Source organism: Sphingobium estronivorans, from assembly GCF_008692605.1.
GTDB lineage: Bacteria > Pseudomonadota > Alphaproteobacteria > Sphingomonadales > Sphingomonadaceae > Sphingobium > Sphingobium estronivorans.
On sequence record NZ_LFCT01000002.1, the window covers coordinates 224,742 to 276,331 of the forward strand.

Consider the following 51,590-nt stretch of genomic DNA (forward strand, 5'->3'; position numbering starts at 1 on the left):
GCAGCGCCCGATATTTGCGCGCCAGCAGCTTGGGCGGGCAGCCATAATATTTGTTGGTGAGCCGCGCGAGTTGGCGCGGGGACAGGCCGGTAATGTCGGCCAGGGTCTCGATACGGGGCGACCCCTCCCCCATCAGCCAGCCGTCGACCGCCTCCAGCACCCGCCAGGTCGATTCGGGCAGCGCCACCAGCCGTTTGGTCAAAAATTCCCAGCACAGCGCCGCCATGACCTCCGCATCGTCCGTGGCGCGCAGCTTTTCCAGCAATTCGCGATAGTCTGGCCGGTCACCCAAATCCTGAACCCGATCGGTCAGGCTGCTGGCGTCGCCGCCATGCAGGGCGATCCATCCGGCGGGGAGCAGTGAAATGCCGACCACCCGTCCGGGACCGTTCAGTTCGAACCGGGTCGCGCCCAGGGTCGGCCCCAGCAGGCATATTTCAGGCGTGGGCGCGCTCGTTCCATCATGGAAATGATAGTTGCCGCTGCTTTCCAGCATGAAACGAAGTTGCGGCACGTCCGCGCGGGTCACATCCGAATAATGATCGGCCGCCTCATTGAACACATAGAGCGAACCGAAATAGGTGTTTAATTGTTCCGGCAGCGCAAAGTATCGCAATCGGACCAAACCATGTACCGCGTCGACCGTATAGGACAGCGGCGCCTGATCGTCTTTTGCCTTGATATTTGGCGTCCCCCCGGACGCTTCGCTGTCATGCGACCGCATATTTCACCCCGGCCCGCACTATGCGCCATCGTGGCGCAGGCGCAAGAGGTTATGCTTAACGAAATATCACTTTCCGGCCGTTTTCTCAGGGATTGCAGATGAAAAACGACCCGGCAGCTTTCACTGCCGGGTCAGGAAAGGTCTCGTCGGCCATGGGCCTAGAGCCTTCGGGTCGCAGGACTCTCTTACGTCCGAATCGGGGAAATTTTATTGGATGAATCGGACATGCGCCGGACCAAAACGGGACGAATCCCAAGGAATCTTGTTAAGAAATGTCGTTCCCACCCGACTGTTGCCACGACGCAACAGCGACTCGACGCCAGCCTTCCGCGCTGGCATAGCGCGGCCATGTCCTACAGCCTCATCCGACCGCTTTTCTTCGCGCTGGAAGCCGAACGCGCCCATCATCTGTCGATCAAGCTGCTCCGGCTGATGCCGACTCCTGCGCCTCTGGCACCCGACTCGGCGCTGGCCCAGACGGTGGCGGGGATTCGCTTTCCCAATCCCGTGGGGCTGGCGGCGGGCTATGACAAGGAGGGGCTGGTCGCGCACAAAATGCATGGCCTGGGCTTCGGCTTTGCCGAGTTGGGGACGCTGACCCCCCTGCCCCAGCCGGGCAATCCGCTGCCTCGCCTGTTCCGGTTGGTGGAGGACCGGGCCGTCATCAACCGCATGGGTTTCAACAATGGCGGCCAAGCCGCGGCTGCGGAACGCATCGCCAAGCGCAAGCGCCCAGGCGGCCCGGTGATCGGCATCAATATCGGCGCGAACAAGGATGCCACGGACCGGATCGCGGACTATGCCACGGGCGTGACCTGCATGGCGCCGCTGGCCGATTATCTGACGGTCAACATCTCCTCCCCCAATACGCCGGGGCTGCGCGCCTTGCAGGATCGGGCGGCGCTCGACCAGTTGCTGGGCGCGGTAATGGCTGCGCGGGGGGCGAACCGCACGCCGATCTTTCTGAAGGTCGCACCCGATCTCGAGCCTGCCGATGTAGAGGATATTGCGGCCGCCTGCCTCGATCATGGGATCGATGCGCTGATCGTATCCAACACGACCATTTCACGCCCCGCGCTGCATTCGCCGCAAGCTGGAGAAGGTGGCGGCCTGTCGGGGGCGCCGCTGCACGACATGGCGTTGCACCGGCTGCGCGATTTCCGGCGGCTGCTGGGCGCGCGCCTGCCGCTGATCGGCGTGGGCGGCATCGCCAATGCGGAGCAGGCCTACGCCCGCATCCGCGCCGGGGCGAGCCTGATCCAGCTCTACAGCGCACTGGTCTATGAGGGGCCTTATCTCGCCAAGCGGATCAACGCGGGTCTGAAAACATTGATGGCCCGCGACGGCATCCGGAATATCAGCGAGATAGTGGGGATCGACGCCTGATCCGCCCCATGGGTTGCAGAACGCAATGCAGCGATTAGGGTGCCGCGCATGACTTCCCGCCTGTCCGGCCTGCTGGCTCCCTTCGCCCTTTACGCCTTTCTTCCCGCGCCGCTCGCCGCGCGCGAGCCGGTTTCGGTCAATGCCACCGTTTCCGCCGCCGATCCCCGCGCCGCCGAAGCCGGGCAGGAAATTCTGCGCAAGGGCGGCAGCGCGACCGACGCCGCCATCGCCATGATGCTGACGCTGAATGTCGTCGAACCGCATAATAGCGGCATCGGCGGCGGCGGCTTCCTGATGCACCATGACGGGCGGACGGGCGTGCTGGACTCGATCGACGGACGCGAAACCGCCCCGGCGGCCGCGCGGCCCGACCGTTTCATGGGGCCGGATGGCCGGCCCCTGTCCTTCCGCGACGCATGGCCGGGCGGCTATTCCGTCGGTGTGCCGGGCAATGTGCGGATCGCCTGGGACGCCCACCGGAAATGGGGCAAGCTGCCCTGGGCCGACCTGTTCCAACCCGCCATCCGCTTGGCCGAACAGGGGTTCGAGGTGCGCCAGCGGCTCGACACGGCAATGAAGGCGGTCGCGCCGATCTGGGCCGGTTTCCCGGACATCCAGAAATATTTCTGGATCGACGGCAAGCCCGCGCCAATGGGAACGATCCTCAAGAATCCGCCGCTCGCCGCGCTGTTCCGGCGAATCGCGGCGGAGGGGCCAGACGCCTTCTATAGGGGCGCCAATGCCCGGGCGATTGCCGACACCGTCACCCATGCCCCGAAAAACCCGGTGCCGATGACGGAGGCCGATCTTGCCGACTATCGGGCCAAGCCGCGTAAGCCGGTCTGCGGTCCGTATCGCGTCTATACCGTTTGCGGCATGGGGCCAGCCTCGGCGGGCGGGATCACCGTGTTGCAGGTGCTGGGCATGGTCGAACGCTTCCCGCTGGCGCAATGGGGCAAGGACGATCCCCGGTCCTGGCATGTCATTGGAGAAGCGATGCAGCTCGCCTATGCCGACCGTGACACCTATCTGGGCGATCCCGAATTTGTGCAGGTGCCCATCGCCGGACTGATCGACCCTGCCTATCTCAAGCGCCGGTCCGCGCTCATCGACATGGGCAAGGCGCTCAATGACTATCGGCCCGGCACACCTCCGGGCGCGGAAAAGCGCACCGCCGCTTTGCCCCAGCCGGAATCGGGTACCAGCCATTTCGTCGCCATCGACCGCAATGGCGACATCGCCGCCTGGACCTCCACCATAGAGAGTTTCTTCGGCAGTCAGCTTGTGGCCAATGGCGTGATCCTGAACAATGAACTGACCGATTTCAGCTTTACGCCGGAGAAAAACGGCGCGCCCGTGGCCAACCGGGTCGAACCGGGCAAGCGGCCGCTGTCATCCATGGCACCCACCATCGTCTATGACGCGGCGGGCACGCCCATCTTCACCATCGGCGCGGCGGGCGGCAAGACCATCATCATGCAAGTCGCCAAGGCCCTGATCGCCCATTTCGACTGGGGGCTGTCCGCGCAGGATTCGATCGCGCTGGGCTTTGAATTCTTCGACAAGGACGGGCTGGTGCTGGAACAGGGCACCTCGCTGGAGGCCATGAAGGCGCCGCTGGAAAAGCTGGGGCATCAGGTGTCGATCAGCCGCTTCGGCCTGAAGGCCAACGCCGCCGAACGCACCGCGGACGGCCATTGGATCGGCGCCGCCGACCCGCGCAGCCCCGGCGTGTCCTTGCAGGAATAGCGTCAGACCTTCAAATCCAGTCCACCGACGTTGAACTGGAACGGGAAGGTCTTGTCCTTCGGCCCGACCACCAGATTGACCTTGATCGTCTGACTGCCCCTGATCGCGTCATAGGCCCTGGCGGCGGGCAGGACCTCGATACCGTCCTTATTCTCGGTCATCCGACCCTTCCACTCATGGGTCTTGCCATCCTCCGTGGTGGCGGTGACGCGGCAGTCGGACAGATCGCAGGTGAAGGGCGCGCCCACCAGCTTGACGGTGACGTCCGCCTCCCCCTTCTCCATGGGCTGGACCAGCAGGACGGAGAAAGTGTCCGCTGCGGTCATGGTCTGCACCGTGTTGGCGCTGCCGATATAGGCGACCTTGGCCTTGGCGCCCGGGCCGCCTTCATATTTCCAGACCTGCCCGATCTGGTCGCGCTGGGTCGGCGCCTTGTCCCCGGATGAGGAGCAGGCCGCGACCAGTCCCATGGCAGTCAGTGCCCAGAGGGTTCGCATCGCTTCTCTCCTTTTCCCGTCATCATTACGGAAGGAGAACGCATCAGCGTGGCGCGGTTTCCCTCGACTCAGCGATAGCGCGAGGCGGTTTCCCGGATCAGCGCGATCATGTTGGGGATGCCCTGCGTCCGGTTGGAGCTGAGCTGGTTGCGCAGGTCGAAGGGTGCCAAAGCGCCTTCGATATCGGTCGCGGCGATCGCAGCGGGTGCCTGATCCTGCACCGTCAGCAGCACCAGCGCGATGATCCCCTTGGTGATCGCGGCGTTGCTGTCCGCCAGGAAATGCAGGCGGCCCCCATTGGCAGAATCGGCGTCCAGCACCGTGGGATAGACCCAGACCGCCGCCGAACAGCCCCGCACCAGCGTCGCGTCGGTCTTGAGCGCATCGGGCATGGGCTCCAGCGCCTTGCCCAGATCGATGAGCAGCCGATACCGGTCGTCGGCATCGAGAAATTCATATTCTTCGACCAGATCGGTCAGGACGGGCAGCAAAGTCATACCCGCCATATAGGGGGAAAAGCGCGATGCGAAAGCCGCTTTTCCCCTCTTGTCGTTACAGGTCCACGCCTGCGGCGATGGCTTCCAGCTTGCGGATGCGTTCCTTCAGGTCCGCAACCTCGATCCTTGTGGTGGTCGAGGGCGGCGCGGCGTCTTCGCCTTGCCGCGCCAGTTCGGCCCGCTTCAGATCGAGCCAGCCGTTCCAACCGCGCAGGGCGGTGGCGGCGATGATGGCGAGTCCCGACAAACCCGCCACCGCCAATGTCAAAATGATGAGGGGGTCCTGCATATCGTCCTCCCTGTGGGCCATGTGCGCGCAGGCCGCGTCAGTCGCGGTCCCTGAGCTTGTCGAATTCCCGCTCCAGCGCGGTGGAGCTGTCGGTCGCCAGCCGTTCCAGCACGGCGACGCGATCCTTCAGCGCCTTCACCTCCGCGCGCAGCCGCTCCGCTTCCGGGTCGGGACCGCGAGACGCGAAATCCTCCCCCTTGTCGCGGCGCACGACGCCATATTTGGCGCGGATGACGCTGGCGATGGCGGTGATCGCAACGATGGCGACGACCATTTCAAACGGATTCATCGAATTTCCCCTTGCCTGCCGGCCTCGGACAGCCGGCATCTTTATGCATCCTCAATTCAACGGCGGCGCGTTCCGCAGCCGTTCGATCTCATCGGACAGGTCCATCCCCTTGTCGGTGACGATCCGTTCCAGCACCCGCACCCGCTGCTCCAGCCTTTCGGTCTGCGCCGCATATTGGGCGGTCTTCTCGGCGGTTTCGCGCGACTGCGCTTCCAGTTGTCGTTCCTTCAGGGCCAGCCAGCTCCTGAACCCCTTCATGCCGATAGCGGTCAGGGGGATGAGCACCCAGATCCAGCTTGCGATGTGATTCATCAGACTATCCTCAGTTCGGGGCCTCATTTGAGGCTATGCCGGCCTCCATGCGGCGCTTCTGCGCCCGGTCAGACCGCCTTTTCGACCGGCGTCGGGATCGGTTCGATGAACGGCAATCCCCTCCCGCCTTCAGCGCAGGCTGTCGATCTCGTCCGCGAGACGCGTGTTGCGGCTGGTATAATAGGTTTCGATGTCGGCCAGGCGCCGGTCGATGTCGCGGAACTTCGACCGGACATCGCGGGTGGAGCGGGCCGGATTGGACCGCACGCCCTGCCAGAATTTCTCGTCATCCCGGTCGGCATAGAGGCCCAGCGGCTTGTTCTCGGCAAAATAAGCGGCGGCGAAATAGGCGATCAGCGACCAGGGGAAGGCCCCCATCAGCGTCACCAGCACCGCGCCGACCCGGACCCAGACCACGTCGATCCCGGTATAGTCGGCAATGCCGGCGCACACGCCCATCCACTTGCCATTCTGCTTGTCGAGATAGAATTTGGTGCGACGGGCAGCCATTTCAGTTCCTCCGGTCGGGGTTTTGGCGGTCGATATTTTGGCGGTCGAAGTCATAGGCCTCGTCCTGCGAAGGGCGGACGGGACGAAAATCGGGATTGTCGGCGGCGACGATCCTCTCGACCGTCTGGAGCCTGTCTTCCAGCCGCCGGGCGAGCAGGTGAAGCTCATCCAGCAGCTTTTCGTCCTCATCGGTGATCTTGGGGGCCTGCTTCCATTTGGTGACATAGTGGAAGATCAGCCAGGGCATGCCGATAAACAGCATGCCGCAGATCATGATCGGTAGAAAAACATCCTCCATGGATCACCCTTCCCTGTTTCCACTGGCGTTCATGCTCGCCTTGAGCGCGGCGAGTTCGGCATCGACCTTGTCCGACGCCTTCAACTCGGCAATCTCTTCCTCCAGCGTCTTGGGCGCGGCGCCCATTCCGGCGGCGTCGGCGCGGCCTTCGGCCATGTCCACGCGGCGTTCCAGCATCTCGAAGCGGGCAAAGGCGTCGTTCACCTTCTCGCCGGCATAGGCTTCACGGACGCGGAGGCGATTTTGGGCGCTTTCCATCCGGGTCACAAGACCGTTCTGGCGGGCGCGGGCCTCGCGCAGCTTCGCCTGGAGCTTGGCGATGTCCTCTTCCGAAGCCCGCAGCGATTCGTCCAGTGCCTCGATCTCATGCGAAAGCTGCTCGGCCATATCGGTCGCCTTCTGCTTTTCGACCAGCGCGGCCTTGGCCAGATCCTCGCGATCCTTGCTGAGCGCCAGCTGGGCCTTTTCCGTCCAGCTGTCCTGCAAGCCCTGAAGCTTGGCGATATGGCGCCGCATCTCCTTCTGGTCGGCGATGGTGCGGGCGGCGGACGCGCGCACCTCCACCAGCGTCTCCTCCATTTCAAGGATGATCATGCGGATCATCTTCGCCGGGTCTTCCGCCCGGTCGAGCAGGTCGGTGACATTGGCGGCTATGATGTCTCGGGTGCGGGAGAAAATACCCATTTGAACTTCACTCCTGGTACGAACTGTGGGGCGGACCTTACGCCAGATAGTGCAGGGCCGCTGGGCAATCATGGGTGGCAGGCATGGGCAATTCGCTGGCGCGGGCCGGGCCGACCGCCGAGAGGATCAGGGTCGATCCGAACAGGACGGAGGCGATGGCGACGGACAGCAATTGACCGATTTCACGAACCTTGGGGCTTTGCTTTTCCATGACGAAAACTCCTGAACCTTGGCCTTCATAGGGGACCGCCTGATTGGTCGGCGGCGTTGCTTTCCGATATTGCAGAAGGCGTGCCAATTTTGAGAAATGGCGGAATTGCGGGATTTTTTACGACCGTCAAAATATAGGACTTGCCGAAAGGTGGGAAATTTCACCATAAGTTGGGCATGGAGAAAAATACCCAGTTTGTCGGCCAGTCGCTGGCCTTTCTGGATGCGGTCGAGCAGGCCGGGCGCGCCGCCGAACTCAACCGGCCGATCCTGGTGATCGGGGAACGCGGGACGGGCAAGGAGCTGATCGCCGAGCGCCTCCACCACCTGTCGACGCGTTGGGACGGGCCGCTGATCGTCATGAATTGCGCCGCCTTGCCGGAAACGCTGATCGAGGCGGAACTGTTCGGCCACGAACAAGGCGCCTTCACCGGCGCGGCGCGCGCGCGGGCGGGACGGTTCGAGGAGGCCGATGGCGGCACGCTGTTCCTGGACGAACTGGGCACGCTGTCGATGGCGGCGCAGGAACGGCTGCTGCGCGTGATCGAATATGGCGAGGTGACGCGGATCGGCGCGTCGAAACCGGTGATGGTCGATGTCCGCATCGTCGCGGCGACCAATGAGGACCTGCCGGCTGCCGCCGATACAGGGCGCTTCCGGCCCGACCTGCTGGACCGGCTGAGTTTCGAGGTCATCACCCTGCCCCCGCTGCGCGCTCGGGAGGGGGATGTCGCGGTGCTGGCCGACCATTTCGGGCGGCGCATGGCCGCGGAGATCGCGTGGCCGCAATGGCCGGGCTTTTCCGCCACCTGCATGGCCGAGCTGGAGGCGCATGACTGGCCCGGCAATGTGCGCGAACTGCGCAATGTGGTGGAGCGGGCCGTCTATCGTTGGGCCGATCCTGTCCGGCCGATCGCGGCGATCGTGTTCGACCCCTTCGCCTCGCCCTGGAAGCCCAAGCCGCTCATGCCCGCCAGAGAGGGGGCTGCTCCTGCGCTGTCAACGGCTCCGGGCGGGAATGGCCATGACGCAGTCACCGACCTTAAATCCGCCGTCGATGCGCATGAGGCCGCCATCGTGCGGGCGGCGCTGGAGCGTTACCGCTACAACCAGCGCGCGACCGCCAAGGGTTTGGGCCTGACCTATGACCAGCTGCGCCATTGCATGAAGAAGCACGGGCTGAGCGCTGGTTAGTGTCGTTCCCGCGCAGGCGGGAACGACAAAGCCGTGGCTCAGCGCGTCGGGACCGGCTCGGCGCCCGAATAATCGTAGAAGCCCTTGCCCGTCTTGCGACCGAGCCAGCCCGCCTCCACATATTTCACCAGCAGCGGCGCGGGGCGGTATTTGGGATCGCCGGTGGTGCCCTGGAGCACCTTGCAGATTTCCAGGCAGGTATCCAGACCCACGAAATCGGCCAGCGTCAGCGGTCCCATCGGATGGTTGAGGCCCAGCATCACGCCCTTGTCGATATCGACCACGCTGCCCACGCCCTCGCCCAGCGCGAAAATCGCCTCATTCAGCATCGGCAGCAGGATGCGGTTCACCACGAAGCCCGGCGCGTCGAAGGCATGCACCACCTGCTTGCCCAGGCTGGCGGCAAAGCCCTCCACCGCCGCGACGGTTTCCGCGCTGGTGGCGAGGCCGCGAATGACCTCGACCAGCGCCATCACCGGCACCGGGTTGAAGAAATGCACGCCGACGAAGCGAGCCGGATCCGGCGCCGCCTGCGCCAGCCGCGTGATCGGGATGGAGGAGGTGTTCGACGCCAGGATCGCGTCGCTGGCCAGCAGCGCGCCGACATTGGCGAAGATGGTCCGCTTGATCTCCTCACGCTCGGTCGCGGCTTCGATCACCAGTTGGCAGGCGGCAAGCGGCGCGATCTCGCCCACCGGCGTAATCCGCGCAATGGCGGCATCGGCATCCACTTGCGCCAGCTTGCCCTTTTCCACCGCCTTGGCGAATTGCCGGATGATGCCGTCGCGTCCCTTCTGCGCACGGGGCAGGTCGACGTCGGACAGGATCACATCATAGCCCGCCTGCGCCGCCACCTGCGCGATGCCCGCGCCCATCTGGCCCGCGCCGATCACACCCACGGTCCGAATATCCGTCATAGCTGGAACCTTCCTACACTTGAAATCGCTCGTTCCCCGCCCCCGTAGCGCCATGATAGCCGGGCCGCCAGAGCTTCCGGTGGGCTGAAAGCGGACGGAAAGCCCCGGAGCGTCGGCGGAGCGCTTTTCCGTCGTTCATTTCCGGCTTTGCGCCGCGCCTGCTTGATGGTTAAAAGCCCCGGCATGTCCGTTTCAGACCTGCTGCCCGCGCCGGCAACCGGAAGGTTCATTGCCGCCGTGCATCATTTCCCGCTGCGCGTCTATTTCGAGGATACGGATCTCTCGGGACTGGTCTATCACGCCAATTATCTGCGCTATATGGAACGCGCCCGGTCGGACATGCTGCGCATCGCCGGAATCGACCAGCGCGCCAATCTGGAGTGCGGCGAGGGCGTCTATGCCGTCACCGACCTGCAATTGCATTATCGCCGCCCGGCGCGACTGGACGACGATCTGATGGTGGTGAGCCGCGTCACCAAAGTGGGCGCCGCTTCATGTTCCATTCATCAGACGGTCATGCGCGATGATGAAAGACTGACCGAAGGCGACATCACCGTCGCCTTCCTGACACCCCAGGGCCGCCCCCGCAGGCAACCCAAGCCCTGGATCGATATTTTCAGCCGTTTGATGAGAGGGGAAGACATCAACCCATGAGCCTTTCGATGCCCGACGTTGGCCTTGCTGTCGGCAGTGCCGCGCAAGCCGCCACCATTTCGCCGCTGAACCTGTTTCTTCAGGCCGACATCGTCGTGAAGGTGGTGATGCTGGGCCTGCTGCTGGCCAGCATCTGGACCTGGGCGATGATCCTCGGCTTCAGCTTCACCCTGCGCAAGGCCAGTAAACAGAGCAGCGCCTTCGAACAGGAATTCTGGAAGGCGGAGGATATCGACCGCTTCTATGAAGCCCGCGGCAAGGCCGAATTCCCCGCTGCCAAGGTGATGGCCGCCGGGGTCACCGAATGGCGCCGCTCGACCGCGCAAAAGGTGATCGACCGCGACGGCACGCGCGACCGGCTGTCCACCGCCATGTCCAGCACCATCGCGGCGGAGGTGGATCGCCTCTCCGACCGTCTCAACATCCTCGCCACCATCGGTTCGGTCGCGCCGTTCGTCGGCCTGTTCGGCACGGTCTGGGGCATCATGCGCGCCTTCACCGGCATTGCCGCCGCGCAGAACAGTTCGCTCGCGGTCGTGGCCCCCGGCATTGCCGAGGCGCTGTTCGCCACCGCCATCGGCCTGTTCGCGGCGATCCCGGCGGTGATTGCGTACAACCGCTTCAGCCACGGCATCAACCGGATGGAATCCGGGCTGACGCGCTTTGCGGACGGGTTCTACTCGACGCTGAGCCGTGAACTGGAAGCGCAGCGGTGATGGGGGAGACGCTGTAATGGCCATGTCCGGCCCTCCCTCCACCCGTCGCGGACGCCACCGCGCGCCGATGGCGGACATCAACGTCACGCCGCTGGTCGACGTCATGCTGGTGCTGCTGATCATCTTCATGGTGACGGCGCCGCTGCTGGTGACGGGCGTGCCGGTGAACCTGCCCGAAACCCGCGCCAAGGGACTGGATCAGGACCAGAAGCCGACCGTCATTTCCGTCGATCGCGACGGCGGCGTCTTCATCGACGACGCGCAGATCAGCGACGCCGACCTGCCGGGCCGTCTGGCCGAGATCATGTCCGCCAATGCAGGAAAGACCGAACCGCCGCAGATCTTCCTGCGTGCCGACAAGGGACTGGATTATGGCCGGGTGATGCTGGTCATGGGCGAATTGAACCGCGCCGGTCTCAACAGGGTGGCGCTGGTCAGCACCGGTGCCGAGGAAGGCGCTGCCGTCAGCGGCGGTTCAGAATAGGGGCCATAGGTCTTGGCAATGGATCGTGCGGAGAAAATCGGCCTTGGCGTGGCAACGGCGGGACATGTCCTGCTGTTCGGCCTGCTGTCGACCGGCTTTCTGGCTACCCCCAACCCACTTAAACTGAACTCACCGCCGATGGACGTCAGCCTGGTGGACGAGGTCGCGCTGAAATCGATGGCACCGCAGGTCTCGACCCAGCCGCCCCCGCCCAGCGTCGCGCCCGAACAAGGCCCGACCGAGGACGCCGCACCCGCGCCGGAACCCGAACCCGCGCCCCAGCCCGAGCCGACCCCGGCACCCCCAGCGCCCAAGCCCGCGCCGCCCAAGCCGGTGGCGAAACCCGCGCCCCCCAAGCCGATGCCCGCACCGCCGAAAAAGGACGTGCCTGCGGCCAGGCCCAAACCGAAACCGGCCGCTGAAAAGCCCGCTCCGGCGCCGCCCAGGCCTGCGCCGGAAAAGCCCCGGCCCGCCGCCGCCGCACCCGCCAAGGCGGCGCCAAAGCCCGCAGCCCAGCCAAAGGCCAAGGCCCCGGCGCGCGCTTCGGGGCAGGGCAAGGCGGAAAAGCCCAAAGGGTCACTGTTGGGCAAGGATTTCCTCAAGGGCATCGACACCGAGTCCGACGCCCCGCGCAAGCCCGCGCCGCCGCCCGCCGCCGCCATGGGTCCGGCGCAGAAGGCCGCGCTGGACGCGGAAATCCGCCGCCAGCTCAAACCCTATTGGAAATCCCCGACCGGGGCGGATGTCGAACAGCTCCGCACCTTCGTCGATGTGCAACTGAACCGCGACGGATCGCTGGCCGGCCAGCCGCAAATCTTCAACACCACCGGCATCACCGCCAGCAACCGCGCGCAGGTGACGCTGCATCAGGAACTGGCGGTCAAGGCGATCCGCCTGGCCGCGCCCTTCAAGCTCCCGCCCGATCTCTATGACGGCTGGAAATCCCTCCGCATCTCCTTCGACAAGAGGCTATCGCAATGACCCCACCCTTCAGGACAGGAAAGGCCCGGGCCGCTTTTGGGGCCGCGCTCGGGGTTCTGCTGCTGGCATTCGCGCCCGTCAGCCAAGCGCAGCTCAGCGTCGACGTGACCGACGAATCCTCTTCCAATCTCAAGATCGTCGTGCCCGCCCTCCCGGCGCAGGCGGAGGTTTCCACGCCCGCCGGGTCCTCGACCGAACTGGGGCGCAAGATCGCCGAGGTGATCGCCTCCGACCTCAAGGGATCGGGGCTGTTCGATCCCTCGGGACCGAGCGGCATCCCGACCATCGCCTTCCCCGAAGTCACCAATCCCGCCTATGACAAATGGGGCGCCTATCAGGCACTGGTGCAGGGTTTCGTGCGCACCACCGGCGGGGAAGCGGACATCACTGTCGGCTGCTATCTCTATGACGTGGCGCTGAAGCAGGAACTGACGCGGCAGGGCTATGTCGTCGCCCCGCGCGACTGGCGCCGGGCCGCGCATAAATGCGCCGACGCCATCTATGCGCGCCTGTCGGGCGAAAGCCCCTTCTTCGACAGCCGCATCGCCTATATCGCGGAAAGCGGACCCAAGGGGAACCGCACCAAGCGCCTTGCCATCATGGATTCGGACGGCGCCAACCACCGCTTCATCACCAATGGCCAGTCGATCGCGCTGACCCCGCGCTTTTCGCCCGATTACAAGTCGATCGTCTATGTGAGCTACCTGAACAACCGGGTGCGCATCTACATCTACGACATCGGCACCGGTCAGCAGCGGCTGGTGACGGAAAGCAGCAACCCGACCTTCGCGCCGCGCTGGTCGCCCGATGGCCGCAACATCCTCTTCTCCATGGCGATTGCGGGCAATACCGACATTTATCGCGTCCCCGCCAGCGGCGGCGCGCCGGTCCGGTTGACCAACGCGCCGGGCATCGATGTCGGCGGCAGCTATTCGCCCGACGGCCGCCAGATCGTGTTCGAAAGCGATCGTTCGGGCAGCCAGCAAATCTATGTGATGAACGCCGACGGATCGAACCAGCGCCGGATCAGCCATGGCGGCGGCCGCTATGCGACGCCGGAATGGAGCCCGCGCGGCGACCTCATCGCCTTCACCAAGATTTCGGGCGACTTCAAGATCGCGGTCATGACCCCCACGGGCGACAATGAGCGCATCCTGACCAATGGCTGGCAGGATGAGCAGCCCAGCTGGTCGCCCAATGGCCGCGTCCTGCAATATTTCCGCACCACGCCCGGCCGCGAAGGCAGCAGCCAGGTGTGGCAGGTCGACCTGACCGGCGTGAATGAGCGGCGGATTCCGACGCCTTTGAGCGGTTCCGATCCGGCCTGGGGTCCGCTGCTGCCTTAATCCACATTATCGTCGGAACCGAAACGTCCCGACTGCGTAACGATTTTCAGACTATATTGAGGAGCAACCCATGAAACTTTCCCGCACCATGCTGGTGGCGACGGCCATCGTGGCCCTTGCCGCCTGCTCCAAGAAGGCCCCGAAGGAACTGCCCCCCGCCCCCGGCGCCGACACGTCCGCGCAGAGCACCGGCCCGACCACGCCCGCTGGCCCGGTCAAGGGCAGCCAGGAAGATTTCGTCGCCTCGGTATCGTCGGACCGCATCCTGTTCGGCACCGATCAATATGATGTCGATGCCCAGGACCAGCAGATCCTGCAGAGCCAGGCCGCGTGGTTGCAGCAGAACCCCAATGTCCGCGTGACGATCGAAGGACATGCGGATGAGCGCGGCACCCGCGATTACAATATCGCACTGGGCGAGCGACGTGCCAATGCGGCGAAGAACTATCTCGCCTCGCTGGGCATCGATTCCGGCCGCATCACCACGGTCAGCTACGGCAAGGAACGCCCCGCCGCCCTGGGCTCGGACGAAGCGGCCTGGGCCCAGAACCGCCGCGCGGTGACGGTGACCGTCCAATATTAAGAATTTCCCCTGAAGTCCTTGGGTCGCGCCCATGCTTCATGGCCCGCCGGTCTCAAGACCGGCGGGCCTTTCTTTTCCGGTCAGGACCAGCCCCCGCCCAGCGCCAGAAAGATCGCAATCTGGTCCTGCACCAGTTGCACCCGTGCCGCCGCCGCCGCCGCCTCGGCATTGGCGAGCGACCGTTGCGCATCCAGCAGAGACAGGAAATCCCCGCGCCCGAAGCGGAACAGCTTGCCTGCCTGGCCTGCCGACACGCCCGCGCTGTTCCGTGCCCGATCCAGCGCCGCAGCCTGATCCGCACGGCGCCGATAGCCTTCCAGCGCGGTTTCCGTCTGGCGCAACGCCTCCAGCACCGTCCCGTCGAAGCGCGCCAGATCGGCCTGCACCTGCGCATCGGCCTGCGCGATCCGCGCCTTCACGACCGGCCGGTTGGGGAAGGTCCAACTGAGCAGCGGTCCCAGGCTGAGGCCGAAGCTCGACCCCGATCCGAAGCTCTTGATCGGCCCGCCCAGCCCCAGCGACCCGCCGATGCTGATCTGCGGATATAAATCCGCCGTCGCCACGCCGACCCGCGCCGTATCCCCGGCGATGCTGCGTTCCGCCTGCCGGATGTCGGGCCGCCGCCGGATCAGTGCGGCGCCGTCCCCGACCGGCATCGGCGCGTGCAGGGCAGGAAGCACCGCGCAGGCCTCGACCTCGCGCGGATAATCCGCCGGCGCCCGGCCCAGCAAGGTCGCCAGCAGGTACAACGCCGACTGCCGTTGCGCCTCGAACACGGGAAGCGCCGCCTCGCTCGCATCCACCGCCGCCTGCGCCCGGCTGACGTCGAACGCGGTACCGCGCCCGCCCTTGAACAGGCGCCGCGTGGCGTTCAGCGTCTCGCGCTGCAAGCCGACCACCCGGCGATTGACCCCCAGCGAATAATTGGCGGCGCAGACCTGCGCATAAGCCTTGGCCGTCGCCGCGGCGACGCCGACCCGCACATAGTCGCGCGCCGCCAGGACGGTTTCGACATCGGCCGTGCTCGCTTCTATGGCCTGCTTGATCCGGCCGTTCAGATCGAGCGGATAGGAGGCGCCCAGCCCCAGATCATAGCCGACCACGCCGGGCAGGCTCTCGCCCGTGCCGGAGGGCCGCGCCAGGGTCGCGCCGCCGCTCACCGCCGTGCTGATCGTGCGCTGGGCCTCAGCTTCCCGCAACACGGCCTGCGCCGCCGCCAGATTGGCGTCGGCCACGCGCAGGTCCGTGTTGGCCGCCAGCGCCTGTTCGATCAGCGCGTCCAGCTTCGGATCATTGTAAAGCTGCCACCAATGGTCGGGCAGTTCGGCATTGCTGAACGCCGTCCCCGCCGCCGAAAGGAAATCTCCCTGCGCGCCCGGCGTCGTCGCCGCCGATTTTTCCGGCGGCCGATAATCGGGGCCCGCCGTCGCGCAGGCCGCAAGCCCCAGCGCCAGCAGGGGCGTCCAGAAGGACTTAGGCATGACGGCAGGCTCCCGGCTTTGCGTCCTTCCGGGCCGGCTCGACCGTCACGGTCGCGGTGCGCCCGGCGATGAGCTTCAGGCCGGGCGGCACGTTGGTCAGCCTCACCCGCACCGGAATGCGCTGGGCCAACCGCACCCAGGAGAAAGTCGGCTCGACCGTGGGCAGCAGATTGCCCGAATCCGAACGGCTGCTGTCGTTGATGCCATAGGCGATGCTGTCGACCCGCCCGTGCAGATCCTGCGCCTCGCCCATCAGCCGTACCGTCACCGGCGCGCCGATGCAGACCAGCGGCAGCTTGGTTTCCTCGAAATAGCCCTCGATGCGCAGGCTGTCATTGTCGATCAGCGCCATCGCCTGCTTGCCCGCGGCGACATAATCGCCCGGATGCAGATCCAGATTGGTGACCCTGCCATTGACCGAGGCCACCACCTGCGTCCGCTTGAGGTTGAGCGCGGCGGCGTCCCGCGCGCTCATCGCCACGGCCAGCGCCGCTTCCGCCGTCGCCACCCGCGCGACATTCTGTTCATGGGCCTCGGCGGCGACCAGATTGCCCAGCGCCAGGTCGCGCGTCGCTTCCCGCCGCGCCTGCCCCAGCGTCGCCCGGGCCGAAGCGATCTGCGCCTCTGCCTCCTCCAGCGCCAGCGCATAGCGGGGACGGTCGATCACGAACAGCGGGTCCCCCGCCTTCACCGCCTGATTGTCCCGCACCGAAACCGACGTGACGAGACCGCTGATGTCCGGCGTCACCCGTACCACATCGGCGCGCACGCGGCCGTCGCGCGTCCAGGGACTGCGCTCATAATGGTTCCACATCCAGATCGCGACCAGGATGGCGACGATGACGATGACGATGGTGGCGGCGCTGCGGATCAGCGTGGCAGTCAGACGGTTCATAGGCGGATTCCAAGGGTGGGGACGAGAAGAGCGAGCGCACCCAGCATCAGCACGAAAATGCTGAGGTCGACCGCCGCCCGATAGGCCAGAAAACGATAGAGGCCGAAGGCGCCGATCAGCCGGGTCATGGCCCAGCTGAGGATCAGCGCGACCAGCGCCAGCAGCAGAAGCGTGGGTATGTAAACGCCGCCCAGGGCGATTTCTCCGGTCATGCGGGCCGTCCGATCAGGGAAAGGGTTGGATAGGTCGCGCTCTCGGGGAACAGGTTGCGGCGCAGGCTCACCAGCGCGAGGATCGCCTCGCGCCGAATGTCTACGCGGGAATTGTGCGACAGGTCGCCAATGGCTTCGTCGATGTCGGCCAGCAAGGCGGGCGGCGCGGATTGGGGCGCGTCGGGGTCCAGCCGGCGATAATGCGCGCTGACGCCGGTCAGCACATCGGTCAGGGGCGCCGCTTCGCTGCCGGGCAGGCTCAGCCGCAACTGGCGCAGTTCCCCGATCGCAACCCCGGTGCGCAGGTCGCGCAGCGCATGGTATAGCGGCTCGCCGCTGTCGTTGCGCGCCGCCGCCAGACGCGGCGCCAGCAAGGCGATGCGGTCCAGCATCCGGTTGATCCATCCGCGCACATCGGGCGGCGTCGTCAGCGTGGCGCGGTTGGCGATGTCGTTCCAGCCCGCGCGCACGGTCCGCCGGATCGCGCGTTCGACCCCCGCGGACTGCAACAGTCCGGCCATGATGATCGCGAACCAGATACCGACCAGCTGTGCCACCGATCCGTTCACATAGCTGGAGAAGGCGCTGACATAATGATCCGACAACAGAACCGGGCTGCCCAGTCCCAGCAGCGTCGGCATCGCGATTCCGGCCCATCGGGGCGACGCCATCATCGTGCCCAAAAACAGCAGCATCGGCGCATAGGCCGCCGCCAGCAGGGCGAAGCCGTCGAGCCGGGGCATGATCGCATAGCCATAGAGCGCCCCCAGCACCGAAGCGGCGATGGTGCCGATCATGAAGCCCTTGAGCGGCGCCAGCGGGTTGTCCGACGCGGAGAACAGCGACAGGAACACGCCCGCCAGCATCACCGCGCTGCCGCCGTCCTTCCAGCCGCTGCCGATCCACAGCGCGCAGCCCACCGCCACGGTGAGGAAAGCGCCAAAGGCGCCGCGCAGGGCGGCGGCATAATCCTTGTGCAACTCGCGATTGCGGCGCCCTTCCAGCAGTTCGCCCACGCGCGGGTTGACCGGCTGGCGGCTGTGCGTCGCCATCTGGTCGTTCAGGTCGCGGCAGTCCCGATGGGCGGCGATCAGCGCCGCCAGCCGCGCGAACAGGCTGAGCCGCATCATCTCGGCCCAATTCATGTCCGCCTGCGCCGCCGGCTCCAACAGGGCGCAGCGGGCGATCAGCGCATTGGCCTGCTCGGTCCGCTCCGCCCGCTGTTCGCCGGGGTGCACGATCCAGGCGCGCGCATCGGCGATCAGGGCGCGAACCTCCTCCGGCACGGCGCCGCCGCTCGCGGCCTTGAGCATCGCCAGCCGGTCCTCCACCGCCGCGCCCAGCGGCAGCAACAGGGACAGCTGGTCCTGCATCGCCCGCACCGTGCGCACGCGCGGCGCCAGACGGGAAATGTCGAAGGGCAGGTGCACCGACATCTGGTGCAGTTCGGTGATGTCCTGCGCCAGCCGGCGGCGTTCCTGATCCAGCCCCTCCACCGGTTCCAGCGCGATGGCGTCATGCGACCAGCGCTCGGCGTCGCGCAGCATCGCCTCCACCCGGGACAGCAGCAAATTGGTGATGGAACCGGGAAAAAGAACGCCGTGGACCAGGCTGCCGCAGGCTATGCCGATGATGATTTCCTGCACGCGCAGCGTCGCCACGGTGAAGATGGTCTGCGGAATGTCGACATCGGGAAAGACGATCAGGCAGGCGCTATAGCCCGCCAGCACGAACATGTAGGATCGCGGCGTGCGGTCGAGCAGCGACACGAACACGCAAATGGCCAGCCACAGCGCCATGGCAAGCGTCAGCAATTCCGGCGAATTGACCAGCGGCGGCACGATGGCGACGGAGAATGTCGCCCCGACCAGCGTGCCGATGACGCGGAATACCGCCTTGGAGATCACCGCCCCTGCCAGCGGCTGGGCGACGATATAGCTGGTCAGAAACGCCCAATAGGGCCGTTCCAACCCGATGCGGAGCGCGATGAACAGCGCCAGCATGGCCGCGACGAAGCATTTGAGGGAAAACAGCGCGGCCGGCCAGCCGATGCGCTCGCCAAAGGCTTTCATCTCAGCCTTGCCCCCGCCGTTCCGCCATGCGCTTTTCCAGCAAGCTCAACAGGTTGACGGCAATTTCGATGGCGGCGTCGGGCACGCCCTCCAGCAACTCGGCCCGCAGATTGTCCAGCCTGGCTTCGATCTGCCCCACCATGTCCTGCCCTTCCGGCGTGAAGGCGACTCGGTTCGAACGCCGATCATCAGGGTTCGGCACGCGCTCGACAAGTCCCGCCGCTTGCAACTGATCGAGGGTCCGAACCAGCGAAGGCTGCGCAATGCCCAGTTCCTCGGCCAGATCGGCCTGTCGGGCATCCGGCCCGAGCCGGTCGAGATAGATAAGGCACCAGCCCGCGCTGTTCGATACCCCGAATTCGGCCAGCGCCAGATCGGCCAGTTGCCGCCACTGGCGCGCGACCTGCGGCATTTTATGCGCCAAAGCGCGTTTCAATTCCGATTCAGGCATTTTTCTTAGGTAGCTAACTAATAGCTTCAGTCAAGATGATAGTTTCGATTTGCTCCTTAAATTTTGTTCATGTTTGCGCGAGATCAGGAATGAAAAAGGGGCCGGGAACGCTGTGCTTCCCCGCCCCTTCCCAATGCCTGTTGGACCGTTCAGCCCCGACGTGTGCCCGAAAAGCCCGCCGCGCCGAAGGCGCCCAGTTGCATCGTGCCGGTGATGCTGTCCCCGTTCACTTCCGCCTCGCATTCCAGCGTCATCGGCATGGGTAGGGTCATGTTCATCTTCCAGTTCAGCTTGTTGCCGGCGACCTTGCCCTCGGCCACGTCGAGCGAGCCCATCATGCCCGCGAAGGTGCCGTGGAAATTGTCGCCCGCGCTGATGACGGTCAGCACGCCATTCTGGTCGCCCATCGGCGTCTTCGCCACGCAATCATAGGCCCCGTCCACTGCTGCCATAGCACTTCTCCTTTACGTAATCGTCAATCTGCCAATGTGCCCATTTCCACCGGAAGGCCGACCGCGTCAAGCTGCGGTTTCACCAGCTTCGCATCGCCGACCACGACCCAGATCAGGCGGTCGGGATGGATCGCCTCCCGCGCCGCCTTGTCCATGTCGGCGGCCGTCATGGCGCGATAGACGCCCGGCAGGGTCGCATAATAATCGTCCGGGCGCCCCAGCATCCGGTTGCGCATCATCGCGCCGAGCAGGTCGGACGAGGTTTCGAAGCTGCCCGGCAACGACAGGATCTGGCTGTTGATCGTCTGGTTACGCTCCGCTTCGGTCGTGCCCTTGGCGGTCAGGAAGTCGCCGATGTCCTTGCGCGCGGCGGTGATGGATTCGCCGGTCTTGTCGGTCTGCACCGGGGCATAGACCAGCAGCGGGACCGTCTCCTTGACCCCCGGCAGCGCGCTCCCGGCATAATAGGCCCAGCCCTTGCTCTCCCGCAGGTCCATGATCAGGCGCGAGGTGCTGCTGCCGCCCATCACTTCGTTGGCGGTGATGAGCGTCACCGGATTGTCGGTGCCCTGCTTGTTGGTGAGCAGGCCGGCCAGGATCATCGACTGCGGGCTTTGCGGCTTGTCGACCAGGATGATCCGCGCCGGGCGCATCATGCGGTCCATGCGGAACAGCTTGGCGCCCTTGGCGGTCTTGGGCGCTTTCCAGTCCCCGAAGCGCTTTTCCAGCAACGGCATCACATCGGCCAGAGTCGTGTCCCCGGTCACGAAGATCGTCGCATTGTCGGGCCGCAGCCATTTGTCATGGAAGGCGACCAGATCGGCCCGCGTCACCGCCTTGACGCCGCTTTCCGTGCCCGATCCGGTGAACGGAATGCCATAGGGATGCGCCTGCCCATAAAGCAGCGGTGGCAACAGGCGCTGCGCGATCGGCATGGGTTCGGTCTTTTCCGCCGCGATCCGGGTCAGCACCTGCCCGCGCAGGCGCTCGACCTCGGTCGGCGCGAAGGCGGGATTGCGGATGACATCGGCCAGCAGGCCGAGCGACGCATCCAGATTGGGCTTGAGCGCGTAGAGGCCGACATTGGTGGCATCCATGCTGTTGCCCGCGCTGATCGATGCGCCCAGCCGCTCCTGCTCTTCCGCGATCTGGATCGAGCTGCGCGTCGTCGTGCCTTCGTCCAGCAGCGCCGTGGTCAGCCCCGCCGTGCCCAGCTTCGCCTTGTCATCGGCGGCATTGCCCGCGTCGAAGGACACCGACACCCGCACCACCGGCACCGTCGCCCGGCGCGCGAACACCACCGCTATGCCGTTCTTCAACGTCGCATGTTCGACTGCCGGGAATTCCAGATCCTTGACCGGCTCGATCCCCGGTTCGGCGATCTTCGCGGGCGGCGGCGGGGTCGCCGCCACAGGCGCGGGCTTTTTGGGATCGCGGAAATAGGCGGGGTGGTGGATGGCGTTGCCCGCCAGCGCATTATCTTCCGCCGAGCGCGCGCCCGGCGCCACGGTCAGGCGGAACACCGGCCGCCCCAGCCATTTGCGCGCGGCCTCGCTCACCGATTGCGGCGTGGCGGCGGCATAGACTTCCAAGTCTTTCTTATATTTGGCCGGGTCGTTGGAATAGACCGCGCCCTCGGCCAGCGTCACCGCCTTGCCGTTGAAGCCGCCCACTTTTTCCAGCCCGCCGATGGTGCCCGAAAGCTGCTGCGTCGCGGCGCGCTGGACCTCATCGGCGCTCGGCCCCTTGGCGAGATAGTCGGCCAGAAGCTGGTCCAGCCGCTTGCCCACCGCCACCGGGTCCTGCCCCGGCTTCACATCCACCGTGATCTCGGCAATGCTGAGCTTTTCGAAGGGCTGGATGCTGGCCTTGACGCCGACCGCGACCTTCTCGTCGCGCACCAATATGTTGTCGAGCCGCGAGGATTTGAGTCCGCCGAACACGGCCATCGCCAGATCGAGCTGCGGCAGGTCGTCGCTATTCACCCCCGGCACGATCCAGTTGCGATAGAGCCGGGTGGCGGCGACATTATCGTGCATCACCTTCTCGACATCCTTGTCGAGCGTCGGCACCGTCGCATCCACATCCCTGGGCGCGGGACCGGCGGCGATATTGCCGAACCACTTCTCCACCTTCGCCCTGGCGGTCGGTACGTCGATGTCGCCCGCCAACACCAGCACGGCATTGTTCGGGCCGTAATGCGTCTTGAACCAGTTCTGCACGTCGGCCAGGCTGGCTGCGTTCAGGTCCGCCATCGACCCGATGGTCGAGTGGCGATAGGGGTGTCCTTCCGGCAGCATGGCAGCCAATTGGGCATATTCGACGAGGCCATAAGGCTCGTTCTCGCCCATGCGCTTTTCATTCTGCACGACGCCGCGCTGGGCATCGAGCTTGGTCTGTGTCACCGCCCCCAGCAGATGGCCCATGCGGTCGGATTCCAGGAACAGCGCCCGGTCGAGCGCCCCGGTCGGCACCGTCTCGAAATAATTGGTGCGGTCGAACCAGGTCGTGCCGTTCCAGTCGGTCGCGCCGATATCCTCCAGCCGCCCGAAAAACGGCCCATCGGCATTTTCCGAGCCGTAGAACATCAGATGCTCGAACAGATGGGCAAAGCCTGTCTTGCCCGCAGGCTCGAAGCGCGACCCGACATGATACCAGACCGACACCGCCACCACCGGCGCCTTGCGGTCGGTGTGGACGATGACGCGCAGACCGTTTTTGAGGGTGAATTCCTCATAGGGAATGTTCACCGCCGCCACGAGGCTGGAGAGCGGCGCGGGCGCAACCGCGCTGGCCGCCGCCGGAACCGCCATCGCCTGCATCGGCAGGATCGCAAGCGGAGACAGGCCGAGCATCAGGGCGATCCGGCGGGAAATGGGGGAAAAGGTCATGAGCGCCTCATGAAGGTCAGTGGATCGGCGGCAGCATAGCGGGGCGTTTTAGACGCGCAATACGCTTTCCGCTGGACAGTTTCCGCGAGGGAGATAGGCTCCGGTTTCAACCATAAAAAGAAAGGTTTCGCGCCCGATGCGTCTGCGGTCCCTGGCTTTCGCTCCGTTCCTCGCGCTCGCCACTCCAGGCGTGGCAATGGCCGAGGCTTCCCCTGCCATCTCCAGCGAGGCCATTCGGGCCGATATCGGCTTTCTGGCCGACGACCTGCTGGAAGGGCGCGACGCGGGCACGCGCGGCTATGACATTGCCGCCCGCTATGTTGCCGCGCGGTTCGAGACGCTGGGTCTGCAACAGGCGGTGCCGGATAGTTGGTATCAGCCGGTGACGCTCGCCGTCGCTCGGCTGGACCGGGCATCGGTGCCTTCACTGACCATTGGCGGCAAACGCTTCACCGACGATGTCGCCATCGGCGCCTTCGGCCGAGAGCTGCAACAGAGCGTGGAAGCGCAGGCCGTGTTCGTCGGCTATGGCCTGAAATCGGACCGCGAGAAGATCGACGATTATGCGGGCCTGAACCTCAAGGGCAAGTTCGCGGTCGCGCTGTCCGGTTCGCCGGTCGGGATGCCCAGCGAGATCGGCGCGCACCTCGCTTCCGAAAAATCGCTCGCCGCGCAACAGGCCGGCGCCATCGGCCTCATCACCATTCCCAGTACCGGCCTGCTGGCGCGCACGCCCTGGGAGAAGCTCCGTGAACGGGCACAGACGCCGACCGTGAGTTGGCTGGAAAAGGACGGCCAGCCCTATGTCCGCACGCCCGCCATTCGCGCGACCGGCTATGTGACCGGGACCGCCGCCGATGCGCTGCTCGCCGGGTCGGGCAAAAGCATCGCCGCCATCCGCGCGCAGGCCGAGAAGAAGGGCGTCCGGCCCAAGGGCTTCGCGCTCAAACCCACTATTCGGATCGACCGCGCCAGCACCGTCGAAACCGCGCCCAGCCGCAATGTGCTGGCGGTGCTGCCCGGATCCGACCCGGCGCTGTCCCATGAATATGTGCTGCTGATGGCGCATCTTGACCATCTGGGGATCAAGGAAAGCGCCAAGGGACCGGACAAGATCTACAATGGCGCGATGGACAACGCCTCAGGCGTGGCGACCATGCTGGCGGTGGCGAAGGCCTTTGCGGAAAGCGGTCGGCGGCCCAAGCGCTCCATCCTGTTCGCGGCGGTGACGGCGGAGGAGGACGGGCTGCTCGGTTCGCAATATCTGGCCAGGAATCCGGTAATGCCTGCTGGCGGCAAGCTGGTCGGCGTGGTCAATCTCGACATGCCGATCCTGACCTATGATTTTCAGGATGTGGTGGCTTTCGGGGCCGAGCATTCGACCCTTGGCCCGATCGTGGAAAAGGCCGCCCGAGCGGAGGGCGTGTCGCTTTCACCCGATCCGCTGCCGTCCGAGGGTCTGTTCACGCGATCCGACCATTATCGCTTCGTGCAGGAAGGCGTGCCTGCCGTATTCCTGATGACCGGCTTTGCCGGGCCGGGGAAAGAGGCGTTCGAGCATTTCCTCAAGACCGACTATCATCAGCCCTCCGACCAGATGAGCCTGCCTTTCCATTGGGAAGCGGCGGCTAAGTTCGCCAAGGTGAACTATGCCATCGCCCGCGAGATCGCGGACGAACCGCAGGCGCCGCTGTGGTACAAGGACGACTTTTTCGGGGATGCCTTTGCGCCGGATGCGCCGAAGGCGGTGAAACCATGAACCGCATCGCGAATTGATGCGGTTAAGGATATTAGCTTAGGCCCTCTTGTGTTGCTTTTATGCAACATTACATCGTGACCAGTTTCACGAAGGGGCCAATTCCCAGAAGAGGACAGCATGAACCTCGAAAAATTTACTGACCGCGCCAAGGGCTTTCTCCAGTCGGCGCAGACCGTCGCGATCCGGATGAGCCATCAGCGCATCAGCCCGGAACATCTGTTGAAGGCGCTGCTGGAGGACCAGCAGGGCATGGCCTCCGGCCTGATCAAGGCGGCGGGCGGCGACGCCAGCGTGGCATTGCGCGAAACCGACGCGGCGCTGGCCAAGGTGCCGTCCGTCTCCGGCAGCGGCGCGCAGCAGACGCCCGGTCTCGACAATGACGCCGTGCGGGTGCTCGACAGTGCCGAGCAGGTCGCGACCAAGGCGGGCGACAGCTTCGTCACCGTCGAGCGGCTGTTGCTCGCGCTGGTCCTTGCCACCACGACAGCGGCGGGCAAGGCGCTGGCCGCGGCAGGCGTGAAGGCGGACGCGCTGAACAGTGCGATCAACAATCTGCGCGGCGGCCGCACCGCCGACACGGCGGGGGCGGAGGATCGCTACGACGCGCTCAAGAAATTCGCCCGCGACCTGACCGAAGCGGCGCGCATGGGCAAGCTCGACCCGGTGATCGGCCGGGACGAGGAAATCCGCCGCACCATCCAGATTCTGGCGCGGCGTACCAAGAACAATCCCGTGCTGATCGGCGACCCCGGCGTCGGCAAGACCGCCATTGCCGAGGGGCTGGCGCTGCGCATCGCCAATGGCGATGTGCCCGACACGCTGAAGGATCGCACGCTGATGGCGCTCGACATGGGGTCGCTGATCGCGGGCGCGAAATATCGCGGCGAATTCGAGGAACGGCTGAAGGGCGTGCTGGACGAGGTGAAGGGCGCGGAAGGCCAGATCATCCTCTTCATCGATGAGATGCACACGCTGATCGGCGCGGGCAAGTCCGAAGGCGCGATGGACGCGGGCAATCTGCTGAAGCCTGCGTTGGCGCGGGGCGAGCTGCATTGCATCGGCGCGACCACGCTCGACGAATATCGCAAATATGTTGAGAAGGACCCCGCGCTCCAGCGCCGGTTTCAGCCGGTCTTCGTGGGCGAGCCGACGATGGAGGACACTATCTCCATCCTGCGCGGCCTGAAGGAGAAGTACGAACTCCACCATGGCGTGCGGATCACCGATGGCGCGTTGGTGTCGGCGGCGACGCTCTCCAACCGCTACATCACCGACCGTTTCCTGCCGGACAAGGCCATCGACCTGATGGACGAGGCCGCCAGCCGCCTGCGCATGGAGGTGGAGTCCAAGCCGGAGGAGATCGAGACGCTCGACCGGCGGATCATCCAGCTCAAGATCGAGCGGGAGGCTCTGAAGAAGGAGACGGACAAGGCTTCGGCCGACCGTCTGGCCGCGCTGGAGGGGGATCTGGCGAACCTGGAGCAGCAGTCGGCCGAACTGACGCAGCGCTGGCAGGCGGAGAAGGACAAGATTGCGGGCGAGAGCAAGCTGAAGGAGCAGCTTGACGCCGCGCGGGTCGAACTGGATCAGGCGCAGCGCGCTGGCGATCTCGCCAAGGCCGGGGAGCTTGCCTATGGCCGCATCCCGGACCTGGAGCGCAAGCTGGCCGAGGCGCAGAACGTCACGCAAGGGGCGATGCTGCGCGAGGAAGTGACGCCCGAAGACATTGCCTCCGTCGTGTCGCGCTGGACCGGCATTCCCGTCGACAAGATGATGGAGGGCGAGCGGGAAAAGCTGCTCGCGATGGAAACGGAACTGGGCAAGCGCGTCATCGGTCAGGCGGAGGCGGTGAAGGCCGTGTCGACCGCCGTGCGCCGTTCGCGGGCGGGCTTGCAGGACCCGAACCGGCCTTTGGGCAGTTTCCTGTTCCTCGGCCCCACGGGCGTGGGCAAGACCGAACTGACCAAGGCGCTCGCCGGCTTCCTGTTCGACGACGACAGCGCGATGGTGCGCATCGACATGAGTGAGTTCATGGAGAAGCATTCGGTCGCCCGGCTGATCGGCGCGCCTCCGGGCTATGTCGGTTATGAGGAAGGCGGCGTGCTGACCGAAGCGGTGCGGCGGCGGCCCTATCAGGTCGTGCTGTTCGACGAGGTGGAAAAGGCGCACAGCGATGTGTTCAACGTGCTTCTCCAGGTGCTGGACGATGGCCGCCTGACCGATGGACAGGGCCGCACGGTGGACTTCACCAATACGATCATCGTGCTGACGTCCAACCTTGGCAGCCAGTTCATCGCCAGCCTGGCCGATGACGAGCCGGTCGAGAAGGTCGAGGATCAGGTGATGGAGATTGTCCGCGCCCATTTCCGGCCGGAATTCCTGAACCGGCTGGACGAGGTGATCCTGTTCCACCGTCTGGGCGCGAGCCATATGGCGCCGATCGTCGACATCCAGGTCGCGCGCATCGGCAAGCTGCTGAAGGACCGCAAGGTGACGCTCGACCTGACCGACGGGGCGCGGGCGTGGCTGGGGCGGGTCGGCTATGACCCGATCTATGGCGCGCGACCGCTCAAGCGGGCGGTTCAGCGCTATTTGCAGGACCCTCTCGCCGACCTGATCCTGCGCGGCGAAGTGCCGGATGGGTCGACGGTGAAGGTCGACGAGGGCGATGGGGCGTTGAAACTCAGCCTCGCCTGATCCACAGAAGCAAAAAAAGGGGCGCTTCCGGATGGAAGCGCCCCTTCTTCATTCGGATTGCGGCAGGCCGATCAGTAATCGACCTTCACGCCGACGCGGAACCAGCGGCCGGTGAAGCCGGCGCCTTCCCAGGCCACGTTATAGTTGTAACCCAGGCTGTAGGTCTGGCCCGGATTGAAGTCCGGCTTCGTGTCGAGCAGGTTCATGACGTTGGCGTAGAGGGTGAACTGGTCGGCGACCTTCACGCTGGCCGTCATGTCGAGATCGATCCAACGCTTGGCGCGGCACTTGAACGGCGAGCCGTCGCGATAGGTGTAGACCGAAGCGCCCGTGCTGGCTTCGCAATCGCCCTTCACGCCTTCATAGTCGATCGAGGCCATGTCATAACCGGACGTGTAATAGGCGGTCAGGTTGAGGAAGGCCTTGTCGTTGAAGTCGAGCGTGTTGCTCCAGGTCCCACGCCATTTCGGCGCACCCGAGCAGGACGTCACGTCGCACGGGCTGAGCGTGCCGTCATAGCGCTGGACGACGCCGCCGACCGTTTTCTGCAGCTTCATCAGATAGGACGCGTTCACGCTGCTGGTCAGACGGATGTTGCTGCCCAGATCGAAACGCCCCGTCGCCGAGAAGTCCAGACCCGAAGCGATCTGCGAATCCGAGTTCACGAACGAATATTCGATGAAGCCCAGAACCGGCAGCGCGCTCGGGTGATCGGGATCGGGGATACCCGGCTTGACCGTCAGACCCGGCAGATTCACGACGCCGTTATTCTGATAATAGAGCGTCGGGACTTCCGAATAATCGGGGCTACCGATCAGGCCCTTGATCTTGATGTGCCAATAGTCGGCGGTGAAGGAGAAGCGCGAAGACGGCTCGAACACGGCACCCAGCGTGTAGGAAGTCGACTTTTCAGGCTTCAGTTCCGGATTGCCGATGGCGGTCAGACCATAGGAATAGGGCAGCGATGCATAGGCGTTGCCGCCGTGAGCCTGGATGAAGGCAGCGCCTTCCGGCGTCGTCGGATCGATCGTCGTCGTGACATAACCGGTGGTCGGCAGACCATAGGCCTCGTTGAAGCTCGGGATGCGGAAGCCCTTCGAGAAGGTGCCGCGCAGACGGACCTGCTCGATCGGCTTCACGATCGCGGTGAACTTCGGCGAGAAATTCTTCTGGCCCGACGAATAATTGTCGTAACGGCCCGAAGCGTTCAGCGACAGCTGGTCGAAGACCGGGGCGTCCAGTTCGAAGAAAGCCGACTTGACGTTACGGCTGCCGATCGCGCCCACGGCGTTGATGCTGTAATAACGCTCGGACGGATTGTCGTTGTTCGGCGGATTGGCGCTCGGATTGTCGATCGATTCGTGACGATAGGCGCCGCCGATGGCGAGCTTCAGCGCGCCGCCGGGCAGCTGGAAGAATTCCTTGGCCAGCGTGGCCTGGACCTGCCACAGTTCCGAGCTCGACTTGTTGACGTTGACCGGCGCGATATAGTTGCGCAGCTCTTCCGAATTGGCGGCCGGATTGATGAAGTTCCACGAACCGTCATTGATCACGTCGACCAGATGCTGGGCGAAGAGAAAGTTCTTGTTCGTGACCTTCAGATCGACGCGCGACCAGGTGAAGTTCGCGTCATAGTCCCAGCCCGTGCCGAAGGAGCCGTTGATCCCGGCGGCCGCGCGGTAGGTCTTGGCATCGCTGAACGTTTCGCGCGGACGATCATAGCGATAGTTGACGCGAGCGAGCTGGCCCGACGAGGCGAAGGGATTGTTCGGGTTCAGCGTACCGTTCGCAGCGGTGCAGGTCACGGTGCCCTGCGGGCAGACATAGACCGGCAGCAGGACCGGGCTGAGGACGAAAGTGTCGCCGCCCGCGGCGGTCTGACCGGCGAAGGTCAGCGGCGCAATCGAGGACGCCGTCTTGACATTATAGAAGTTGAACATCGCATAGGCCTGGGCGCTGCTGCCCACATTGACCGTGGCGTGCAACGCGCCACCGATCCGTTCGATCGACGGCTGGGCCTGCAGATAATCCTTGACGTTATCCTGCTGGCACTGCTGCGCCGTCGCGCCGAGCGCCGCCTGCTGCGCCGGAGTCAACGTGATCGACGTCAGGTCGCGACATCCGGCTGCCGGATTGGCGAGTACCCAGTTGCCGCTCGGCGTCAGCGTGGTCGGATCATACGGACGCATGACGGGCACACGTGTGGACCCGATGCTCAGGATCGTGCCGTCGCTCTGGACGCCGTTGATGACGTTGTTGGCGAGGCAGCTTCCCGCCTCGTTGCAATAGGAGCTGAGATCGGCCGAGTTCCAGGGAAAGCCACGATCGCGGGCATAGAGCGGATCGCTCTTCTGATATTCGCCGTTGATGTAGATGTTGAAGCCGTCTTCGTTGAGCTTGCCATAGCCGTAGGTCGCGTCGATCCGGCGCTCCCCGGCGTCGCCGCGCTGCGAAATGCCGGCTGAGGCATTGGCGTGCAGACCGACGATTTCCTTCTTGACGATGACGTTGACCACGCCCGCGACGGCGTCCGCGCCATAGGTAGCCGACGCGCCGTCCTGCAGCACGTCGATGCGGTCGACGATGGCGTCCGGCATCGCGTTCAGGTCGACGAAGTTGCGGTGGCCGTCATCCGCCAGCGGATAAGGCGCGCTGCGCAGGCCGTCGAACAGGGTCAGCGTGTTGCCGCTGCCCAGACCGCGCAGCGACACGGCGGTCGCGCCAGTCGCGAAGTTGAAGCTGTTCCAGCTCTTGCTCATCGAACCCGCATTGTTCGCGGAGATCGACTGGACGGCATCGGAAATGGTGTTGACGCCGCGCTTGGACAGTTCTTCCGAACTGAGGACCGTCAGCGGAGCGGCTGTCGCCGTCGACGGATTGCGGAAGATGGAACCGGTAACGACGATGGTTTCGCCCGCCGTGTCAGCCTCAGCCTGCTGGTCGGCAGCCTGGGGAGCCTGTGCGAATGCGGGTGCGGAGAAGGCCGCGAGGCCGGCGCCGACAAGCGTCAACGCCTGGAGAGCCGCGCCACCGCGCAGCCCGATCTTGGTTATGCTCTTCACAATCCAGTCCCTTGCTCTGGAGTCATGTGGATCGCTCCACATGCTTGTTTGCGACGTGCGAAAGGAGCAACGGAGCCCGACAGCAGTCCCCTCCCACACGTACTACCGGGCAGTGTGCGCAGTCGTTTTATGGGTGTAAAGCAATGTGATCGAGGGCTAAGGCGGATTTGACGCAAACTGTAGCAATTATGCAACAAAGGCCTTGCAGCCTGTTGGACAGCCATATAATAATAATGTTACAGCACCGTGTTTCCGGGCAAAATTTTTGCTTGGAAGGCACCGTAACGAACAAATTAAATTATCGTTCCCTGTAACATTGTTTCAATTTTTCGGCATCGGTCCAACCAGCAGAAGAGGGTCGATCCGCGCCTCATTCCACTTCATGCCCCAATGAAGATGGGGTCCGGTTGCCCGGCCGGTGGCGCCGATCGCCCCGATGCGCTGTCCCTGAACCACATGCTGTCCCAGAATCACATCGATCCGCGACAGGTGCAGAAACGCGCTGTTGAGACCATGGCCATGGTCGATCATCAGCAGGTTGCCCTCCAGCGTGTAGGGATGGTCGGCGGCCAGGATCACCACGCCGTCGGCGGGCGCAACGACCGGTTCGCCGGTCGCTCCGGCAATATCCACGCCGCCATGATAGGCGCCCGGTTGCCCCTGATAGATGCGCTGCGATCCGAACAGGCCCGAAATGCGGCCCGTGCGGGGCCAGATGAAGCCTTGGCGCCAACCCCGCGCCTCCGTCACCTTGTCCCGGGCGGCGGCGATCCGTTCCAGTTCGGGTTGGCGGAGCGCAAGGAAGGTCTCGCTGTTCCGGGTGGGGCGCAGAGGGGCGTTGACCCGCTCGAGCCGCCAGGCGCGAGGCGAAACGGTGAGCGGGCGATCGAGCGTACGGCCATCGGCGAGCCGCGCGACGAGGCTGGCTTGCGGCGGCGCGTCGCGGTCGAAGGCGATGAGGAAACGACCGTCAGCGTCGACCGGAACGGGCCGGCCGTTGAAACGGAGTTCGACGGTGCCGGCGGGCGCGGTGCCGAGCAGCGTGCCGCCCTGCGTCGGCGTTCCGGCCAGGACGATCCCGTCGGCAAACGGCGCGGCCGATGGCGCGACCGTCGCACCGGTCAGCGCCAGCGCGACAGCGGCGATCCAGCGTCTCATCTACAGGTTACGCGCCTTCAATTCCGCCTGGGCGGAGAGTTCGGCGCTGGCATAGGGTTCCTGCCGGGCAATGCTCCAGTAGCGCAGATCATCCAGCGGGATCTTCTGGCCGCTGACGGCGCAGACGACATGGTCGCCGGTCTGAAGCACGCGGAAGCTGTAGGCCATATAATGCAGCCGGGCCGGGCGGTCGCGGTTGGACATCAGCATGGATCAAACGGCCTTTCCTGAACGCAGCGGCATCAGGAAAACAAATCCTGTTGCCCGCTGTCCTGCCCTTCGCGCGGCTTGCGGGGAGGGCGGGATGGAGTCGATATAGCCTCGGCGGGCGGCTTCTCAAGGGGGGTGGCACCTTCAATGGCCGCGTCGACCGCGCCGTCGCGGAAGTGCAGGCTGACGGCGCCCGCCGCCTGCGCCTCCGCCACCGATTTGACCAGCCGGTCGCCCGTCATCACCCGCGCAAAGCCGCGCTGCAGGGGCAGGTCGGGATCGACCGAGGTGAACAGGCGCGAAATGCGGTCGAACGCCGTGGCACGGTCACGATAGACCCGTTCCAGATAATCGGGGCGCAGTTGCAGGTGCCCGACGCGTTCCTTGGCGCGGCTGACATAGTGCTGGAGCAGCGCGGGGCGCAGCGCGCCGCTCGCCTGCCCCAGATGGGCGCGGGCATCGGCGACACGGTGGCGCAGGCCGCTGGCCATGCCCTCCGACAACTGGTCCAGCCGTTGGCGCTGGGGCGCGAGCAGCGTGTCGGGCGTGGGCATCAGCCGCATCTGCATTTCCAGCCGCTCGCGCGCTTGGCCAGCGCCACGCCGCACCGCCCGATCCATGCGCAGCCCCTGTTCGGTCAGCATCGCCAGCAATTCCGCCCGCACCGGCACCGCCATTTCCGCCGCGGCGGTCGGCGTCGGGGCGCGCATGTCGGCGGCATAATCGCAGAGCGTGGTATCCGTCTCATGCCCCACGGCGGAGATGATCGGGATCGAGCATTCCGCCACCGCGCGGACGACGATCTCCTCATTGAAGCTCCACAGATCCTCGATGGAACCGCCGCCGCGCGCCACGATCACCAGATCGGGCCGGGGCAACGGACCACCGGGCCGCATGGCGCTGAAGCCGTGCACGGCGCGGGCGATCTGCTCCGCCGCGCCCTGCCCCTGCACCAGCACCGGCCAGAGCAGCACCTGCGTCGGGCAGCGATCCTCCAGACGGTGGAGAATGTCGCGAATCACCGCCCCCGTGGGCGACGTCACGACGCCGATGACGCGCGGCATGAAGGGCAGGCGGCGCTTGCGGTCGCGGTCGAACAGCCCTTCCGCGGCAAGCTTCTGCTTCAATTTTTCGAGAAGCGCCATCAACGCGCCCTCGCCCGCCAACTCCATCCGCTCGATCACCATCTGATATTTGGAGCGGCCGGGATAGGTGGTCAGCTTGCCGGTGGCGATCACCTCCACCCCGTCCTGCGGCGCGAAGGGCAGGCGCGCCGCCCCACCCTTCCACATCACGCCGTCGATCACGGCATTGTCGTCCTTCAGGCAGAGATAGATGTGGCCCGATCCCGCCCGCTTGAAGCCGGAAATCTCCCCGCGCAGCCGGACATGACCGAAGCGGTCCTCAACCGTTCGCTTCAACATGGCCGACAATTCACTCACCGAAAGCGGCGGCGCGTTGTCCCCCGCGCGTTCCTCGGCTAACAGGCGCCCCGAGACATCGAAACCAGCTTCATATTCCGGGGACATGGGCGAAATGAACATCCTTCTGTTGGGCGGCGGCGGCCGCGAACATGCTCTGGCGTGGAAGCTGGCGCAATCGCCGGCTCTCGACACCCTTTATGCCGCGCCGGGCAACCCCGGCATAGCCCAGCATGCGACGCTGGTCGACCTTGATGCCACGGATCATCGCGCGGTGGTCGATTTCTGCCTGCGCCACAGCATCGGCCTGGTCGTGATCGGGCCGGAAGCGCCGCTGGTCGATGGCCTCGCCGACAATCTGCGGGTCAAGGGCTATCCGGTCTTCGGCCCCGGCAAGAGGGCAGCGCAACTCGAAGGGTCCAAGGGCTTTACCAAGGATCTCTGCAAACGCGCCAACATCCCGACCGCCGCCTATGAGCGCGTCAGCAGCAAGGACGGAGCCATCGCCGCACTGGACGATTTCGCGCTGCCGGTGGTCATCAAGGCCGATGGTCTGGCGGCGGGCAAGGGCGTCATCATCGCCGAAACGCGCGACCAGGCTGTCGAGGCGATCGAGGACATGTTCTCCGGCGCCTTCGGCGCAGCAGGCGCGGAAGTGGTGCTGGAAGAGTTCATGACCGGCGAGGAAGCGAGCTTCTTCGCACTGACCGACGGCAGCGCGATCCTGCCCTTCGGCTCCGCGCAGGATCACAAACGCGTCGGTGACGGCGATATCGGCCCCAATACCGGCGGCATGGGTGCCTATAGCCCGGCACGGGTGCTGACGCCCGAGCTGGAAGCACAGGTGATCGAAACGATCATCCGCCCGACCGTGGAAACGTTGGCGGCCGAGGGCATGCCCTATAGCGGCGTGCTCTACGCGGGCCTCATGCTGACCGCCGAAGGGCCGAAGCTGATCGAATATAATGCCCGCTTCGGCGATCCGGAATGCCAGGTGCTGATGATGCGCTTCGACGGCGATCTGGTGGACCTGCTGCTCGCCGTGGCGCAGGGCAGGCTGGCCGAACAAGGGCCCGTGCAGTTGGCGGACCGCACCGCCCTCACCATCGTCATGGCGGCGAACGGCTATCCGGGCACCCCGGAAAAGGGCGGCGCCATTGGCGGCATCGATGCAGCGGAAGCGACCGGCGCACGGGTTTTCCACGCGGGAACCGCGGACAAGGACGGCACCATCGTCGCCAATGGCGGGCGCGTCCTCAACGTCACAGCGACCGGCGATACGGTGAAGGCCGCGCAGCAGGCCGCCTATGCCGCAGTCGACGCGATCGACTTCCCGACCGGCTTCTGCCGGCGCGATATCGGTTGGCGCGAAGTCGCGCGCGAGGAAACATCGCGCTGATCCCTTGCCTGACGCGCGAAAGCGCTCATAAATAAGGCAAGTCAGACAGGGAGGGGTGAGCGATGCAAGAATTTTTCATGGACTATGGGCTGTGGCTGCTGATTGCGCTGCTGATCGTCATAGGCGTCGTCTTCCTGCTGTCCGGGCGTAAGGGATCGACCGAAGCGCCGGTTGTGGAGGCAAAACAGCCTGCCGCTCCTCTTGCCGCCGCACCCGTCGTTCCCGTGGCGCCCCCACCTGCGCCGGAGCCGGTTGAAGTCGCCGCTGCGGAACCGGTCGCCGCCGCCCCGGCACCGATCCCGGTTTCGCCGGCGGTTACGGCCGCGGCGGACGGTCCCGACGATCTGCTCAAGCTGAAGGGCGTGGGCCCCAAGCTCAACATGCTGCTGATTGAACTGGGCGTCACCCGCTATGCCCAGATTGCCGGGTGGAGCGATACGGACATCGCCGCCATCGACGCGAGGCTGGGTAATTTCAGGGGCCGCCCGGTGCGCGATCACTGGGTCGATCAGGCGACATATCTGGCAGCCGGCGACATTGCCGGCTTCGAAGCCAAATATGGCAAAATCTGACGCGTCAGACTGGCAAAGCCCCGGCGGGCGGCGCGGATTTCATATCCCGCCGCTCCGGCACGCTGCCGAAGAGCAGCGGCAACAGCGTCCCTCGTGCCGTCAGCCGGTTGGCGAAGGCCAGCAGCAGGATCGACAGCGCCAGCGTCGCCAGCGGCCCCACCTCCGTCATAATGACCACACCCATGACTAGTGGATGCCAGAGATAGAAGAACAGACTGTCGCGACCGATGGCACTGACCGGCGTGAAATCCATGCGCCATGCCGCCAGCATCGGCAGCAGCGCGATCAGGCCCAGACACATCAGCAACCGCGCGGGCACGAAGGCCCATTCATTGTCGGCGCGGTAAAGCCCCGACCACCAGAGAAGGCCAAGCAGCATGACGGCGATGGCGATCGGCCAATGGCGCCGCGAAACCGGACGCTCCGCCATCAGCATGCCGAAGAAGAAATAGACCGGATAGCGCAGGAAACGGCTGTCCAGCGACAACAGACTATCCCCCACCGGGCCATGGCCGAGGCCGAAGCCGTACATGATGGACAGGCTGACCGGCGTGCCCACGGCCAGCAACGCCAAAGGGGAGAAAGGCAGCAGCCGCGTGAGCATGATCAGGAAGAACAGCGTCGGCACATACCAGAGATGAAAGGGCGGGCGGAACAGCAGGTCGAACAGCATGGTCCAGCGCGGCGTGTCCCCGCTGGCGAGCAAATAGACGCTGGCGGCAAAGGCCCAGGGCAACAGCATCCGCCGGCCGTAGCGGGAAAACAGGGTGGAGGCTGAATCGCCCCGGGTTCGGCTGACGTTCAGCAGATAGCCCGAAATGCCGACCATCAGCGGCATGCGGAATCCCGATCCGACCCATAGTGCGATATCGTGGCCGCCGGTCAGCTCCATCACATGCCCGCCCATGACGAGCAGGATGAGCACGCCTTTCAGCAGGTCGATTGACGGATTCTTGCCCACGAATTTGCCCCGGAGTCCCCAAATCGGAACGATAGCGTCCGACGCTTGCGACATTGTTAATGGCGCCGGAGCAAAAAGGTTGGTTTGCAGACGGGAAAAAAGCGTTACCTATATCCTTTGATGGGGATTCCGCTGCTGCAACGCCTCGACGCCTCGCCTGTCGCCAAGCTGGCGACGGCGACGCTGATCTTCTGCCTGATCGTGGGCGGCTGGTTGGCCGTGCAGCAGTATCGGCAGACAACAGCCACCCTGCCCGATGACGAACAGCGGCAGGGCGATTGTTCGCTCTGGTTCGTGGGCAGTTCGTCCATGCATCGCTGGGTCAGCCTTCACCGCGACATGGCCCCCTGGGTGGCGCATAATCGCGGCATCGACAATGCGACCTTCGCCGACCTGTTGCCGCGCTTCGCCAATAGCGGGGCAGATGGACGGCCGGTCGCGATCATCCTCTATGCCGGGGAAAATGACATTGCCAACGGCGTGCCGGTTCGGTCGGTGATCCGCCAACTGGGCCATTTCCTGGACGTGCGCAACCAGGCCATGGGCGATGTGCCGGTGCTGATATTGTCGATGAAGCCCAGCCCCAAGCGCCGGTCGAGCTTCGCGAACCAGCAATTGTTCAACGCGGCGGCGCAGCGCTTCATCCCCCATGCGCGGCTTGCCTATTATGCGGATATCACCACGCCGCTGCTGAAGGGCGGCAGGCTGGGCGACAATTACCGGCCCGACGGCGTCCATATGAACCCGGCGGGCTACCGGATCTGGGCCGGCGTGGTGCGCAGGAGGCTAAACGAGATCTTGCCGCCCGAAACGGTGCACCGCTGCGCGCCCTGGAGCAAGCTGCGTTAAATCGGACGCAAGTCGCGCGCTCTAATTCTTTGTTATCGCATCGTTTTAAGCGGAAAACCGGTACCCACTTTTCCGCACGATGCTCTAGAGCGCGCTGCGTTAAATCGGACGCAAGTCGCGCGCTCTAGTTCTTTGTTATCGCATCGTTTTAAGCGGAAAACCGGTACCCACTTTTCCGCACGATGCTCTAGGGCCTAACCCCGTCCCAATATTTCCTGTGCCCGTGGCGCCAGACGCTCGACCGCCGCCGCGTGGATGCCCGGCGCGGCGCAGAGCAGGCCGAAGGCGGTCGGCTGCGGCCGGTTGAAGGAAAAAGGGTCTCCCAGCGCATCGGTGACGATGGCGCCCGCCTCCTGCGCGACCAATGCGGCGGCGGCGACATCCCATTCATTGCCCCAGCGGACGGTGGCGACCAGATCGGCCTCATCGGCGGCAACCATCGCCATGCGCAGCGCGATGCTGTTGGGCTTGTCCACGGTGACAAGATCGCGGTCATGACGGGGAGGCTGATCGGCGGGCACGCGGGCGCCCGGCAGCATCGTGCGGTCCCCCGCCTGCAACCGGCGGCCATTGCGGGTCGCGCCCGCGCCCGCCTGCGCGATCCACAGTTCATTGCGGGCAGGCGCCGCCAATATGCCCATGCGCACCGCGCCATGTTCCACCAAGGCCACCGACACCGCCCAGCCCGGCTTCCCCCGCAGATAATCGCGGGTGCCGTCGATCGGATCGACGACCCAGACACGCGGCAGGCCCAGCCGGTGCACGGTATCGGCTGTCTCCTCCGACAGCCAGCCGGCCGATGGATCGAGCGCGTAGAGCCGCTCGCGCAGCATGGCGTCCAGTTCCAGATCGGCCTCGCACACCGGATGGCCGGGCACCTTTTCCCACTGGCGCACGCGCGTTTCGCCGCCCGCCCAGAGCGTCAGCGCGCGGTCGGCCGCATCCGACACGACCGACACCAGATCGCGCAGCGGGACCTCAGCCACCGGCAATCGTCATGCCGTCGATGCGCAGGGTCGGCACATTCATGCCGTAACGGAAGGCCAGATCATTGGCCGGAACCAGCGTGCGGAACATGTCCTTCAGATTGCTGGCGATGGTGATTTCCGACACCGCCTGCGTCGCCGCGCCATTTTCGATCAGGAATCCCGCCGCCCCCCGGCTGTAATCGCCGGTAACGCCGTTGACGCCCATGCCGATCAGTTCGGTCACGTACAGACCGCGCTGAATGTCCGCCATCAGTTCCCCGGGGGAAAGCGTGCCCGGCTCCATATGGACATTGGTGATGCCCGCGCCCGGCGCGCCGCTGCCGCCCCGGCTGGCATGGCCGGTGGGCTCAAGACCGAGCTGCCGCGCCGAAGCGCTGTCCATCAGCCAGCCGGTCAGCACGCCCGCGTCGATCAGCGCCCGACGTTCGACCGGAAGCCCCTCACCGTCGAAGGGCCGCGAACGCAGCCCGCGCGGCCGCAGCGGATCGTCGATGATGGTGATGTCGGCGTCGAACAGCTTCTCGCCCAGCGACTCCAGCAGGAAACTCGACCGGCGCGCAATCGCCGGGCCGACCATGCCACCGATCAGATGCCCGATCAGGCTGGCGCCGATGCGGGGATCGAAGATCACCGGCATGACGCCGCTTTCCATCTTCACCGGATGGAGCCGCGCCACCGCCCGAAGCCCGGCGCGGGTGCCGACCGTTTCCGCATCGTCCAAATCCCCGATATGCCGCACGCTGTGGCTGGCATGGTCGCGCTGCATGTCGGCGCCGGTCCCGGCAAGCACGCTCGCCCAGGTCGAATGGCTGGTTCCGGCATAGGCCCCGGCAAAGCCATGGCTGGTCGCGAGCGCCATCTGGCTGCGGCCCGTCGCCGCGCCGCCGCCTTCGCTGTTGGTGACGCCCATCACCGCCCGCGCAGCCTCCTCTGCGATCATGGCGCGTTCCCGGAGGTCCGCCGGTTCCGGCTCGAACGGATCGATAAGGTCGAGCGCGGGCAGTTTCTTCCTGAGCAACCGGTCTTCCGGAGCAAGGCCCGCATAAGGGTCTTCGGGCGCCTCACGCGCCATGGCGATGCAACGTTCCACCAGCGTCGCCAGCGTGTCGGGGTTCATGTCCGACGCGGAAATGCTGGCGGACCGCTGGCCGACGAAGACCCGCAGGCCGATTTCCTCGCCCTCGGACCGCTCGACATCCTCCAGCGCGCCCAGCCGTACCGACACATTGGTCGAGGCGTTGCAGGCATAGATGGCGTCCGCCGCATCCGCCCCCGCCCGGCGCGCCGCCGCAACCAGATCCTCCGCGCGAGACTGGGCTTCTTCGAGGCTGAGCATGGACTTATCGGCTTCCTGTCTGGGGCAGAAGCTTGCGGCCTTACGCGCTTGGGTTGCCGCCCGCAACCTGCCCGTCCAGCCAGTGGCGCAGGAGGTGCCAGGCGACCGCCATCGGCGGCGGCGCGATGAAGGGTGCGCCCTCCTCCTCCGCCATTGCCGCGCGAACGCCCTCGGCGTCGCACCAGAAGGCGTGGTCCAGTTCGGCTTCGTCGATTTTCAGCGCATCGTCATCGGCCCGCGCGACGCAGGCGATCATCAGCGAGGATGGGAAGGGCCAGGGCTGGCTCATCACATAGCGCACCGAATGGACCGTGACGCCGGCCTCCTCCCCGATTTCCCGCGCCACCGCCTCCTCCAGCGTCTCGCCCGGCTCGACGAAACCGGCGAGCGCGGAATAGCGGCCCGCCGGCCAACCGTGCTGACGGCCCAGCAGCACCCGCCCGCGATGCTCCGCCAGCATGATCACGACCGGATCGACACGCGGAAAATGCTCGGTCCGGCAGGACTGGCACTGGCGCGACCATCCCGCCTTGGCCGGCGCGGTGCGCTGCCCGCAGACCGAACAGAAGCGATGCCGCGCATGCCAGGACAGAAGGCTGCGCGCCGCGCCATAGAGCGCCACTTCATGACCCGGCACCTCGCCGACCAGACCCCGGCTGCGCGCCGTGGCAAAGGCGCTGTCCGGCGAATCCGCCAGCAGTTCCGCGAAGATCGGGCGTTGCCCCTCGTCCTGGCCGAGCAGCACATGATGTTCTAGCCAGGCGTCGCCGGGCAGCGGCTCCATCCGCAGATGGCCGTCCTCCACCACCGGCTCCAGCCCCTCCAGCACCAGCCGGAGGGCAAGCGGCGAAGCGAAGGCCTGCGCCAGCAGATCGGGATTGGTGCGAATGTGATCGACCCGGTCCAGCCGTCCTCCCACATAGGCCAATAGCTGAGAATCCGGGGCATTACGGCCGTGCATCGTTCAATCTCTCCTTCATGGCGGCTTCGGCCGCGCGGGCGAACAGGGTCGGAAGGCCCGCCTTGCCGATCTCGGCCACCGGCCACCATTCCCCCGCCCCCGGCGGAGCCGCGTCCTGCCCGACATGGGCATGATGCACCGTCAATGCGAGGGAGAAATGGGTAAAAACATGCGACACCGGATCGGGCAGCCGGCGCCAGCGCGCGACGAGGGGCGGCGTCGCGTCGGGCGCCTCGTTCCAGTCGGAAGAGGGAAGCGCGCGCATCCCGCCGAGCATGCCCTTGTCAGGTCGGCGCACCAGCCAGACATGCCCGTCCGGCCGCTCGATCCACCAGCCATGGCCAAGGCGATGCGGCTTGGCTTTCTTCGCCGCCTTGACCGGAAAAGCCGCCGGATCGGCGGTCGCACAGGCCGCGCAATCCAGCCGCAAGGGGCAGATGCCGCAGGCCGGATTGCGCGGCGTGCAGATGGTCGCGCCCAGATCCATCATCGCCTGCGCGAAGTCCCCGGCGCGGGCATCCGGCGTGATGGCATCGGTCGCGATACGGATTTCCGGACGCGCCGCGGGCAGAGGCGTCGCGATGGCAAAGAGCCGCGCCACCACCCGCTCGACATTGGCGTCGACCACCACGGCGCGGCGGCCGAAGGCGATGGCCGCCACCGCCGCCGCCGTATAGGCGCCCACGCCCGGCAGCGCGCGCAGCCCCTGCTCGGTATCGGGAAATATTCCGCCATGCCCGCCCGCCACCGCCCGCGCGCAGGCGAGCAGGTTGCGGGCGCGGGCATAATAGCCAAGCCCCGCCCAGGCGGCCATCACCTCGCCATCCTCTTCCGCCGCCAGCGCCGTCACATCGGGCCAACGCTCCGTGAATTTCGCGAAATAGGGCCGGACCGCCGTCACGGTGGTCTGCTGGAGCATCACCTCCGACAGCCATACCCGATAGGGATCGGCGGCATTGGCCCCCGGCGGCGCGCGCCAAGGCAGGCTGCGCGCATGCACATCATAATGGGCCAGCAGCTTGGCCGCTATTTTCCTGGATGGTCCCTCGACGTGCATGGTGGCCCTATGCCATGATGCAGAGGATGACGGAACGCCCCGCGACACCCAAAATGAAAAGCCGCAAGACAGAGGCGGAGGAACGCCCGCGCGTCGGCGCGCCGCGCCGGATCGCGGACCTGATGCCGGCCATCGGCGCCGCCGCCTTCCGCAAATTCGGCTTCGTGCAGTCGAGCATCGTCACCCGCTGGGCGGAGATTGTCGGCGCCCATTATGCCGCGATCAGCGAACCCGAATCGATCCGCTTCCCGGCGGGCAAGAAAGCGGGCGGCACCCTGCAACTGACCGTCATGAGCGGCCATGCGCCGATGATCCAGCATGTGCTGCCCGACATCATCGATCGGGTGAACCGCTTCTTCGGCTATGCCGCCGTCGCCAAGGTCGCGATGAAACAGGGCCTGATCCGCGCGGCGGAACCCGAACGGCGCCCGCCGCCGCGCAACCTGAAGCCCATTCCGGTGGAACTGGGCGATTCGCTGCGCGACATTGGCGACCCCGAATTGCGCGCCGTACTCGAATCGCTCGCGCAGGGGCTTGCCAATTCCAACGGTTTGCCGAAGATCAGCTGAAACAACCCATTGCCGTGCAGGGGCGGCGCTTCATTGGATCATCGCATGACGAAACTTCGCCTGGCTCTGCTTGCCTTGCTCGCCCTTCCCGCGGGCGCCGTCGCGGCCCCCGCCGCCAATTGGGCCGACCGTGTCACCATGACCCCTGCGGGCGGCCATGTGCTGGGCAACCCCGCCGCATCCAGCAAGCTGGTGGAATATATCAGCTATACCTGCCCGCACTGCGCCCATTTCACGGGAGAGGCGAGCGCGCCGCTCAAGGCCAATTATGTCAGGACGGGCAAGGTCAGCGTCGAAATCCGCAACGCCGTGCGCGACAAATATGACCTGACCGTCGCCCTGCTCGCCCGCTGCGGCGACCCGAAACGCTTCTTCGGCAATCATGAGGCGCTGTTCGCCAATCAGGAAAGCTGGATGGAAAAGGTGGTCGCCTATGACAGGGACGCGGCCAAGCCCGCCGACCAGAAGGCCGCCTTACGCGACATCGGGCAGAAGACCGGGCTTTACACCTTCATGGCCAAGCGCGGCTACAAGCCCGCCCAGCTCGACGCCTGCATCAACGACGCCAATGCGATGAAGCAGATACTCGCCATGACCGACGAGGCGTGGAACAAGGTGCAGATTTCCGGCACGCCCGGTTTCACCCTGAACGGCACGCTGATCCGCGGATCGGACTGGACCCATGTTCAGGCCGCATTGCCCGACGTCTCGCACTGATCTACACCCCTCTCATTCTCGCCCGACCATGGAGCCAAAAGAACGTGAAAGCCCTGTCCGGACTAGCCCTTATCGCCCTTTCCCTGACGCTGGCCGCCTGCGGCAAGAATGACAGCGCCAGCCAGCCCACCAGCGCGCCGGTCGCCGCCGTGGCGCCGCCGGCGGGCACAAGCTGGTCCACCACCATCACCGCGACGCCCGAGGGGCAGTTTGTGATGGGCAACCCCAATGCCAAGGTGAAGCTGATCGAATATGGCTCCTACACCTGCTCGCATTGTCGCGATTTCTCGGCCGAATCGTCGGAGGAGATCAAGCAGATGGTGGACAGCGGCAAGATGAGCTACGAGTTCCGCAACTTCGTGCGCGACCCGATCGATATCGCGACGTCGCTGCTGGCGCGCTGCGGCGGCAAGGATATTTATTATCCGCTGTCGGAACAGTTCTTCGCCAACCAGAATGCGATGTTCGAAAAGGCGCAGGCACTGGGCGACGCCAAATATCAGGCGTTGATGAGCGCCCCTCCGGCGCAGCGCTTCGGCCAGCTGGCCGCCGCCGTCGGCCTGATCGACTTCGCCAAGCAGCGCGGCATTTCGGAAGATCAGGCGAAGCAGTGCCTGGCCGACACCGCCGCCGCCGAAAAACTGGCGAAGGGCGTGGAAGAGGCCAACAACCAGTATAAGATCGAAGGCACGCCCAGCTTCATCCTGAACGGCGTGATGGTCGAAAACACGGCGGCATGGTCCGCCCTGAAGCCCAAGCTCAAACAGGCAGGGATCTGATTGGCAAAAAGGGGGCTGACATCATCGATGCGGCTTCCCGCTGACGGCGGGGCGGCTTTGCGCTGCCCTGACTGTACATCATGCAGATAAAACGCCTCAAGCTTTCCGGCTTCAAGAGCTTCGTCGACCCGACCGAGTTGCGCATCGAACCCGGGCTCACCGGCATTGTCGGGCCGAACGGTTGCGGCAAGTCGAATCTGCTGGAAGCGATCCGCTGGGTCATGGGCGAATCCAGCGCCAAGTCGATGCGCGGCGGCGGCATGGAGGATGTGATCTTCGCGGGCACCTCCACCCGGCCGCAGCGCGATTTCGCCGAAGTCTCGCTGCTGACGATTCAGGAACAGGGCGAACTGTTCAACGCGGTGGAGGTCGGCGCCGACGGCGAGCTGGAAGTCACCCGCCGGATCGAGCGCGGCGCGGGCAGCGCCTATCGGGCCAATGGCCGCGATGTGCGTGCCAAGGACATCTCGCTGATCTTCGCCGATGCCGCCACCGGCCCACACAGCCCGGCACTGGTGAGCCAGGGTCGCATCGCCGCCGTCATCGCCGCCCGCCCGCAGGAACGCCGCGCCATGCTGGAGGAAGCGGCGGGCATTTCCGGCCTTCATGTGCGGCGCAAGGATGCCGAACAGAAACTGCGCGCCGCCGAAGCGAACCTGACGCGGCTGGACGAAATCCTGTCCGACATGGATGCCCGCGCCAACAGCCTGCGTCGTCAGGCCAAGGCGGCGGAACGCTATATCCGCCTGTCGGAACAGATCCGCATGGCCGAAGCACGCACCACCTTCGCGCGCTGGCGCGAAGCCGCCGCCACCGCCGACGCCGCCCGGGCCGAAGCGAAGCAGGCTGAAAGTGCGGTCCTCGCCGCACAGGAAGCGCAGCAGGCGGCGGCCGTCCACGCCAATGCCGCCGTCGAGGCGCTTGCCCAAAAACGCGCCGCCGCCCAGAGCGCCCGTGACGCCGCCAGCGAGGCGGGGCACAAGCTGACCGCCCTGCGCACCGAGCGCGATGGGGTGGTTCGCCGCCTGCACGATCTGGCGCAGCAGGCCGACCGGCTGGAGGAGGACCGGCAGCGCGAAGGCACGCTCGCCAACGACGCGGCGCAGGCGATTGCCCGCCTGACCGACGAAATCGCCCGCCTGAAAACCCGCATCGCCGAAACCGAAGCGATGCGCCCCGATTTCGCCGGCCGCATCGCCCGGGCCGAGGATGCCGCCCGCGACTCCGAACTCGATCTCGCCAAGGCGATGGCGAAACAGGCGGGTGAGCAGGCCGAACTGCGCGTGGCCGAAGCCGCGCTGGCCGCGACGCGCAACCGGCTCGACCGCGCGACCCGCGAGGCGCAGCGGCTTGAAGCCGAAGCCGCCGCCTTGCCGGACGCCGTCCCGTTGGAGGCCCGACGCGCCGAGGCGTTGACCGCGCAACAACAAGCCGGCGCCGACCGCGACGCCGCCGAAACCGCGATCCGTACCGCCGAAACCGGTCGTGCCGAAGCCGCCGAAACCCGCGCCAGCGCCGAGGCCGCCCTCGCCGCTGCCCGTGCTGCGCTCGCCGCCCTCGACAGCGAAGCCGCTGCCCTGAAGCGCGCCGTCGAAACCGGTGCCAACAATCGCAACCGGGCGCTCGACCGGTTGAAGGCCGCGCCCGGCTATGAACGGGCGCTGGCCGCAGCCTTGGGCGACGATCTGGAAGCACCCATCGCCACCGAAGGCAAGCGCCACTGGGCGGGAGCCGCACCGCTCGACAGCGATCCGAAATTGCCCGAAGACTGCACCGCTCTGTCCGCCCATGTGACCGCGCCGCCCGAACTGGCTCGCCGTCTGTCGCAGGTTGCGGTCGCGGATGGCGACGAAGGCCAGCCGCTCGCCGTCGGTCAACGCCTTGTCACCAGGGACGGTCAGCTTCGCCGCTGGGATGGCTATGTGGCGATGGAAGGGGGAGCCGCCGCCGCCGAACGGCTGATCCGCCTCAACCGCCTCGAAGCCATCGCCGCCGTCCGCCCGGCTGCCGATGCGGAGGTCGAAACCGCCCGCACCGCGCAGGATTCCGCCGCCGAGCGCGAACGCGACGCCGCGAAGACTTTGACCAGCGGTCGAGCCCAGCTTTCCAACGCCGACCAGCGCCTGCGCGCCGCGCTCCGCGCCGCCGACGAAGCCGCCACCGCCCTCGAACGGCTGACCGGCCGCCGTGAGGCCATGGAAGAACGCCTCGCCGAGGCGCGTGCCGACCTCCGTTCTGCCGAGGCAGAGCATGAAAAGGCGCGAGCCGCCCGCGTCGCGGTGCCGGACGGTGAGGAAACCCGCGCTCTTGTCACCGCCTTGCAGCAGGCCAGCGAAAAGGCCCGCCTGACCGTCAGCCAGCTTCAGGCCGATCAGGCGCTCGCCGACCGGGCGCTCGGCAACGACCGCGAGCGCATGACTGCCGCCGATGCCGAGGCCAAGGGCTGGCGCGCCCGCGCCGGCGAAGCCGCCAAGCGCATCGCCGCCATGGTCGAGCGCAACGACGCTATCGCCAGGGAACGCGCCGATATCGCGGATCAACCGGACAGCCTCGCCGCCAGGATCGCAGCGCTCAACGAACAGGGCAACGCGCTGACGGAGGCCGCCGACGCCGCCCGGTGCGAGGAAAGTGCGGCCGAATCCGCCCTGCGCACCGCCGAGCAGCGGGCCTCGCAGGCGGGCGAAACCCTCGCCCAATGCCGCGAAACTCGCGCCACCGCCGTCGCCCGCGCCGAAGCGGCGGACGAGAAGCGCGCTGAAACCAACCGCCTGTCGGGCGAACGCTTCGAATGCCCGCCTCCGGTCCTGCCTGAAAAGCTGGGCTTTCCCAGTGCCGACATCCGCATCGCGCAGACCGAACAGGGGGAGCATGACCGCCTTTCCACCGAACGCGAACGAATCGGCCCGGTCAACCTCGTCGCCGCACAGGAACTGGAGGAACTGGAAGCCACCCAGGCGAGCAGCCGCGCCGAAAGCGAGGAACTGAGCCAAGCGATCAACCGCCTGCGCGGCTCCATCGGCAGTTTGAACCGCGAGGGCCGCCAGCGCCTGCTCGCTGCCTTCGAGGCGGTGGACGGCCATTTCCGCCGCCTCTTCACCACCCTCTTCAACGGCGGTCAGGCGCATCTGGAACTGATCGACAGCGACGATCCGCTGGAAGCGGGGCTGGAAATCATGGCCCAGCCACCGGGCAAGAAACTCGCTGCGCTGACGCTCCTGTCGGGCGGTGAACAGGCGCTTACCGCCGTCGCCCTGATCTTCGGGCTGTTCCTGACCAATCCGGCCCCGATCTGCGTGCTGGACGAGGTCGACGCGCCGCTCGACGACGCCAATGTCGAGCGCTTCTGCGATCTGCTCGACGCGATGGTGGAGCAGACCGACACCCGTTATCTGATCGTCAGCCACAATGCCGTGACCATGGCGCGGATGCACCGCCTGTTCGGCGTCACCATGGTCGAACGCGGGGTCAGCCGGCTCGTTTCGGTCAATCTGGGCGGCGCGGAAGCCCTGCTCGCGGCCGAATAGATCCGCTTCCCTCCGTCACGCGCTGCCCACCACCAGGCAGCACAGGAACATCAGCAGCCCGGCAAAACGGTTGGACCGGAATTTGAGGAGCGGATCGGCGCCATTCTCCTTGAGCGCCGCCACCTGCCAGAGCAGGTGCATCGCCATCGGCAACAGCGCCGCCAGCGCCAGTCCCTGCGGCCGCACCTGCCAGATCGCCGCCGCCCACAGCGCCAGCGCCAGCCCGTAGCAAAGCGTCACGCCGCTCCGCACATGCCGGCCCATGGAGAGGGCACTCGACCCGATACCGATCAGCGCGTCGTCCTCCCGGTCCTGAAGCGCGTAAATGGTGTCATAGCCGACCACCCAGAAGATGCAGCCGCCATAGAGCAGCAGCCCCGCCCCGGTCAGCGCACCGGCGACTTCGCTCCACCCGACCAGAGCCGCCCAGGAAAAGACCAGCCCCAACCAAAGCTGCGGCCATCCGGTGATCCTCTTCATGAAGGGATAGGCCGCCACCAGCGCCAGCGATGCCAGCGCCACGATCTGCGCGTAAAGATGCAGTTGCAGCAGCACGGCCAGCCCGACCAGACAGAGCGACACCAGCCAGATCCAGGCGGTCCTGAGCGAGACCGCCCCGCTCGCCAACGGACGCGAAGCCGTGCGCGCCACCTGCCGGTCCAGATCGCGGTCGACAATATCGTTGAATACGCATCCCGCCCCGCGCATGGCGATGCTGCCCAGCAGCAGCCACAGGATCAGCGGCCAATGGGTCCGCGCGCCGCCCGCCAGCACCACCGCCCAGGCGCCGGGCCAGAACAGCAGCCACCAGCCGATGGGCCGGTCGAAACGCGCCAGCAGGGCCAGGGCGCGCGGAACATCCGGCAGGCGCGCGACCAGACCGCGCGCTTCGCTGTCGGGAACTATCGTCTGATTCACCATGTCTCCGTTCGGGCCAAAGCTTGTCGAAGCCCTCCCCTTCTCTTTAGAACGGGCCGACCACAAGCAAAGAGACAAAATGACCGCAACTCCCGCCTGGCCGCCGCAGAGCGCCCCGCGCCTCCATGTCGAAACCCCGCTGGGCGAGGGCGTCGCCGTGCCGGTCGACGGCAACCCGGCCCATTATCTCATCAGCGTCATGCGGGTGAAGCCGGACGACATCGTGCTGCTCTTCGACGGCCGATCGGGCGAATGGGCCGCCAGGGCGCGCGACATCCGCAAGCGCGACCTGATTCTGGACGTCGTCAGCCAGACCAAGGCGCCCGAGGATGTCCCGGATTTCTGGCTCTGCTGCGCCCCGATCAAGAAGGGCCGGATCGACCTGATCGCGGAAAAGGCCTGCGAACTGGGCGTTGCGCGGCTGCAACCCGTGCTCACCCGCCGCGCGGTGGTGGACAAGCTCAACCTCGACCGCCTTCACGCCCATCTGGTCGAGGCCGCCGAGCAATGCGGGCGCACGGCGCTGCCAGAGCTTGGCGCGATGATGAAGCTCGACGCGCTGCTCAGGGATTGGGCGGAGGACCGCTGGCTGTTCTTCGCCGATGAAACGGGCGGCGCCCCCCTTGCGGACACGCTGAAAGCCCATGCTGGCCCGGCGGCTTTCCTGATCGGCCCGGAAGGCGGATTCGACCCCGCCGAACGGGCGGCGATCCGCGCGGTAGCCAAAGCCGTGCCTGTCTCGCTTGGGCCCCGCATCCTGCGCGCCGAAACGGCCGCCATCGCCGCCACCACCGCCTGGATGACGATCAACGGCGACTGGCGCTGACCGGCAAGGCGGCTTTCATACCGTTTTCTTCCGCAACCGGATTGAAGCTGTCATAGACGCAGCTTATCTGTGCGCCGAACGTTGCGCGTTTGACGCATCGGGGGGATAGATTAAGGCGGGGCATGAGCACCAGAACCGACTCAGGGGGCAAGGATCCCATCATCGAAAGCCGCGAGCAGTTGATCGCGGCCTTTGCCAAGGGCGCCAAGCCCAAGGATCGCTGGCGGATCGGCACCGAGCATGAGAAATTCGTCTACAGCCGCAAGGATCATCATGCGCCCTCATATGATGAGCGTGGCGGCATCCATACGCTGCTGATCGGGCTGACCCGCTATGGCTGGAATCCGGTGTTCGAGGGGGAGAATATCATCGCCCTGTCCGGCACCGACGGCACGGTCAGCCTGGAACCGGCGGGGCAGCTCGAACTGTCCGGCGCACCGCTGGAAAATCTGCACCAGACCTGCGCGGAAACCAGCCGGCATCTGGAGCAGGTGAAATATGTCGGCGACATGCTGAACCTGGGTTTCCTGGGTCTTGGCATGTGGCCGGACAAGAGCCGCGAAGAACTGCCCATCATGCCCAAGGGCCGGTACGACATCATGCTGCGGCACATGCCGCGCGTGGGGTCGCTGGGCCTCGACATGATGCTGCGCACCTGCACCATTCAGACCAACCTCGACTATGGCAGCGAGGCGGACATGGTGAAGAAGTTCCGCGTCTCCCTCGCCCTGCAACCGCTGGCGACGGCGCTCTTCGCCAATTCCCCCTTCACCGACGGCAAGCCCAACGGCTATCTGTCCTACCGCAGCCATATCTGGTCGGACACCGACCCGGGCCGCACCGGCATGCTGCCCTTCGTGTTCGAGGACGGCTTCGGCTATGAACGCTATGCCGACTATGCGCTCGATGTGCCGATGTATTTCGTCTATCGCGACGGCCGCTATATCGATGCGGCGGGGCAGAGCTTCCGCGATTTCCTCGATGGCCGACTTCCCGCCCTGCCCGGCGAAAAGCCGACCGAAAAGGATTGGGAGGATCATCTCTCCACCGCCTTCCCCGAAGTGCGCATGAAGAGCTTCCTGGAAATGCGCGGGGCCGATGGCGGACCGTGGAACCGTATCTGTGCGCTGCCCGCCTTATGGGTCGGCCTGCTCTACGACGAAAGCGCTCTCGACGCCGCCTGGGATCTGGTCAAGGACTGGAGCATGGAGGAGCGTCAGATATTGCGCGATTCCGTCCCGAAACTGGCGCTCGACGCGCCCATCGCGGGTGGGCGCAGGCTGCGCGACATCGCCGGCGACGTGCTCGCCATCGCGCGCAGCGGCCTTTCCGCCCGCGCGCGCCTCAACGCATCCGGCGACAATGAAACCGGCTATCTCGCGCCGCTGGACGAGATCGTCGCCTCCGGCCAGACCCACGCCGAACGCCTGCTGGCCCGTTATCATGGGGAGTGGCAAGGCGATTTGAGCCGCATCTATGCCGAGGAGAGCTTTTAGCGCTCGCCCCTTTATCCGCGCGCGGCGAATGGGTGATGGGGGGAAGCCCTCTCACTCCGCGGGGTGAACGATATTCTCCTGCCGGGGATTGCGCCCCGCCACCCAGGTGAAGAAGCGGGGCACAATCCCGTTGCGCGCGATCCACGCGCTATAGGCTTGGTACTCCGGATCGGCGGCGAGATGCGCTTCCTCGGTCCTGGCGCGCCAATAATAGACGCCATTAGTAATCGCGAGCATCGCGCAGTTCCGCGCGATGTCGGTCAAACTCCCCGAAATGCTGAGAAATGGAAGCGCGGACAACCACCAGAAGAGATTTTTCGAGAGATACGCCGGATGGCGCGTCCAACGATAAGGGCCGTGTGTCAAAATTCCACGATGCGTCAGGTTCGAAAAACGGGGGCCAAAAGCCACCGTCGCCCAGGCATAGATGGCGGTGAGCAGCACCAGCGCGCCACCCAATAACCATTGGAGCATCTGATGTCCCTGCGTCCAATAGTCCCATTCGGCGCCGCCCGCATGATAATCGAGCGGCCCGCCATTGCCCATGAGTACGAAGGGCGGATAACAGATCAGCGCCGCCACCCAAGCGCCCAGAAAAGGATTGGCGGTGCGGATATGCGAATCCAACGGCCTCATCGTGAGCATATATCCGACGGTGGCCATGCAAACATCGATCATGAACATGATCGCGATCAGCAATTGGGTCAGGGCCACCGGATGGGAGAAGGCATCCTCCACTCGCCACTGAACCACGCTGGCGAAATTGCCCGGCACGATCGACAGCATGAAGGCCAGGAAAAATCCCTTCACCGCCCAGGCCCGCGCATGATGGGCAACTTCGGCTCCGTCCGGCATGCCGGCGGTGCCACCAATCACCCATTGCCCGAAGGCATAGGTGGCGTCCCTGGGTTCCGCCAGCCGTCGGTCCAGCCAGATCACATAAGGCACGGAAACCGCGAGCAGCCAGGGCGCGGCGCTCATGAACAAAGTCATGGAATAGTGGTAATTCCCGCTCCAGTACCAGCGCGCGACGCAGTAAAAGACAGCGATGGCCAGCCAGGTCGTCCAAAGTCCGGCAATTTTCACGACGCTGATATCCAACACCGACCGCCAACAGCGTGGGGGAGTCTGCCAATCGATTCCGGTCGATGCATTGCGATGAACCTTGTCGATCAGGAGCGACCATAGCACCATCGGCACAGCGCAGGCGATCACGGCGGCAAAGCCCGCATTGGGTCCGTTCATGCCATAATGCCGCGCTATAATCGCCCAAATCCCGAGTCCGGAGAGGCCAGCCAAGCCGACGCCATGGCTGACAGCGGATTTGGGACAGGGAATGGCATGTTTGCGCATGGCATCGGCTTAGCCAAAAATGGTAAGTAAGCCGTGAAGGTATGTCCGCGAACGGTTTCCGACCAAGATCAGGAATCCCGGCGGCCAGCCTGCAAGAGTTTGCGACAGGCAGCGGGAACGACAACGCTCAGAAACGACCAAAGGCCCCTCGCGATGGCGAGGGGCCTTTTAGTGGTTGTTTGGTTGCGGGGGCAGGATTTGAA

Annotated in this window: 49 protein-coding genes (1 of these 49 only partly in view); 20 read left to right on the forward strand and 29 right to left on the reverse strand. The window is 65.5% G+C overall.

The window, feature by feature from the left end; all coding sequences use genetic code 11:
- Nucleotides 1-616: the 5' portion of a helix-turn-helix domain-containing protein gene (locus F7P65_RS02500; RefSeq protein ID WP_150290226.1), read on the reverse strand. It extends 215 nt beyond the left edge of the window; 616 of the gene's 831 nt are visible here — the first part of the coding sequence; the start codon lies at nt 614-616; the stop codon falls past the left edge of the window.
- Between the two features lie 456 nt (nt 617-1,072).
- Here F7P65_RS02500 and F7P65_RS02505 point away from each other — a divergent pair, with 456 nt between their 5' ends.
- Both F7P65_RS02505 and ggt read left to right on the forward strand, forming a co-directional pair.
- Nucleotides 1,073-2,110 (forward strand): quinone-dependent dihydroorotate dehydrogenase, encoded by a 1,038-nt coding sequence (locus F7P65_RS02505; protein WP_150290161.1) that lies wholly within the window; start codon nt 1,073-1,075, stop codon nt 2,108-2,110.
- 48 nt (nt 2,111-2,158) lie between these two features.
- Nucleotides 2,159-3,859 carry a gamma-glutamyltransferase gene (gene ggt, locus F7P65_RS02510; protein ID WP_150290162.1) on the forward strand — a complete coding sequence of 567 codons (1,701 nt, stop codon included), beginning with the start codon at nt 2,159-2,161 and terminating at the stop codon, nt 3,857-3,859.
- 2 nt (nt 3,860-3,861) lie between these two features.
- On the opposite strand, the gene F7P65_RS02515 is transcribed toward ggt, so the two are convergent.
- The 9 genes from F7P65_RS02515 to F7P65_RS21935 form a co-directional block, all read right to left on the reverse strand.
- Nucleotides 3,862-4,356 carry a hypothetical protein gene (locus F7P65_RS02515; protein WP_150290163.1) on the reverse strand — a complete coding sequence of 165 codons (495 nt, stop codon included), beginning with the start codon at nt 4,354-4,356 and terminating at the stop codon, nt 3,862-3,864.
- Nucleotides 4,357-4,424: 68 nt separating this feature from the next.
- The gene (locus tag F7P65_RS02520; protein WP_150290164.1) at nt 4,425-4,862 is read right to left on the reverse strand and encodes a SufE family protein; all 438 of its coding nucleotides are present in this window, start codon (nt 4,860-4,862) and stop codon (nt 4,425-4,427) included.
- Nucleotides 4,863-4,908: 46 nt separating this feature from the next.
- Nucleotides 4,909-5,142: a hypothetical protein gene (locus tag F7P65_RS02525; RefSeq protein WP_150290165.1), complete on the reverse strand. Its 234-nt coding sequence runs from the start codon at nt 5,140-5,142 to the stop codon at nt 4,909-4,911.
- Nucleotides 5,143-5,179: 37 nt separating this feature from the next.
- Nucleotides 5,180-5,431, reverse strand: coding sequence for a hypothetical protein (locus F7P65_RS02530; protein ID WP_150290166.1), 252 nt, complete (start codon nt 5,429-5,431; stop codon nt 5,180-5,182).
- A 51-nt stretch (nt 5,432-5,482) separates the two neighbouring features.
- Nucleotides 5,483-5,743 carry a hypothetical protein gene (locus F7P65_RS02535; RefSeq protein ID WP_150290167.1) on the reverse strand — a complete coding sequence of 87 codons (261 nt, stop codon included), beginning with the start codon at nt 5,741-5,743 and terminating at the stop codon, nt 5,483-5,485.
- A 129-nt stretch (nt 5,744-5,872) separates the two neighbouring features.
- Complete coding sequence (pspC, locus tag F7P65_RS02540; RefSeq protein WP_150290168.1) at nt 5,873-6,253, reverse strand: envelope stress response membrane protein PspC; 381 nt, start codon at nt 6,251-6,253, stop codon at nt 5,873-5,875.
- A 1-nt stretch (nt 6,254) separates the two neighbouring features.
- The gene (gene pspB, locus F7P65_RS02545; RefSeq protein ID WP_150290169.1) at nt 6,255-6,551 is read right to left on the reverse strand and encodes an envelope stress response membrane protein PspB; all 297 of its coding nucleotides are present in this window, start codon (nt 6,549-6,551) and stop codon (nt 6,255-6,257) included.
- 3 nt (nt 6,552-6,554) lie between these two features.
- A complete protein-coding gene (gene pspA, locus F7P65_RS02550) occupies nt 6,555-7,235 on the reverse strand; it encodes a phage shock protein PspA (RefSeq protein ID WP_150290170.1) in 681 nt (226 codons plus the stop codon).
- A gap of 37 nt (nt 7,236-7,272) precedes the next feature.
- On the reverse strand, nt 7,273-7,446 hold the full coding sequence (locus F7P65_RS21935) for a hypothetical protein (RefSeq protein ID WP_162854517.1): 174 nt from the start codon (nt 7,444-7,446) through the stop codon (nt 7,273-7,275).
- A gap of 176 nt (nt 7,447-7,622) precedes the next feature.
- Between F7P65_RS21935 and pspF the strand changes: the two genes are divergently transcribed.
- Entirely contained in the window at nt 7,623-8,639 is a 1,017-nt protein-coding gene (pspF, locus tag F7P65_RS02555) for a phage shock protein operon transcriptional activator (protein ID WP_150290171.1), read from the forward strand.
- 38 nt (nt 8,640-8,677) lie between these two features.
- Here pspF and F7P65_RS02560 read toward each other — a convergent pair whose 3' ends face one another.
- Nucleotides 8,678-9,556 carry a 3-hydroxybutyryl-CoA dehydrogenase gene (locus F7P65_RS02560; protein ID WP_150290172.1) on the reverse strand — a complete coding sequence of 293 codons (879 nt, stop codon included), beginning with the start codon at nt 9,554-9,556 and terminating at the stop codon, nt 8,678-8,680.
- A 183-nt stretch (nt 9,557-9,739) separates the two neighbouring features.
- Here F7P65_RS02560 and F7P65_RS02565 point away from each other — a divergent pair, with 183 nt between their 5' ends.
- The 6 genes from F7P65_RS02565 to pal all read left to right on the forward strand — a co-directional run bounded on the left by F7P65_RS02565 (nt 9,740) and on the right by pal (nt 14,320).
- Nucleotides 9,740-10,210 carry a YbgC/FadM family acyl-CoA thioesterase gene (locus F7P65_RS02565; protein ID WP_150290173.1) on the forward strand — a complete coding sequence of 157 codons (471 nt, stop codon included), beginning with the start codon at nt 9,740-9,742 and terminating at the stop codon, nt 10,208-10,210.
- Entirely contained in the window at nt 10,207-10,926 is a 720-nt protein-coding gene (gene tolQ, locus F7P65_RS02570; protein ID WP_150290174.1) for a protein TolQ, read from the forward strand. Before F7P65_RS02565 ends, tolQ begins: the two co-directional genes overlap by 4 nt.
- Nucleotides 10,927-10,942: 16 nt before the next feature.
- Complete coding sequence (tolR, locus tag F7P65_RS02575; RefSeq protein WP_150290175.1) at nt 10,943-11,410, forward strand: protein TolR; 468 nt, start codon at nt 10,943-10,945, stop codon at nt 11,408-11,410.
- Between the two features lie 18 nt (nt 11,411-11,428).
- The gene (locus F7P65_RS02580) at nt 11,429-12,391 is read left to right on the forward strand and encodes a TonB C-terminal domain-containing protein (RefSeq protein WP_150290227.1); all 963 of its coding nucleotides are present in this window, start codon (nt 11,429-11,431) and stop codon (nt 12,389-12,391) included.
- Nucleotides 12,388-13,737, forward strand: coding sequence for a Tol-Pal system beta propeller repeat protein TolB (gene tolB, locus F7P65_RS02585; RefSeq protein WP_150290176.1), 1,350 nt, complete (start codon nt 12,388-12,390; stop codon nt 13,735-13,737). The genes F7P65_RS02580 and tolB overlap by 4 nt, the downstream gene beginning before the upstream one ends.
- A gap of 70 nt (nt 13,738-13,807) precedes the next feature.
- Nucleotides 13,808-14,320: a peptidoglycan-associated lipoprotein Pal gene (pal, locus tag F7P65_RS02590; RefSeq protein ID WP_150290177.1), complete on the forward strand. Its 513-nt coding sequence runs from the start codon at nt 13,808-13,810 to the stop codon at nt 14,318-14,320.
- A gap of 80 nt (nt 14,321-14,400) precedes the next feature.
- Here the strand turns inward: pal and F7P65_RS02595 are convergent, their stop codons facing one another.
- The 7 genes from F7P65_RS02595 to F7P65_RS02625 all read right to left on the reverse strand — a co-directional run bounded on the left by F7P65_RS02595 (nt 14,401) and on the right by F7P65_RS02625 (nt 22,774).
- A complete protein-coding gene (locus F7P65_RS02595; RefSeq protein WP_150290178.1) occupies nt 14,401-15,801 on the reverse strand; it encodes an efflux transporter outer membrane subunit in 1,401 nt (466 codons plus the stop codon).
- A complete protein-coding gene (locus F7P65_RS02600) occupies nt 15,794-16,696 on the reverse strand; it encodes an efflux RND transporter periplasmic adaptor subunit (RefSeq protein WP_150290179.1) in 903 nt (300 codons plus the stop codon). The genes F7P65_RS02595 and F7P65_RS02600 overlap by 8 nt, the downstream gene beginning before the upstream one ends.
- Nucleotides 16,693-16,908, reverse strand: coding sequence for a DUF1656 domain-containing protein (locus tag F7P65_RS02605; protein WP_150290180.1), 216 nt, complete (start codon nt 16,906-16,908; stop codon nt 16,693-16,695). The genes F7P65_RS02600 and F7P65_RS02605 overlap by 4 nt, the downstream gene beginning before the upstream one ends.
- Nucleotides 16,905-18,980, reverse strand: coding sequence for an FUSC family protein (locus F7P65_RS02610; RefSeq protein WP_150290181.1), 2,076 nt, complete (start codon nt 18,978-18,980; stop codon nt 16,905-16,907). The genes F7P65_RS02605 and F7P65_RS02610 overlap by 4 nt, the downstream gene beginning before the upstream one ends.
- A 1-nt stretch (nt 18,981) precedes the next feature.
- On the reverse strand, nt 18,982-19,431 hold the full coding sequence (locus F7P65_RS02615) for a MarR family winged helix-turn-helix transcriptional regulator (RefSeq protein ID WP_150290182.1): 450 nt from the start codon (nt 19,429-19,431) through the stop codon (nt 18,982-18,984).
- 149 nt (nt 19,432-19,580) lie between these two features.
- A complete protein-coding gene (locus F7P65_RS02620) occupies nt 19,581-19,883 on the reverse strand; it encodes a hypothetical protein (protein WP_150290183.1) in 303 nt (100 codons plus the stop codon).
- A gap of 23 nt (nt 19,884-19,906) precedes the next feature.
- Nucleotides 19,907-22,774, reverse strand: coding sequence for a M16 family metallopeptidase (locus F7P65_RS02625; RefSeq protein ID WP_150290184.1), 2,868 nt, complete (start codon nt 22,772-22,774; stop codon nt 19,907-19,909).
- A 136-nt stretch (nt 22,775-22,910) separates the two neighbouring features.
- Between F7P65_RS02625 and F7P65_RS02630 the strand changes: the two genes are divergently transcribed.
- Together F7P65_RS02630 and clpB are read left to right on the forward strand one after the other, a co-directional pair.
- On the forward strand, nt 22,911-24,533 hold the full coding sequence (locus F7P65_RS02630; protein ID WP_150290185.1) for a M28 family metallopeptidase: 1,623 nt from the start codon (nt 22,911-22,913) through the stop codon (nt 24,531-24,533).
- Nucleotides 24,534-24,650: 117 nt separating this feature from the next.
- Nucleotides 24,651-27,230 carry an ATP-dependent chaperone ClpB gene (gene clpB, locus F7P65_RS02635; RefSeq protein ID WP_150290186.1) on the forward strand — a complete coding sequence of 860 codons (2,580 nt, stop codon included), beginning with the start codon at nt 24,651-24,653 and terminating at the stop codon, nt 27,228-27,230.
- A 71-nt stretch (nt 27,231-27,301) separates the two neighbouring features.
- Here clpB and F7P65_RS02640 read toward each other — a convergent pair whose 3' ends face one another.
- The 4 genes from F7P65_RS02640 to xseA all read right to left on the reverse strand — a co-directional run bounded on the left by F7P65_RS02640 (nt 27,302) and on the right by xseA (nt 33,189).
- The gene (locus tag F7P65_RS02640; protein WP_162854518.1) at nt 27,302-30,292 is read right to left on the reverse strand and encodes a TonB-dependent receptor plug domain-containing protein; all 2,991 of its coding nucleotides are present in this window, start codon (nt 30,290-30,292) and stop codon (nt 27,302-27,304) included.
- Nucleotides 30,293-30,613: 321 nt separating this feature from the next.
- Nucleotides 30,614-31,450: a M23 family metallopeptidase gene (locus tag F7P65_RS02645; RefSeq protein WP_150290188.1), complete on the reverse strand. Its 837-nt coding sequence runs from the start codon at nt 31,448-31,450 to the stop codon at nt 30,614-30,616.
- Nucleotides 31,451-31,660: a DUF2093 domain-containing protein gene (locus tag F7P65_RS02650; RefSeq protein ID WP_150290189.1), complete on the reverse strand. Its 210-nt coding sequence runs from the start codon at nt 31,658-31,660 to the stop codon at nt 31,451-31,453.
- A 32-nt stretch (nt 31,661-31,692) separates the two neighbouring features.
- Nucleotides 31,693-33,189 carry an exodeoxyribonuclease VII large subunit gene (xseA, locus tag F7P65_RS02655; RefSeq protein ID WP_150290190.1) on the reverse strand — a complete coding sequence of 499 codons (1,497 nt, stop codon included), beginning with the start codon at nt 33,187-33,189 and terminating at the stop codon, nt 31,693-31,695.
- 7 nt (nt 33,190-33,196) lie between these two features.
- Between xseA and purD the strand changes: the two genes are divergently transcribed.
- Together purD and F7P65_RS02665 are read left to right on the forward strand one after the other, a co-directional pair.
- Nucleotides 33,197-34,480, forward strand: a complete 1,284-nt coding sequence (purD, locus tag F7P65_RS02660) for a phosphoribosylamine--glycine ligase (protein WP_150290191.1) — start codon at nt 33,197-33,199, stop codon at nt 34,478-34,480.
- A gap of 62 nt (nt 34,481-34,542) precedes the next feature.
- Complete coding sequence (locus F7P65_RS02665; protein ID WP_150290192.1) at nt 34,543-35,052, forward strand: hypothetical protein; 510 nt, start codon at nt 34,543-34,545, stop codon at nt 35,050-35,052.
- A 4-nt stretch (nt 35,053-35,056) separates the two neighbouring features.
- Here the strand turns inward: F7P65_RS02665 and F7P65_RS02670 are convergent, their stop codons facing one another.
- Nucleotides 35,057-36,013, reverse strand: a complete 957-nt coding sequence (locus F7P65_RS02670; protein ID WP_150290193.1) for an acyltransferase family protein — start codon at nt 36,011-36,013, stop codon at nt 35,057-35,059.
- A 120-nt stretch (nt 36,014-36,133) separates the two neighbouring features.
- Between F7P65_RS02670 and F7P65_RS02675 the strand changes: the two genes are divergently transcribed.
- A complete protein-coding gene (locus F7P65_RS02675; protein ID WP_150290194.1) occupies nt 36,134-36,862 on the forward strand; it encodes a GDSL-type esterase/lipase family protein in 729 nt (242 codons plus the stop codon).
- Nucleotides 36,863-37,056: 194 nt separating this feature from the next.
- On the opposite strand, the gene F7P65_RS02680 is transcribed toward F7P65_RS02675, so the two are convergent.
- The 4 genes from F7P65_RS02680 to F7P65_RS02695 are packed head-to-tail and all read right to left on the reverse strand — an operon-like array spanning nt 37,057 to nt 41,205.
- Nucleotides 37,057-37,854, reverse strand: a complete 798-nt coding sequence (locus F7P65_RS02680; RefSeq protein WP_150290195.1) for an inositol monophosphatase family protein — start codon at nt 37,852-37,854, stop codon at nt 37,057-37,059.
- Complete coding sequence (locus tag F7P65_RS02685; protein WP_150290196.1) at nt 37,841-39,187, reverse strand: TldD/PmbA family protein; 1,347 nt, start codon at nt 39,185-39,187, stop codon at nt 37,841-37,843. The genes F7P65_RS02680 and F7P65_RS02685 overlap by 14 nt, the downstream gene beginning before the upstream one ends.
- Nucleotides 39,188-39,227: 40 nt before the next feature.
- Nucleotides 39,228-40,148: an NAD(+) diphosphatase gene (gene nudC, locus F7P65_RS02690; protein ID WP_150290197.1), complete on the reverse strand. Its 921-nt coding sequence runs from the start codon at nt 40,146-40,148 to the stop codon at nt 39,228-39,230.
- A complete protein-coding gene (locus tag F7P65_RS02695) occupies nt 40,135-41,205 on the reverse strand; it encodes an A/G-specific adenine glycosylase (protein WP_150290198.1) in 1,071 nt (356 codons plus the stop codon). The genes nudC and F7P65_RS02695 overlap by 14 nt, the downstream gene beginning before the upstream one ends.
- Nucleotides 41,206-41,231: 26 nt before the next feature.
- Between F7P65_RS02695 and F7P65_RS02700 the strand changes: the two genes are divergently transcribed.
- The 4 genes from F7P65_RS02700 (at nt 41,232) to smc (ending at nt 46,794) form a co-directional block, all read left to right on the forward strand.
- Nucleotides 41,232-41,774, forward strand: a complete 543-nt coding sequence (locus F7P65_RS02700; protein ID WP_150290199.1) for a DUF721 domain-containing protein — start codon at nt 41,232-41,234, stop codon at nt 41,772-41,774.
- A gap of 45 nt (nt 41,775-41,819) precedes the next feature.
- A complete protein-coding gene (locus F7P65_RS02705) occupies nt 41,820-42,491 on the forward strand; it encodes a thioredoxin domain-containing protein (protein ID WP_150290200.1) in 672 nt (223 codons plus the stop codon).
- A gap of 44 nt (nt 42,492-42,535) precedes the next feature.
- Entirely contained in the window at nt 42,536-43,270 is a 735-nt protein-coding gene (locus F7P65_RS02710; RefSeq protein WP_150290201.1) for a thioredoxin domain-containing protein, read from the forward strand.
- 80 nt (nt 43,271-43,350) lie between these two features.
- Nucleotides 43,351-46,794, forward strand: a complete 3,444-nt coding sequence (gene smc, locus F7P65_RS02715; RefSeq protein WP_150290202.1) for a chromosome segregation protein SMC — start codon at nt 43,351-43,353, stop codon at nt 46,792-46,794.
- A gap of 15 nt (nt 46,795-46,809) precedes the next feature.
- Here the strand turns inward: smc and ubiA are convergent, their stop codons facing one another.
- Nucleotides 46,810-47,712, reverse strand: a complete 903-nt coding sequence (ubiA, locus tag F7P65_RS02720; protein ID WP_150290203.1) for a 4-hydroxybenzoate octaprenyltransferase — start codon at nt 47,710-47,712, stop codon at nt 46,810-46,812.
- A gap of 79 nt (nt 47,713-47,791) precedes the next feature.
- Between ubiA and F7P65_RS02725 the strand changes: the two genes are divergently transcribed.
- Both F7P65_RS02725 and F7P65_RS02730 read left to right on the forward strand, forming a co-directional pair.
- Nucleotides 47,792-48,538, forward strand: a complete 747-nt coding sequence (locus tag F7P65_RS02725) for a 16S rRNA (uracil(1498)-N(3))-methyltransferase (protein ID WP_150290204.1) — start codon at nt 47,792-47,794, stop codon at nt 48,536-48,538.
- A 122-nt stretch (nt 48,539-48,660) separates the two neighbouring features.
- Nucleotides 48,661-50,034, forward strand: coding sequence for a glutamate--cysteine ligase (locus tag F7P65_RS02730; protein ID WP_150290205.1), 1,374 nt, complete (start codon nt 48,661-48,663; stop codon nt 50,032-50,034).
- Between the two features lie 51 nt (nt 50,035-50,085).
- Here the strand turns inward: F7P65_RS02730 and F7P65_RS02735 are convergent, their stop codons facing one another.
- Nucleotides 50,086-51,387 (reverse strand): methyltransferase family protein, encoded by a 1,302-nt coding sequence (locus F7P65_RS02735; RefSeq protein ID WP_150290206.1) that lies wholly within the window; start codon nt 51,385-51,387, stop codon nt 50,086-50,088.
- Between the last annotated feature and the right edge of the window lie 203 nt (nt 51,388-51,590).

Coding starts and splice junctions, on each gene's coding strand:
- F7P65_RS02725 (WP_150290204.1), top strand. CDS start 47,792: ATGACCGCAACTCCCGCCTGGCCGCCGCAGAGCGCCCCGCGCCTCCAT.
- F7P65_RS02695 (WP_150290198.1), bottom strand. CDS start 41,205: ATGCACGTCGAGGGACCATCCAGGAAAATAGCGGCCAAGCTGCTGGCC.
- F7P65_RS02615 (WP_150290182.1), bottom strand. CDS start 19,431: ATGCCTGAATCGGAATTGAAACGCGCTTTGGCGCATAAAATGCCGCAG.
- F7P65_RS02675 (WP_150290194.1), top strand. CDS start 36,134: ATGGGGATTCCGCTGCTGCAACGCCTCGACGCCTCGCCTGTCGCCAAG.
- F7P65_RS02620 (WP_150290183.1), bottom strand. CDS start 19,883: ATGGCAGCAGTGGACGGGGCCTATGATTGCGTGGCGAAGACGCCGATG.
- F7P65_RS02520 (WP_150290164.1), bottom strand. CDS start 4,862: ATGGCGGGTATGACTTTGCTGCCCGTCCTGACCGATCTGGTCGAAGAA.
- ggt (WP_150290162.1), top strand. CDS start 2,159: ATGACTTCCCGCCTGTCCGGCCTGCTGGCTCCCTTCGCCCTTTACGCC.
- xseA (WP_150290190.1), bottom strand. CDS start 33,189: ATGTCCCCGGAATATGAAGCTGGTTTCGATGTCTCGGGGCGCCTGTTA.
- F7P65_RS02730 (WP_150290205.1), top strand. CDS start 48,661: ATGAGCACCAGAACCGACTCAGGGGGCAAGGATCCCATCATCGAAAGC.
- F7P65_RS02535 (WP_150290167.1), bottom strand. CDS start 5,743: ATGAATCACATCGCAAGCTGGATCTGGGTGCTCATCCCCCTGACCGCT.
- F7P65_RS02625 (WP_150290184.1), bottom strand. CDS start 22,774: ATGACCTTTTCCCCCATTTCCCGCCGGATCGCCCTGATGCTCGGCCTG.
- F7P65_RS02685 (WP_150290196.1), bottom strand. CDS start 39,187: ATGCTCAGCCTCGAAGAAGCCCAGTCTCGCGCGGAGGATCTGGTTGCG.
- pspC (WP_150290168.1), bottom strand. CDS start 6,253: ATGGCTGCCCGTCGCACCAAATTCTATCTCGACAAGCAGAATGGCAAG.
- F7P65_RS02665 (WP_150290192.1), top strand. CDS start 34,543: ATGCAAGAATTTTTCATGGACTATGGGCTGTGGCTGCTGATTGCGCTG.
- F7P65_RS02650 (WP_150290189.1), bottom strand. CDS start 31,660: ATGCTGATGTCCAACCGCGACCGCCCGGCCCGGCTGCATTATATGGCC.
- smc (WP_150290202.1), top strand. CDS start 43,351: ATGCAGATAAAACGCCTCAAGCTTTCCGGCTTCAAGAGCTTCGTCGAC.
- F7P65_RS02525 (WP_150290165.1), bottom strand. CDS start 5,142: ATGCAGGACCCCCTCATCATTTTGACATTGGCGGTGGCGGGTTTGTCG.
- F7P65_RS02595 (WP_150290178.1), bottom strand. CDS start 15,801: ATGCCTAAGTCCTTCTGGACGCCCCTGCTGGCGCTGGGGCTTGCGGCC.
- F7P65_RS02700 (WP_150290199.1), top strand. CDS start 41,232: ATGACGGAACGCCCCGCGACACCCAAAATGAAAAGCCGCAAGACAGAG.
- F7P65_RS02530 (WP_150290166.1), bottom strand. CDS start 5,431: ATGAATCCGTTTGAAATGGTCGTCGCCATCGTTGCGATCACCGCCATC.
- F7P65_RS02565 (WP_150290173.1), top strand. CDS start 9,740: ATGTCCGTTTCAGACCTGCTGCCCGCGCCGGCAACCGGAAGGTTCATT.
- pspA (WP_150290170.1), bottom strand. CDS start 7,235: ATGGGTATTTTCTCCCGCACCCGAGACATCATAGCCGCCAATGTCACC.
- nudC (WP_150290197.1), bottom strand. CDS start 40,148: ATGCACGGCCGTAATGCCCCGGATTCTCAGCTATTGGCCTATGTGGGA.
- pspB (WP_150290169.1), bottom strand. CDS start 6,551: ATGGAGGATGTTTTTCTACCGATCATGATCTGCGGCATGCTGTTTATC.
- tolB (WP_150290176.1), top strand. CDS start 12,388: ATGACCCCACCCTTCAGGACAGGAAAGGCCCGGGCCGCTTTTGGGGCC.
- F7P65_RS02580 (WP_150290227.1), top strand. CDS start 11,429: ATGGATCGTGCGGAGAAAATCGGCCTTGGCGTGGCAACGGCGGGACAT.
- F7P65_RS02560 (WP_150290172.1), bottom strand. CDS start 9,556: ATGACGGATATTCGGACCGTGGGTGTGATCGGCGCGGGCCAGATGGGC.
- F7P65_RS02605 (WP_150290180.1), bottom strand. CDS start 16,908: ATGACCGGAGAAATCGCCCTGGGCGGCGTTTACATACCCACGCTTCTG.
- F7P65_RS02630 (WP_150290185.1), top strand. CDS start 22,911: ATGCGTCTGCGGTCCCTGGCTTTCGCTCCGTTCCTCGCGCTCGCCACT.
- F7P65_RS02645 (WP_150290188.1), bottom strand. CDS start 31,450: ATGAGACGCTGGATCGCCGCTGTCGCGCTGGCGCTGACCGGTGCGACG.
- F7P65_RS02705 (WP_150290200.1), top strand. CDS start 41,820: ATGACGAAACTTCGCCTGGCTCTGCTTGCCTTGCTCGCCCTTCCCGCG.
- F7P65_RS02600 (WP_150290179.1), bottom strand. CDS start 16,696: ATGAACCGTCTGACTGCCACGCTGATCCGCAGCGCCGCCACCATCGTC.
- F7P65_RS02505 (WP_150290161.1), top strand. CDS start 1,073: ATGTCCTACAGCCTCATCCGACCGCTTTTCTTCGCGCTGGAAGCCGAA.
- pal (WP_150290177.1), top strand. CDS start 13,808: ATGAAACTTTCCCGCACCATGCTGGTGGCGACGGCCATCGTGGCCCTT.
- pspF (WP_150290171.1), top strand. CDS start 7,623: ATGGAGAAAAATACCCAGTTTGTCGGCCAGTCGCTGGCCTTTCTGGAT.
- tolQ (WP_150290174.1), top strand. CDS start 10,207: ATGAGCCTTTCGATGCCCGACGTTGGCCTTGCTGTCGGCAGTGCCGCG.
- tolR (WP_150290175.1), top strand. CDS start 10,943: ATGGCCATGTCCGGCCCTCCCTCCACCCGTCGCGGACGCCACCGCGCG.
- clpB (WP_150290186.1), top strand. CDS start 24,651: ATGAACCTCGAAAAATTTACTGACCGCGCCAAGGGCTTTCTCCAGTCG.
- F7P65_RS21935 (WP_162854517.1), bottom strand. CDS start 7,446: ATGGAAAAGCAAAGCCCCAAGGTTCGTGAAATCGGTCAATTGCTGTCC.
- F7P65_RS02515 (WP_150290163.1), bottom strand. CDS start 4,356: ATGCGAACCCTCTGGGCACTGACTGCCATGGGACTGGTCGCGGCCTGC.
- F7P65_RS02735 (WP_150290206.1), bottom strand. CDS start 51,387: ATGCGCAAACATGCCATTCCCTGTCCCAAATCCGCTGTCAGCCATGGC.
- F7P65_RS02610 (WP_150290181.1), bottom strand. CDS start 18,980: ATGAAAGCCTTTGGCGAGCGCATCGGCTGGCCGGCCGCGCTGTTTTCC.
- purD (WP_150290191.1), top strand. CDS start 33,197: ATGAACATCCTTCTGTTGGGCGGCGGCGGCCGCGAACATGCTCTGGCG.